This is a genomic window from Sphingomonas paucimobilis NBRC 13935 (assembly GCF_000739895.2).
Classification (GTDB): Bacteria; Pseudomonadota; Alphaproteobacteria; order Sphingomonadales; family Sphingomonadaceae; genus Sphingomonas; species Sphingomonas paucimobilis.
In genome coordinates this window covers 57,672-115,342 of record NZ_BBJS01000023.1, presented here as the reverse complement: position 1 = coordinate 115,342, position 57,671 = coordinate 57,672, and the positions used below count along the sequence as shown (strand labels likewise).

General features: G+C 63.4%; 44 protein-coding genes, 1 tRNA gene, 5 pseudogenes and 1 riboswitch (2 of these 51 cut by a window edge). Of the genes and pseudogenes, 25 read left to right on the top strand and 25 right to left on the bottom strand.

Going from position 1 to position 57,671, the window contains the following annotated elements; translation table 11 throughout:
• From SP6_RS08890 to SP6_RS08865, 6 genes are all read left to right on the top strand, one after another.
• A protein-coding gene (locus tag SP6_RS08890) for a glycoside hydrolase family 2 protein (RefSeq protein ID WP_227876559.1) crosses the window boundary here: on the top strand, positions 1-1,671 show its 3' portion. 279 nt of this gene lie to the left of the window's left edge; the window shows 1,671 of its 1,950 coding nt (coding positions 280-1,950); the start codon falls outside the window, past its left edge; its stop codon occupies positions 1,669-1,671.
• A gap of 269 nt (positions 1,672-1,940) precedes the next feature.
• Positions 1,941-4,892: a TonB-dependent receptor gene (locus SP6_RS08885; RefSeq protein WP_227876558.1), complete on the top strand. Its 2,952-nt coding sequence runs from the start codon at positions 1,941-1,943 to the stop codon at positions 4,890-4,892.
• Positions 4,893-5,017: 125 nt separating this feature from the next.
• Positions 5,018-6,016 (top strand): glycoside hydrolase family 43 protein, encoded by a 999-nt coding sequence (locus tag SP6_RS08880; RefSeq protein ID WP_042468867.1) that lies wholly within the window; start codon positions 5,018-5,020, stop codon positions 6,014-6,016.
• 104 nt (positions 6,017-6,120) lie between these two features.
• Positions 6,121-8,415, top strand: coding sequence for a GH92 family glycosyl hydrolase (locus SP6_RS08875; RefSeq protein ID WP_007406470.1), 2,295 nt, complete (start codon positions 6,121-6,123; stop codon positions 8,413-8,415).
• Complete coding sequence (locus tag SP6_RS08870; RefSeq protein ID WP_007406437.1) at positions 8,412-9,863, top strand: glycoside hydrolase family 125 protein; 1,452 nt, start codon at positions 8,412-8,414, stop codon at positions 9,861-9,863. The genes SP6_RS08875 and SP6_RS08870 overlap by 4 nt, the downstream gene beginning before the upstream one ends.
• 11 nt (positions 9,864-9,874) lie before the next feature.
• Positions 9,875-12,199: a GH92 family glycosyl hydrolase gene (locus SP6_RS08865; RefSeq protein ID WP_007406432.1), complete on the top strand. Its 2,325-nt coding sequence runs from the start codon at positions 9,875-9,877 to the stop codon at positions 12,197-12,199.
• A 64-nt stretch (positions 12,200-12,263) separates the two neighbouring features.
• Here the strand turns inward: SP6_RS08865 and SP6_RS08860 are convergent, their stop codons facing one another.
• On the bottom strand, positions 12,264-13,454 hold the full coding sequence (locus SP6_RS08860; RefSeq protein ID WP_037569632.1) for an ROK family transcriptional regulator: 1,191 nt from the start codon (positions 13,452-13,454) through the stop codon (positions 12,264-12,266).
• A gap of 418 nt (positions 13,455-13,872) precedes the next feature.
• Entirely contained in the window at positions 13,873-14,136 is a 264-nt protein-coding gene (locus SP6_RS20910) for a transposase (protein WP_045078182.1), read from the bottom strand.
• 64 nt (positions 14,137-14,200) lie between these two features.
• On the opposite strand from SP6_RS20910, the pseudogene SP6_RS08850 reads away from it, so the two are divergent.
• Positions 14,201-15,174 (top strand): annotated as a pseudogene (locus tag SP6_RS08850) (IS110 family RNA-guided transposase).
• Positions 15,175-15,432: 258 nt separating this feature from the next.
• On the opposite strand, the pseudogene SP6_RS08845 reads toward SP6_RS08850, so the two are convergent.
• A pseudogene (locus SP6_RS08845) lies at positions 15,433-15,928 on the bottom strand (helix-turn-helix domain-containing protein); the annotation flags it as partial.
• A gap of 2 nt (positions 15,929-15,930) precedes the next feature.
• Between SP6_RS08845 and SP6_RS08840 the strand changes: the two are divergent.
• Entirely contained in the window at positions 15,931-16,470 is a 540-nt protein-coding gene (locus tag SP6_RS08840) for a class I SAM-dependent methyltransferase (RefSeq protein WP_007406538.1), read from the top strand.
• A 7-nt stretch (positions 16,471-16,477) separates the two neighbouring features.
• On the opposite strand, the pseudogene SP6_RS08835 reads toward SP6_RS08840, so the two are convergent.
• Positions 16,478-17,178, bottom strand: a pseudogene (locus SP6_RS08835) (sulfite exporter TauE/SafE family protein).
• Positions 17,179-17,581: 403 nt separating this feature from the next.
• Between SP6_RS08835 and SP6_RS08830 the strand changes: the two are divergent.
• Positions 17,582-17,815, top strand: a pseudogene (locus SP6_RS08830) (hypothetical protein); the annotation flags it as partial.
• Between the two features lie 36 nt (positions 17,816-17,851).
• Here SP6_RS08830 and SP6_RS08825 read toward each other — a convergent pair.
• The 9 genes from SP6_RS08825 to SP6_RS20905 all read right to left on the bottom strand — a co-directional run bounded on the left by SP6_RS08825 (position 17,852) and on the right by SP6_RS20905 (position 29,961).
• Complete coding sequence (locus SP6_RS08825; RefSeq protein WP_007406548.1) at positions 17,852-19,351, bottom strand: nucleotidyl transferase AbiEii/AbiGii toxin family protein; 1,500 nt, start codon at positions 19,349-19,351, stop codon at positions 17,852-17,854.
• Positions 19,352-19,915: 564 nt separating this feature from the next.
• Entirely contained in the window at positions 19,916-20,110 is a 195-nt protein-coding gene (locus tag SP6_RS08820; protein ID WP_007406569.1) for a hypothetical protein, read from the bottom strand.
• Between the two features lie 516 nt (positions 20,111-20,626).
• Positions 20,627-21,847 (bottom strand): type II restriction endonuclease, encoded by a 1,221-nt coding sequence (locus tag SP6_RS08810; protein WP_007406564.1) that lies wholly within the window; start codon positions 21,845-21,847, stop codon positions 20,627-20,629.
• Positions 21,844-22,293: a very short patch repair endonuclease gene (locus SP6_RS08805; protein WP_007406557.1), complete on the bottom strand. Its 450-nt coding sequence runs from the start codon at positions 22,291-22,293 to the stop codon at positions 21,844-21,846. The genes SP6_RS08810 and SP6_RS08805 overlap by 4 nt, the downstream gene beginning before the upstream one ends.
• 6 nt (positions 22,294-22,299) lie before the next feature.
• A complete protein-coding gene (gene dcm / locus SP6_RS08800; RefSeq protein WP_007406561.1) occupies positions 22,300-23,571 on the bottom strand; it encodes a DNA (cytosine-5-)-methyltransferase in 1,272 nt (423 codons plus the stop codon).
• Between the two features lie 328 nt (positions 23,572-23,899).
• Positions 23,900-25,090 carry a response regulator gene (locus SP6_RS08795; protein ID WP_037569765.1) on the bottom strand — a complete coding sequence of 397 codons (1,191 nt, stop codon included), beginning with the start codon at positions 25,088-25,090 and terminating at the stop codon, positions 23,900-23,902.
• Positions 25,087-27,177, bottom strand: coding sequence for a sensor histidine kinase (locus tag SP6_RS08790; RefSeq protein ID WP_007406555.1), 2,091 nt, complete (start codon positions 27,175-27,177; stop codon positions 25,087-25,089). The genes SP6_RS08795 and SP6_RS08790 overlap by 4 nt, the downstream gene beginning before the upstream one ends.
• Before the next feature lie 213 nt (positions 27,178-27,390).
• Positions 27,391-28,488, bottom strand: a complete 1,098-nt coding sequence (locus SP6_RS20055) for a hypothetical protein (RefSeq protein WP_128130678.1) — start codon at positions 28,486-28,488, stop codon at positions 27,391-27,393.
• 915 nt (positions 28,489-29,403) lie between these two features.
• A complete protein-coding gene (locus tag SP6_RS20905) occupies positions 29,404-29,961 on the bottom strand; it encodes a hypothetical protein (RefSeq protein WP_128130677.1) in 558 nt (185 codons plus the stop codon).
• A gap of 110 nt (positions 29,962-30,071) precedes the next feature.
• Between SP6_RS20905 and SP6_RS20370 the strand changes: the two genes are divergently transcribed.
• A complete protein-coding gene (locus SP6_RS20370) occupies positions 30,072-30,320 on the top strand; it encodes a helix-turn-helix domain-containing protein (RefSeq protein WP_037569760.1) in 249 nt (82 codons plus the stop codon).
• A gap of 73 nt (positions 30,321-30,393) precedes the next feature.
• Here SP6_RS20370 and SP6_RS20900 read toward each other — a convergent pair whose 3' ends face one another.
• On the bottom strand, positions 30,394-30,906 hold the full coding sequence (locus SP6_RS20900; protein WP_128130676.1) for a hypothetical protein: 513 nt from the start codon (positions 30,904-30,906) through the stop codon (positions 30,394-30,396).
• Positions 30,907-31,178: 272 nt separating this feature from the next.
• Here SP6_RS20900 and SP6_RS20365 point away from each other — a divergent pair, with 272 nt between their 5' ends.
• Entirely contained in the window at positions 31,179-31,361 is a 183-nt protein-coding gene (locus SP6_RS20365) for a helix-turn-helix domain-containing protein (protein WP_037569757.1), read from the top strand.
• 251 nt (positions 31,362-31,612) lie between these two features.
• Here SP6_RS20365 and SP6_RS08765 read toward each other — a convergent pair whose 3' ends face one another.
• The 6 genes from SP6_RS08765 to SP6_RS08740 form a co-directional block, all read right to left on the bottom strand.
• Positions 31,613-31,963, bottom strand: a complete 351-nt coding sequence (locus SP6_RS08765; RefSeq protein WP_037569754.1) for a hypothetical protein — start codon at positions 31,961-31,963, stop codon at positions 31,613-31,615.
• 404 nt (positions 31,964-32,367) lie between these two features.
• Complete coding sequence (locus SP6_RS08760) at positions 32,368-32,958, bottom strand: hypothetical protein (protein ID WP_037569752.1); 591 nt, start codon at positions 32,956-32,958, stop codon at positions 32,368-32,370.
• Positions 32,958-33,323, bottom strand: a complete 366-nt coding sequence (locus tag SP6_RS08755) for a DUF3768 domain-containing protein (protein ID WP_007406540.1) — start codon at positions 33,321-33,323, stop codon at positions 32,958-32,960. The genes SP6_RS08760 and SP6_RS08755 overlap by 1 nt, the downstream gene beginning before the upstream one ends.
• 42 nt (positions 33,324-33,365) lie before the next feature.
• Positions 33,366-33,947, bottom strand: a complete 582-nt coding sequence (locus tag SP6_RS20360) for a tyrosine-type recombinase/integrase (RefSeq protein ID WP_037569750.1) — start codon at positions 33,945-33,947, stop codon at positions 33,366-33,368.
• 108 nt (positions 33,948-34,055) lie between these two features.
• The gene (locus SP6_RS08745; RefSeq protein WP_037569746.1) at positions 34,056-35,276 is read right to left on the bottom strand and encodes a tyrosine-type recombinase/integrase; all 1,221 of its coding nucleotides are present in this window, start codon (positions 35,274-35,276) and stop codon (positions 34,056-34,058) included.
• A 163-nt stretch (positions 35,277-35,439) separates the two neighbouring features.
• Positions 35,440-35,526 (bottom strand) — tRNA-Leu (locus SP6_RS08740).
• Between the two features lie 103 nt (positions 35,527-35,629).
• Between SP6_RS08740 and SP6_RS08735 the strand changes: the two genes are divergently transcribed.
• The 7 genes from SP6_RS08735 (at position 35,630) to SP6_RS08705 (ending at position 46,196) form a co-directional block, all read left to right on the top strand.
• Positions 35,630-36,562: a complex I NDUFA9 subunit family protein gene (locus SP6_RS08735; RefSeq protein ID WP_007406544.1), complete on the top strand. Its 933-nt coding sequence runs from the start codon at positions 35,630-35,632 to the stop codon at positions 36,560-36,562.
• Between the two features lie 82 nt (positions 36,563-36,644).
• A complete protein-coding gene (locus SP6_RS08730) occupies positions 36,645-37,454 on the top strand; it encodes an undecaprenyl-diphosphate phosphatase (RefSeq protein ID WP_007406550.1) in 810 nt (269 codons plus the stop codon).
• 153 nt (positions 37,455-37,607) lie between these two features.
• Complete coding sequence (locus SP6_RS08725; protein WP_037569744.1) at positions 37,608-39,059, top strand: NAD(P)-dependent oxidoreductase; 1,452 nt, start codon at positions 37,608-37,610, stop codon at positions 39,057-39,059.
• Positions 39,059-39,613 (top strand): DUF2059 domain-containing protein, encoded by a 555-nt coding sequence (locus SP6_RS08720; protein ID WP_007406556.1) that lies wholly within the window; start codon positions 39,059-39,061, stop codon positions 39,611-39,613. Before SP6_RS08725 ends, SP6_RS08720 begins: the two co-directional genes overlap by 1 nt.
• A gap of 13 nt (positions 39,614-39,626) precedes the next feature.
• Positions 39,627-44,147 carry a glutamate synthase large subunit gene (gene gltB, locus SP6_RS08715; RefSeq protein WP_007406558.1) on the top strand — a complete coding sequence of 1,507 codons (4,521 nt, stop codon included), beginning with the start codon at positions 39,627-39,629 and terminating at the stop codon, positions 44,145-44,147.
• Between the two features lie 302 nt (positions 44,148-44,449).
• Positions 44,450-45,529, top strand: coding sequence for an AI-2E family transporter (locus tag SP6_RS08710; protein ID WP_007406552.1), 1,080 nt, complete (start codon positions 44,450-44,452; stop codon positions 45,527-45,529).
• 127 nt (positions 45,530-45,656) lie between these two features.
• Positions 45,657-46,196 (top strand): OmpA family protein, encoded by a 540-nt coding sequence (locus SP6_RS08705; RefSeq protein ID WP_082052462.1) that lies wholly within the window; start codon positions 45,657-45,659, stop codon positions 46,194-46,196.
• Between the two features lie 148 nt (positions 46,197-46,344).
• Here SP6_RS08705 and SP6_RS08700 read toward each other — a convergent pair whose 3' ends face one another.
• Complete coding sequence (locus tag SP6_RS08700) at positions 46,345-47,769, bottom strand: sugar porter family MFS transporter (RefSeq protein WP_007406568.1); 1,425 nt, start codon at positions 47,767-47,769, stop codon at positions 46,345-46,347.
• Between the two features lie 158 nt (positions 47,770-47,927).
• The gene (locus SP6_RS08695; RefSeq protein ID WP_007406539.1) at positions 47,928-48,995 is read right to left on the bottom strand and encodes a LacI family DNA-binding transcriptional regulator; all 1,068 of its coding nucleotides are present in this window, start codon (positions 48,993-48,995) and stop codon (positions 47,928-47,930) included.
• A 112-nt stretch (positions 48,996-49,107) separates the two neighbouring features.
• A riboswitch (SAM-I-IV-variant riboswitch) is annotated at positions 49,108-49,219 on the top strand.
• A 46-nt stretch (positions 49,220-49,265) separates the two neighbouring features.
• On the opposite strand from SP6_RS08695, the gene SP6_RS08690 reads away from it, so the two are divergent.
• A complete protein-coding gene (locus tag SP6_RS08690; RefSeq protein WP_227876556.1) occupies positions 49,266-50,336 on the top strand; it encodes a threonine aldolase family protein in 1,071 nt (356 codons plus the stop codon).
• 34 nt (positions 50,337-50,370) lie between these two features.
• Here SP6_RS08690 and SP6_RS08685 read toward each other — a convergent pair whose 3' ends face one another.
• The 3 genes from SP6_RS08685 to SP6_RS08675 form a co-directional block, all read right to left on the bottom strand.
• The gene (locus SP6_RS08685; protein WP_007406571.1) at positions 50,371-50,730 is read right to left on the bottom strand and encodes a hypothetical protein; all 360 of its coding nucleotides are present in this window, start codon (positions 50,728-50,730) and stop codon (positions 50,371-50,373) included.
• A gap of 215 nt (positions 50,731-50,945) precedes the next feature.
• Positions 50,946-52,187: an ROK family protein gene (locus tag SP6_RS08680; protein WP_007406570.1), complete on the bottom strand. Its 1,242-nt coding sequence runs from the start codon at positions 52,185-52,187 to the stop codon at positions 50,946-50,948.
• Between the two features lie 104 nt (positions 52,188-52,291).
• A complete protein-coding gene (locus tag SP6_RS08675; RefSeq protein WP_007406574.1) occupies positions 52,292-53,491 on the bottom strand; it encodes a PQQ-dependent sugar dehydrogenase in 1,200 nt (399 codons plus the stop codon).
• Between the two features lie 173 nt (positions 53,492-53,664).
• Here SP6_RS08675 and rimP point away from each other — a divergent pair, with 173 nt between their 5' ends.
• From rimP to infB, 6 genes and pseudogenes are all read left to right on the top strand, one after another.
• Complete coding sequence (gene rimP / locus SP6_RS08670; protein ID WP_007406543.1) at positions 53,665-54,243, top strand: ribosome maturation protein RimP; 579 nt, start codon at positions 53,665-53,667, stop codon at positions 54,241-54,243.
• Positions 54,243-55,859 carry a transcription termination factor NusA gene (nusA, locus tag SP6_RS08665; RefSeq protein WP_007406537.1) on the top strand — a complete coding sequence of 539 codons (1,617 nt, stop codon included), beginning with the start codon at positions 54,243-54,245 and terminating at the stop codon, positions 55,857-55,859. Before rimP ends, nusA begins: the two co-directional genes overlap by 1 nt.
• Positions 55,859-56,089 (top strand): tautomerase family protein, encoded by a 231-nt coding sequence (locus SP6_RS08660; protein ID WP_007406545.1) that lies wholly within the window; start codon positions 55,859-55,861, stop codon positions 56,087-56,089. Before nusA ends, SP6_RS08660 begins: the two co-directional genes overlap by 1 nt.
• Complete coding sequence (locus SP6_RS08655; RefSeq protein WP_007406536.1) at positions 56,070-56,873, top strand: DUF448 domain-containing protein; 804 nt, start codon at positions 56,070-56,072, stop codon at positions 56,871-56,873. The genes SP6_RS08660 and SP6_RS08655 overlap by 20 nt, the downstream gene beginning before the upstream one ends.
• A 32-nt stretch (positions 56,874-56,905) precedes the next feature.
• Positions 56,906-56,971: pseudogene (locus tag SP6_RS21485) on the top strand (translation initiation factor IF-2 associated domain-containing protein); the annotation flags it as partial.
• A gap of 221 nt (positions 56,972-57,192) precedes the next feature.
• Positions 57,193-57,671: the start of a translation initiation factor IF-2 gene (gene infB, locus SP6_RS08650; protein ID WP_233419820.1), read on the top strand. It continues 2,068 nt past the right edge of the window; 479 of the gene's 2,547 nt are visible here — the first part of the coding sequence; its start codon is at positions 57,193-57,195; its stop codon lies beyond the right edge, outside the window.

The window sequence follows — 57,671 nt, the reverse complement described above, 5'->3', positions numbered from 1 at the left end:
CCGGTGGAGTCGCGCCTGTCGGGTGTGGCGCGTCGCGTCCTGCCCGAAGACCGCATTTGGTACCGGCGGCGCTTTACCGTACCAGCGGACTGGGCGGGGCAGCGGGTGATGCTCAACTTCGGCGGCGTCGACCACAGTACGGTCGTCTGGGTCAACGGCGCGGTCGCCGGATCGCATAAGGGCGGCTTCGATGCCTTCGGCTTCGACATCACGAACCAGTTGAAGCCCGGCGAGAACGAGTTGCTGGTTCAGGTGGCCGACCCGACGTCCTCGGGAAGCCAACCACGCGGCAAGCAGAGCCTCGATCCCTCGGGCATCTGGTATACAGCGGTCAGCGGGATCTGGCAGACGGTGTGGCTGGAGCCGGTGCCCAAATTGCATATCGCGGATGTCCGCGCGACCCCCGACATCGACCGCGGCGTCATCGATGTCGAAGTGGCGCTCAACGCCTGGGCTTCCGATACCGACGCCGTGCGGATCACCGCGCATAGCGGCGGCAAGGCCATCGCGTCGACCGTCATCCGTGCCAATCGTCGCGCCACGCTGGCGATCCCGAATGCCCGGCTTTGGTCGCCGGAACAGCCTTTCCTCTATGATCTGACCACGGAATTGGTGACGGTCCGTGATCCCTATGCGGGCAAGTCGGAACGCGATCGCGTTGCATATGATGCGCGCTTCACGCCCTCAGAGGATCAGAACTATGCCCGGGCCGTGGTGACGGGCGCGCCACGCGACATGGTCGAAGGCTATTTCGCGATGCGCAAGATCTCGGTTGGGCCAGGCCAGGTAGCAGGCCAGCCCGCCTTGTTGCTGAACAACAAACCCTATTTTCAGAACGGTACGCTGGATCAGGGCTGGTGGCCCGACGGCCTGTGGACCCCGCCGTCCGAAGAGGCGATGCGGTATGACCTGGAATGGTTGAAGAAAGCGGGCTTCAACATGGTCCGCAAGCACATCAAGGTCGAGCCCGCACAATATTATCACGATGCGGACCGGCTCGGCATGCTGATCTGGCAGGACATGCCTTCGGGCGGTGGCGAGGACCAGTTCGTCACGGGCGCGAGCAAGGCGCAGGCCGTGATGTCGTCCGATATGATGGCGGAGAACCAGAACGAACTGACGCGCATGATCGGCGGGCTTCGCGCCTTTCCGTCGATCGTGTTGTGGGTCGTCAACAACGAGGGATGGGGGCAGTACGACTCCGCGACCTTAGCGCGCTACGTCAAGGGCATGGATCCCAGCCGCCTGGTCAACGCCGACAGCGGATGGCTGGACGTCGCACCCGATGTCTCCGACGTGTTCGATATCCATACCTATGAGGATGTTCCCAACACCCCGACGCGACAGAGCCGTCGCGCGCTGGTCCTTGGAGAATATGGCGGGATAGGCCTGCCGGTTGCCGCTCACCTCTGGCGGCCGGGCAAGACCAATTGGGGGTATCAGGCGGCCAAAGACGGCGCGGACTACCTCGCCCGGTATCGTCTCAAGATGGAGAGGGTGATCCGCCAGGCGCGCGATCACGGGCTGAGTGCCGCCGTCTACACCCAAACCACCGACGTCGAAGACGAGATCAACGGCCTGCTGACCTTCGACCGCGCGGTAGAAAAGGCATCGCCCGAGGCATTCGCGGCGATCGCCGCACCGCTCTGGCGGCAGGAGGAGGGGCGCTGACGCAGCCATCCGGTCGTCCTGGGCGCATGCGCGATGCCTGCGGAGTTTCACATAGCAGAACTGGTCAACCAGTCCGACGAAATTGACGACATGCTTCACTTGTCAGGGTGAGATGAACGCCACGGGCTAGAAGCAACGAGCCGGCCGAAAAGCCGCCATCGGTGCCGTGGCATAGAGGGAGGAAACAGGAAATGAGCTTCGTGCATAGAGTGGGATCGGCAGCCCTGCGCCGCAGGATGGCAATCGGTCTCTTATCGTCGGTCAGCGTCATGGCGGCCATGACCCCGGCGGCGCATGCCCAGCAGGCCCCGGTGGCGGGCCAAGTCCAGGACCCGCTGAGCAACCAGGCCGATTCCGGCGTGACCGGCGACTCCTCCGCGGCCGGCAATGCCCAGGCGACGAGCGACGCGGGGGATATCGTCGTCACCGGCTATCGCCGGTCGATCGAGGAAAGCCTGTCGCAGAAGCGCGAGGCCAACGCCTTTGTCGATGTCATCACGGCCGAAGATGTTGGCAAGTTTCCCGACAAGAACGTCGCGGACTCGCTGCAGCGCGTGCCTGGCGTCATCATCGATCGCGATGGTGGCGAAGGTAGCCGGGTCAGCATTCGCGGCCTCAGCTCCGACCTGACGCTGACCGAACTCAACGGCAATTTCATCGCCTCGGCCGACAGCGGTGACCCGTCGCGCTCGTTCAACTATCTGTTGCTGCCCTCGACGCTGATCGGCAGCGTCGAGGTCTACAAATCCTCCGAGGCGCGGCTCGACGAAGGCGGGGTGGGCGGCGTCATCATCAACCGGACCCGTCGACCTTTCGATCTCAAGCCATGGTCGGGCAACATCTCGGTCGAGGGCACCTATGCCGATGTCACGCGTAAGGTCGAACCCAACGTCTCGGGCCTCGTCTCCTGGCATAATGAAGAGAAGACCTTCGGCCTGCTGCTCGGCGCGACCTATCAGGAACGTACAAACCGCTCGCTGAGCGCATCGGGTGATTCCTGGCACTGGTGGACGGACGACAGGACGACACAGCCCGCGACGGATGTGAACGGCAAGGCCTATGCCAATGACGATGCCATAAACTATTGGAATGACGGCCAGAATGGCGGTGTTAGCACGCGCGATAGTAAGCGCTATAGCGGCTATTGGGCGCCGCAATCGGTCAGCGAGACGATCCTCGATCAGAAGCGCAAGCGGCTGGGCATCCAGGCGACGGCCCAGATGAAGCCGTTCGACAACATGACGATCACGGCCAATTACTTCCGGTTCCAGCTCAACGGCGACTATACCAGCAGCACGATCAAGATCCCCGAATGGGGCTATGGCAATTTCTTCACCGGGGGCACGCTGGACAGGAGCGGAACGGTGTTGACCGGCGCCAACTTCCAGGTTCCCCCTGAGGGCACCGGGTGTCGCGTGGCTGGCAATCTGTGCACGATGGAAACGCCCGCGCCGCAGGACACATACACACGCGAAAAAACCGTCTCCAACACATATGACGTACGCGGCGATTGGTCGCACGACCGGCTGGAGGCCAGCTTTATCCTCGGCAAGACGAAGGCGAAAGGCGGACCGTCCTTCCAGTTCTATGCGCAGGCCAAACCTCGCAACGGCACTGTCAACGGCAACTCGCTCAGTGCGTGGAACTTCACCGACCAGTCGATCGCGATGCAGTTCTCACCCGACATCATCCAGAACATGCTGAACGGCGTGGCGCAGATCGACCTGGGGTCGACGGGGTCGGGCTTCACCAACAGCTCGATCTCGCAGCGTTACGCCCAGGTCGACGTCACGCGCCATTTCGAGACGTTCATCGACTCGCTGCAACTGGGTGTGAAGTGGCGCGACGGGAAGATCCACCGCGAGACGGGGCGTTTCGAATGGTATTCCGACGCGGGGAATACACTGAGGTTTCAGGATACACCGGGCGGTGCGCTGGCGCTGCCGGAAATCTTTTTCCCCAATTCGCTGGGCAATATCGCAGGCGGGTTCGAGACGACCGCTTTCCCGGCAATCAATATCTCGAAATATATCGATTATTTGAACCAAACCTATAATGGCCCGGTGCGCGTCGCCGAACCGCAGAACGTCTATGACATCGGCGAACGGATCTGGGCGGGCTACGCTCAGCTGAACTTCAAGTCCGACCGGGTGCGGGGCAATCTTGGCGTGCGCCTGGTCAATACGCGTCAGAGCGGACTTTCGACCGACGTTCTTTATTACGAAAACGACTATTGCCAGAACGGCCCTGGCGGACCGTTCGACCCCAATCGCCCCCTGGGCGAGGACGGCAATTGCCTGGTCATCCCGCAAAGCCAGCGCGAACTCAGGGTGTTCAGCCAGAATAGCGAGCGCAAGAGCTACACGGACATACTTCCCAGCTTCAACATTTCTTGGGACGCGACGTCCGATCTGCTTCTGCGCGGCGCGGTGTCGAAGGTCATCTCACGACCGAATTTCGGCGACCTGGCCGGGGCGCGGGGGCTGACGTTCAATGCCGATCCGTTCGTCTTCGATCGCAAGGAGTTCGGCGCGCTGCCGGGCTGGTTCGGCAATGGCGGTAATTTCGACCTGAAGCCCTTCAGCGCCTGGCAATATGATGTGGGCGTCGAATGGTATTTCCATCGCGGCTCGGTCATCGGCGCGACGTTGTTCCGCAAGGATGTGTCGAACTTCATCGTTCCGGTAGTGATCGACCTTCAGCAGGAGGTCGCGGGCGAGACGGTCACGGTGCAGCAATATGCCACCCAGGCCAACGGATCGAAGGCGGTGTCGCAGGGTGTCGAGGTTTATGCACAGCATACGCTGCCCTTCGGCCTCGGGGCGCAGGTGAACTTCACCTTCAACGACACGTCCACGGCCGACGTGTCGCTCAACGGTTCTTCGGTCGGCAGTTCGCCTCTCGTCGGCAGCGCCAGGACGCAGGTCAACGCCTCGGTGTTCTACGAGCATGGGCCGGTGCTGCTCCGCGCCTCCTACAACCGGCGCGGCGAGGTCGTGCGCGGCCTGTCCTCCGGCCTGAACGTCTATTCTGACCCGTATCAGCAGGTCGATCTGAACGCCGCCTTCAACCTGATCGACAATCTCCAGTTAACCGCCTCGGTCATCAACCTGACCAAGTCGGAGGAACGGGCACATTTGGGCAACGACACGAAGGACCGTTTCATCTCGAACGTCTATTCGGGTCGGCGCGCCTATGTCGGAGTGTCCTACAAGTTTTAAGGCCCCCCTGGGGTGGCTTCTCATGAAGCCACCCTCTTTTCTTTCTCGATGGATGAGGATCGCGCGTCATTCGACATCTCGCTCCCAAATGGATCGCCACGCTGGCCTCGATCGGCTTGGCCGCTATGGCGTCGGCATCGAATCCGATCGTGCGTGGCTGGTATGCCGACCCCGAGATCCGCGCGTTCGGCGACCGGTACTGGATCTACCCGACCTATTCCGACGATGACGGCGTACCGGACCGAACCTCCCGGTTCTCCGCGGCGCAACAGGAGGCGCGCAAACGCCATACCGTGCGCCCGTCCTATGCCTATCAGACGTTTTTCAACGCCTTTTCGTCGCCCGATCTCGTCCACTGGACCAAGCACCCCCATGTCTTCGATGTGACGCGCGCCGCATGGGCGGCCTATGCGATCTGGGCGCCCTCGGTCATCGCCGCCAATGGCCGCTATTACATGTTCTTCAGTGCCAACGACATTCAGAGCGATCGCGAGCTTGGCGGTATCGGACTGGCGGTCAGCGACACGCCGGGCGGCCCGTTCAAGGATGCGTTGGGCAAACCGTTGATCGACGCCTTTCACAACGGCGCGCAACCGATCGATCCCTTCGCCTTCCGCGATCATGACGGGCAGGTCTATCTGTTCTATGGCGGGTGGGGGCACTGCAACGTCGTCCGCCTGAGCCGCGATCTGAAGTCGGTTCTGCCCTTCGCGGACGGGACGACGTACAAGGAGATCACGCCCCCCGGCTATGTCGAGGGCTCCTTCCTCGTCGAGCGCAAGGGGGTCTATTATCTCATGTGGTCGGAGGGCGGGTGGACCGGTCCCGACTATAGCGTCGCCTATGCCATGGGGACGAGCGCGGTCGGGCCGTTCAAGCCGATGGGCAAGATCCTGACCCAGGATTTCCGCATCGCCCGCGGGGCGGGGCATCATTCCGTCGTGAACGTACCGGGCACGGACGACTGGTTTATCGCCTATCATCGGCGTCCGTTGGCGACCGACCGGGGCGAGCATCGGCAGATCGCGATCGACCGGATGTATTTCAACGCTGACGGCACGATCCGTCCGGTCGTGATGACCAACGACGGCGTGAAGCCGCGACCGATCCGCCGCGCAAAATGACACGCAGGCAAGAGAATATGGGGAGATTGATGGTGAGCAAGGCTTTTGGAGCGACTGTACGCAACTCCCTGGCGACACTGTCGGCGATTGGCTTGATCCTGCCGATGCCGTCCATCGCGATCGCACAGGCGCGCGGGGCGACGCAGACGGAGTCGCTGGCCGATCTGGTCAATCCGCTGATGGGCACCGACTCCGACTATACTTTGTCCTATGGCAACACCTATCCGGCGGTCGCGGTGCCATGGGGCATGAACTTCTGGTCACCGGTCACGGGGAAGATGGGTTCGGGCTGGGGCTATACCTATCACGACAAGAAAATCAGCGGCATTAAGCAGACGCACCAGCCCAGCCCCTGGATGAACGATTACGCCGCGTTCGAGATCATGGCGGAAACCGGCCCGGTGCGCATCAAGCAGGATGAGCGGGCGTCGTGGTTCAGCCATAAGGCGGAGGAAAGCCATCCCTATAAATACAAGGTGTATCTGGCCGATCATGACGTGACCGCCGAGGTGGTGCCGACCTCTCGCGCGGCGCAGTTCCGGTTCACCTTTCCCCAGAGTGATGACGCACACATCGTACTCGACGCCTATAACAAGGGGTCGATGGTAACCGTCGATCCGCAGCGACGGCGCATCACCGGCTATGTCCGCAACAATAGCGGAGGGGTGCCGGACAATTTCCACAATTACTTCGTGCTTGAATTCGACCACGACTTCGTCGTCTCGCGCACATGGGACGAAAACTGGCAGCTTCACGATGCCTTGAAGAGCGAAGGCGGGCATGTCGGCGCCGTCGTCAGCTTCAAGACAAGGAAGGGCGAGCAGATCGGCGTAAAGGTCGCGTCGTCGTTCATCAGCGCCGAGCAGGCCGAGCGAAACCTGACGAAGGAAATTGGTACCGACGGTTTCGCGCAGACCGAGGCCAAGGCCAAGGCGGTCTGGGACAAGGAATTGGGCCGCGTCCGCGTCATCGATCCCAGCATCGACAATCGTCGCACCTTCTATTCGGCACTTTACCGGATGCTGCAATTTCCGCGTCGCTTCTACGAATATGACGCGCGGGGGCGGAAGGTCCACTACAGCCCCTATGACGGCAAGGTCCATGACGGGCCGCTCTACACCGACAACGGCTTCTGGGACACGTGGCGCGCCGTCTTCCCCTATTTCGCGCTGATGTACCCGGACGTGGACGGTGAGATCATGCAGGGGCTGGTCAACACCTACAAGGAGTCCGGCTGGCTCCCCGAATGGGCGAGCCCGGGCCACCGCAGCGTGATGATCGGGTCGAATTCGGCCAATATCATCGCCGACGCCTATCTTAACGGCGTGCGCGGCTTCGACGTCAACACGCTCTACGAGGCCATGGTCAAGAACGCGACCACTTCCGAGGGGCGGCCGCGCGACAAGAAGGGGAACGTCCTCGACGCGGTCGGGAGAGAGGGCGTCGAATATTACAACAGGCTCGGTTATGTCCCGTACGATGTCGGGATCAACGAGAATGCCGCACGCACGCTCGAATATGCGACCGCGGACTTTTCGCTGTCGCGGCTGGCGGCGGCACTCGGCAAGACCGACGATGCACGCAAATATGCGGCTCAGGCGCAGAACTACCGCAAGCTTTACGATCCCCAGACGGGCTGGATGCGCGGCCGCAATCAGGACGGGAGTTGGGAAACGCCGTTCAACCCGCTGAAATGGGGCGATGCCTTCACGGAGGGCAACGCGCTCCACTATAGCTGGTCGGTGATGCAGGACGTTCGCGGTCTGGCCGAGCTGATGGGCGGCAACAAGGCGTTCGAGGCGCGGCTGGATTCGATCTTCACCACGCCGCCTTTGTTCGACGACAGCTATTACGGCCAGACCATCCACGAGATCCGCGAGATGCAGATCGTCGACATGGGCCAATATGCGCATGGCAACCAGCCGATCCAGCACATGATCTACCTTTACGACTGGGTCGGCGCGCCATGGAAGACGCAATATCATGTGCGTGACGTGATGCGGAAACTCTACGCCGCCACGCCCGACGGCTATCCGGGTGACGAGGATAACGGCCAGACATCGGCCTGGTACGTCTTCTCGGCGCTCGGTTTTTACCCCGTGACGCCGACGGTCGGCCAATATGCGATCGGCAGTCCGCTGTTTCGCCAGGTCGAATTGACCATGCCGGGCGGCAAGCGCCTGACCATCGAGGCGCAAAACAACGGGCCGGACAATGTCTATATCCAGTCGGCCACGCTCAACGGGCGACGCTACGACAAGGCTTGGTTGTCGAGGCAAGACTTGCAGGGCGGCGGCAAGCTGACCTTCGTCATGGGGCCCAAGCCCAACACCGCCTGGGCCAGCAGCGCGGCCGCCGTACCATTCTCGATGAGCCAGCCGGGAGCCGTACGTCCATGACTCCCATCGCGATGAACCGTCGTAATCTGGTATTGGGCGGAGTAGCGTTGTCGGCGTCGCTGCCGTTCGGCGCGGCCAGCGCAGCGCCGGGCGCCGTGCTGCCCAGCAAGCGCCCGCCGCACGGCGAACGCGCCTTCACCAGCCCGGCGGTCGAGGATGAGATCAAGCGGGTGAAGGCGAAGATCGCCGACCCGCAACTCGCCTGGCTGTTCGAGAATTGCTACCCCAACACGCTGGATACCACGGTCCAGCCGGGCACCGTGGACGGCAAGCCCGACACCTTCGTCATCACCGGCGACATCGACGCGATGTGGCTGCGCGACAGTTCGGCCCAGTTGCAGACCTATGTACACCTGACACCGCGGGACCCGGCCTTGCGGACACTGTTCCATGGCGCCATGCAGCGGCAAGCCCGGTGCATCCTGCTGGACCCCTATGCCAACGCCTTCATGAAAGATCCGACGGCGCGCACCACCCTGTCGGCGGCGGGGGACGTCACCGAGATGAAGCCAGGCGTGGCGGAGCGGAAATGGGAGATCGATTCGCTCTGCTATCCGATGCGGCTGGCCCATGCCTATTGGACGGCGACCCGCGATCGGGCCCCGTTCGACGCGTTGTGGCGGCAGGGCATGGCGCGGGCGGTAGCGACCCTTCGCGAGCAGCAGCGGCTGAATGGGCCCGGACCCTATCATTTCCAGCGCCGCGACGTTTCGCCGACCGAGACGCTGATGTTCGGCGGATACGGCGCGCCCACCCGGAAGGTCGGGTTGATCCATTCGGGATTTCGGCCGTCCGACGATGCCTGTGTCTATCCATTCCTGATCCCGTCCAACCTGTTCGCCGTCGCCGCGCTTCGTGGTTTGGCGGTGGTGCTGAACGAGGCATGCGGCGACACGGCGGGTGCGACCGACGCCCGCGCGCTCGCCGACACCGTCGCTAAGGCGCTCGATGCGCATGGCAAGATGGCCGATGGCCAGGGACATGAGGTCTGGGCCTTCGAGGTCGATGGCTATGGCAACGCGATCTTCATGGACGATGCGAATGTGCCCAGCCTGTCCGCCTTGCCGCTCCTGGGCGCGGCGGAGCGCAACGATCCGCTCTATCGGCGCACCGCCGCCTTGGCCTGGAGCCCGCGCAACCCCTATTTCTTTGCCGGGCGGGCAGCGGATGGTATCGGCGGGCCGCATGTCGGCATGGACATGATCTGGCCGATGTCGATCATCACCCGGGGGCTGCTCAGCGACGACGATGCCCTCATCCGTCAGTGCTTGGCGTGGCTGCGCACGACCCATGGCGGCACCGGCTTCATGCACGAGAGCTTTCACAAGGACGATCCGACAAAGTTCACGCGAAGCTGGTTCGCATGGGCCAACGGGCTGTTCGGAGACTTCATATTGGACGTGGCGCGGCGCAGGCCCGCGCTGCTTGCCGCACCCTATACGGCATAAGGGGAAAGACGATGACCACGGCAAACCGGCGGCAGCTTATGTCGGGCACGGGACTTACCCTCGTTGCGGGCATGGTGCCGACCCGCGTCTTCGCGGCGGCTCCGGCCGCCGGCAAGCCCGATGTCTTCATCGGCACCGGCGGGCACGGGCACACCTTTCCCGGCGCCTCGCTGCCCTTCGGCATGGCGCAGCTCAGCCCGGACACGGACAATGCCCGCTGGGATGCCTGTTCGGGCTATCACCGCGACGACGCGTCGATCATGGGGTTCAGCCACACGCATCTGTCCGGCACCGGGATCGGCGACATGCTGGACGTGCTGGTCGTGCCGAGCCGCGGCCCACTCAAATTGACGCCAGGCAAGCTCGGCGACCCCGATCTCGGCTATCGACAGCGCTTCTCGGAGGAATTTGCCGAGCCTGGTTATTACCGCGCGCGACTGGAAAGCGGGGTGCAGGCCGAATTGACCGTTACCGAGCGCGTCGGCCTCCATCGCTATCGCTTCCCGCAGGGCGCGGGGCACATCCTAATCGACTTCGCGCATGTCATCGTCGATAGCTGGGACAAGGGCGAGGTGATCGAGCGGGCTTCGCTGGCATTGGACGCCGATGGCGTGCTGACCGGAAGCCGGACGGTCAATCGCTGGGCCAGAGGGCGCGATATCCATTTCGCGATGCGGTTGTCGCGCAAGCCTGACCGCATGCAGTTCTTCGGCGATGGCGACACACCGGTCGCCGGTAACGCCCGTGACGTCAGCGGTCGCAAATTGAAGCTCGCTTTATTCTTCGATCAGGCCGGTGGGGAGCCGATCCTGATCAAGACAGGCCTCTCCGCCGTGTCCGTCGCAGGCGCGCGAAAGGCGCTGGCCGAGGAAGCACCCGGCTGGGACTTCGACGCACAATGTCGTGCGGCGCGATCGCTTTGGGCGAAGGAACTCGACTGTATCCGCGTGTCCGGCGGCACCGAGGCGCAGCGCACGATCATGGCCAGCGCACTCTATCATGCGCTGCTGGCGCCGACGCTGTTCTCGGACCGTGACGGCCGCTATGTGGGCATGGACAGGCAGGTGCATCAGGCTCCGGTCGACCAACCCGCGTTCAGCACCTATTCGACGTGGGACACCTATCGCGCACTCCATCCATTGCTGACCCTCATCAAGCCTCGCCAGGCCGCCCTCTTCACCCACGACCTCGTCCGCCAGACACAGCAGAGCCCCTATGGTCCGCCAGTCTGGCAGCTTCAGGGCGTGGAAACCGGAACGATGATCGGCTGGCATTCCGTGTCGATCATGGCGGAGGCGAAAGCCAAGGGGATCGAGGCGGATTACGCCGCCGCTTGGCCCAATATCCGCCGACGCGCCTTCGATCGGGCATTCAAGGATTCCGACGGTTCGCTCGGCCGCGGGGATTATTACGACCGCGGCTATATTCCAGCGGATCTGGTCTGGGAATCGGTCAGCCGTACGCAGGAATATGCCTATGACGACTGGGCAATGGCGGTACTGGCCGAGGCGGCGGGTGAGCCAGGCGATGCCGAGGCATTGCGGCGGCGCAGTCGCAATTACCGGAACGTGATAGATGCCAAGATCGGCTTCGCCCGGCCTAAATTCGCCAATGGCCAATGGTGGGCGCCCTATGACCCGATCCAGCTAGGCCATATGCCCAAGCCCGGATGGCGCGATTATACCGAGGCTAATGGCTGGCAGGCGACCTTCCTCAACCAGCATGACGTGCACGGGCTGATCGCCCATATGGGCGGCGACAAGGCATTCGAGGCGCGTCTGGACGCATTGTTCTCAGCGCCCTCGACCCTGCCCGACAATGCGCCGCCGGACATCTCCGGTCTGGTTGGCCAATATGCGCACGGCAACGAACCCAACCAGCACGTCGCCTATCTCTATGCCTATGCGGGCATGCCCTGGAAGACGCAGGCGATGGTCCGGCGTCTGCTGAACGAGATGTACAGGGCCGAGCCCGACGGCGTGATCGGCAATGACGATTGCGGGCAGACAAGCGCGTGGTTCATCCTGAGCGCACTGGGCTTCTATCCGGTGGATCCGGTCAGCGCCGTCTATGTCTTCGGATCGCCGCTCTTCGACGATGTGGAGGTGGATCTACAGAACGGACGTACACTGCGCATTCGGGCGCAGGGCAACGCACCCGACAGACCCTATGTCCAGTCGGTCTGGTGGAACGACAAAGCCTGGACTCGAAACTGGATTTCGCACGCTGATCTCATCCAGGGCGGTGAGCTCGTATTCAAGATGGGCGGAAAGCCATCACGCTTCGGCACCGCCCCGGCGGATCGGCCACCCTCGCTGTCCTCGCCACGAACGTGATGTCCCTGGCGTCGGACCCGGTCATGACGCTGCGAAAACGGCGAGCGCTTCGCCAGAATGTGTCCTACTGATCATGGCCAGGTGTCTTCCAAAGCGCGCCCGGCTTGGGAAGCAGAAAATGGCTGAAGGGAAGGATCGCGGCGCCGACGGCCGGAGCGTCGGCGGATAGTGCGGCACGCGCGACCGGTGCGAGGGCCGGGATGCCGTCACACGCTTCGGCCAGCCGGGTATTGAGACGGTTCGTCAGCCCATCCAGCACGGCGGCGGGCAGCCGGCCGCCGACGAGGACGATCGCCGGATTCAACAGACAGTTGACCGCCGTCAGAGGTTCTACAAGTTGCGTTGCGGCGGCTTCGATCCACGCCTCGACGCTGTCCTGAACCGCATGGCCGCCGGTGTCGTTGTCGCATGGGATGTCGGCGAGCGCGAAGCCATCCCTGTTTAAGTGCATGGCCAGACCGGAACGGGATACCAGCGTTTGCACCTGCGCGCCTGTAGCGGTTCGGAGGAAACCCAGCTCCCCGCTGCGCCCGTCTGCCCCGCGAATATAGGCATTATCAACGACCACGCCCCCGCCAAGTCCCGAGGATATCAGGATGTAGAAGAAGCTGGCATGACGCTGTCCTAGGCCGAATTGCATTTCGCCCATCGCGGCGGCAGCGGCGTCGTTCTCGGTGAACACCGGAAGCGCGAAGGGGCGGGCAAAGAGCTTTGCCATGTCGACCTCATCCCAATCAGCATAGGCAGCCGGTCGGCCGGGGAGATCGATACTCCCGAGCTGATCGGGGCTGGCGACGCCGAGTCCGACCAGTTGATCGACGGTGATACGCGCAGCCTGCAGCATCTTACGAATCGACGTGCGGTACAGCGTCGCGACCTGCCCGGGGAGCGCGAACGCGATATCCTCAGAGATTCGGGCGACCGTCTCCCCGGCAAAATCCACAAGTACGATCGTGACATGATCGCGATCGATATTGATCCCCAACGCGAAGCAGGCCTTGTGACGGATCACAAGCCTCGTCGGAGGCTGGCCGCGACCGCCACGTTGTTGGCCCGCCTCTTCGATCAACCCATCGTTGAGGAGGCGGCGGGTAATGTTGGCGATGGCAGCCGTCGTCAAGCCGGTGATCGAGGCCAATTCCACTCTGGTCAGCGCGCCGCATACCCGAATTGCATGAAGTGTGATCCGTTGGTTATGGTCGGCTGCACGCTCGAGGTTCGTGCCGAATAGACGCGGGCGATGGGCAGCGCTCATTACGCTGAACCGAAGCCGGCCATCAGGTTGATAGTGACAGAGGGGCGCAATTCGCTTTCGGTATGCATAGGTCCTAGCGGTGCCTGTCGGATGAGTCCGACCCTGCATAGCCTTTCAGTAATCAACCTGCCTGTCCATCACTGGCGAACAAAAAGGGGAATCCTACTGTTGTCAGGCAGCGCCGCCGGGAAGGAGCATGCTTAGTTCGCCCTAGGCTAATTTCGGCTGGCCTTGGTAAGGCGCTCAGACAGAAAGGCGCGCTCTTGGGGGCTAAGCGGGCATCAAACGCTTCGGATCGTTTTTAAATAGGAGGCGGGCACCTTGCTGCTTATGGCGGGACCATCCCCTCCCGTACGGCAGGACGAAGCGACGCCCGCCGCTTTAGAGCGGATTCTGATCAGTTTGGGTCATAGCCGCATTAGTTGAAGTAGTTGGCGCATTCCTGTGGTTGGAACAGGTCGACCAGCCTGCCGATGAGGGACCACAAGCTGGACACGGTGCGCTCTCCAGCCTTTCGGAGCATGGCCTTGAGGCGGGCGAAGGCCTTCTCGATCGGGTTGAAATCGGGGCTGTAGGGCGGAAGAAAGAGCAGCTTGCGGCGGGTGCCTTGTGGCTGGACGGGTTGATGGGGTGGACGCCCCCAGCGGCATCTATGTGGCAGAGTGGTGGTGCTGCAGACCACCAAGGAGGCGTCCGTGAAACAAATTATCACAGTCGGGCTAGATTTGGCGAAGCACGTTTTTTAGGTGCATGGCGCGGATCGCGACGGCGCAGTCGTTGTGCGCAAGAAGCTTCGGCGTGAGCAGCTTCTACCCTTTTTCGCGGAATTGCCACGCTGCACGGTGGCGATGGAGGCGTGCGGCGGTGCGCATCACTGGGCGCGGGAGATCGGACGGCTTGGTCACGACGTGAAGCTGATTGCGCCAGCCTATGTGAAGCCCTTCGTGAAGCGAGAAAAGAACGACATGGCCGATGCCGAGGCGATCTGCGAGGCCGCGCAGCGCCCTACCATGCGATTCGTGTCGGTGAAGAGCGAAGCGGCACAGGCTTCTCCTCTGGCGTTCCGCACCCGCGACCTGTTGGTCCGGCAGCGAACGCAGCCCATCAACGCGCTTCGTGGTCACATGACCGAGTTCGGTATGGTCGTCGCGCAAGGGCCCATGCACGTCGCTAGGCTGATTGCCATTGTCGGAGATCCGGACTCTGATCTCCCCGAGTCAGCACGCGTCGTGCTGGAGGTGCTCATCGTCGAACTGCGTGCGCTTGACGAGCGGGTTCTCAAGCTTGATGCCGAGATCGTGCACCGCGCGAAAAATGATCCAGTTGCAAGGCGGCTGATGACCATTCCCGGTATTGGAGCGATCACGGCGACGGCTCTGGTGGCATTGGCGCCATCGGCTGCAACGTTCCGGCGGGGGCGTGATTTCGCCGCCTGGCTGGGGCTCACGCCAGTGCAGCGATCAAGCGGCGGCAAAGAACGGCTAGGTCGCATCTCCAAGATGGGCGAACGCACATTGCGACGCCTGCTCATCGTAGGGGCGAGCGCCGTCGCCGGCTGGGCGTCTCGCAAGGGCGCAAAGCCGGGATCGTGGTTGGCCAGCATGATGACGCGCAAGCCGCCAATGCTGGTGCGGGTCGCACTCGCCAACAAAATTACCCGAATAGTCTGGGCGCTGCTCGCCATGGCGGGGTCTACCGAGCTCCGGCCATGGTAGCGTAAGCCGTCAGGGTCGTGGGTGCCGTGAAGCAGGCTGAGGGCGAAGGAGAGTATGGCGCAACGGTCGTGAGACGGGGTCGGTGAGCCAGTTCATGGACAAGCGCTATCCAAGCGCCAGGTTGTTTTGGAGCCGATCCTCGAACTCCCATACGGGCCCGCGGCATGTCATGGCCGCATGAAGGCCGGACACATGTCAGCACCCGATCCGCGCGCCGTTCGCTTCTTCAGATTCAGCTTGCTTCAACGGGGGCGTCCACACATGTCCATGATGACCACGTCGCCGCGTCCGAGGTCGGGCACGAGAACCTGCCGGACATAGGCGACGAAAGCATCGCGGTTGATCGGACCGTCGAGCACCATCGGCGCGCACTCAGGACGTCGGCGCGATCCCGCTCGATCGCATGCCCGGTCTTTTTTTGCGCGTGATGCCGTGTCGGGCGAAGAAGCGGTGCAGCGTCGAGATCGCCACCGTCACGCCGGCCTGGCTCAGCTCACGACGCAGTTCGTCCAGCGTGATGTCGCGCCGCGCTTCGTGCAGCGCCAGCACCGTCTCCCGATGCGCCTCGATCCGCCGCGACCGCGTGTCCCCGCGCTGCGGTTTAGCGGCACAGCTACCGGTGCTGCGGCGCTGATCGTGCCAGCGGATCACCGTCGCGGCCGCCACACCAAATCGCGTCGCCGCAGCCCGGCAACTCATCCCCTCGTCAACCGCGGCCAGCGCTCGCGACCGCAGATCCATCGACAACGGCTTGCCCATTCATGCCGGCCTCTGTAGAAGCGTCACGGCGAAGTCTATCGAACGTTTCGGTCAAGCAGGCTGCTGCAGAGCAGCTGCCGTTCGCCGACGGCGAGTTCGACATGCTGATCTGCCGCCTCAGTGCCCATCACTGGAGCGATCTTGGCGCAGGGTTGCGGGAAGCGCGGCGCATCCTGCGACCCGGCGGGCTAGCCGTCATGGTCGATGTGGTGGCACCCGGCGATCCTGCTTCGGACACCCATCTGCAGGCGATCGAGCTTCTTCGGGATCCCAGCCATGTGCGTGACTACCGCGTCGATGAATGGTCCGATGCCCTGCAGAAGGCGGGGTTCCAGATCCGAGGCCTGGCAATACACGATCTTCCGAGGGAGTTTTGTTCCTGGGTTGAAAGGATGCGGACGCCCAAATCCCATGTCGACGCGATCCTATCTCTTCAGGACATGGCGTCCGTGAGTGTCCGTAGTGCCCTGAGCATCGCGAAAGATGGAAGCTTTACGATCCGCGTTGCCATGTTCGAACTTGAGGTCCCGCCCGTGCCGTGACGCACTGTCAGGCATAAGCCCTGGCGAAGAAGGCAAGCGTGATCCCCGAGGCGAGGATCAGGGTGGCAAACCTTACCTGCTGGGCGGGCAATCGTCGGCCGAGTTGCGCGCCGAGATACCCGCCGACGATTGCAGAGGGGGCAAGCAGCAGGATCGCGTCCCATCTCACTGCGCCCATGAGCGCGAAGATCACGATGGCCGCAGTGTTGGCTGCCGTGACGAGCAACGTGCGGGGGGCCTGCAGGTCCTTCAGGTCCGCTTTCGTGACCACGCTCCAGAAGGCCATCATCATGATGCCGACGGCACCGCCGAAATAGCCTCCATAGATCCCCAGCAATACCTGCCCGGCGAGGATCGCGGGGGCCCCCGCCTCGGCCTCGCCATGGAAGCGCGTCGATAGCGCTTTGCCGAAGCAAAGCGCGAGTGTCGCGGCAAGCAGCAGCCAGGAAGGACGAGATCGAACAGTTCAGATGGCGTGGCCAGCAGAATCACGCTTCCGGCAAGCCCGCCCATAAGGGACGTAACCGCCATCATCGTGGGCGATGCTCCGGCAACTCGCCTCAGATCCTTGCGATATACCCAGGCGCTTGCCGCACCCCCCGGGTAGAGCGCGACACTGCTCGATGCGTTGGCCACGACTGACGGAACACCAGTGGCTAGTAGGGCCGGCAGCGTCACGAACGAGCCGCCGCCGGCCAGCGCGTTCATCGCGCCTGCCAACAGCCCAGCTCCGGCCAGGAGCATGAAGTCATCCATGCCCAGCTTGTCGCCGGCGGATGGGCAGCCACACAATCTGGAACTTGCGAAGCCGAGCCTTCGGGACTGGCTAAGGCAGGGATGCTTCGAGGGCTCGGGGTCGCAAGCCGCCGGTCGGGCGCCTAGCGTTGGAAGGGCCCTGATGCGTCAGCTGCACCAGGAACGTAGCTGAGGACACCGGCGGGTGCCTGATGCCTGCTCGCCGATTCTTGGATGCTTGGGTCAGCCCGCGAGCGAATGAGTCGCCTGCTGGCGGAGGCTCGCATGACCCCGACGAAGCTGCTGATCGGACAGATCCTCGTCGTGCTCGCGATCATACTCGCGGGCATCTGGGCGGCGACGCAATGGGCAGCAGCAAGCCTGGCGTAAGCGCCACTATTACCTGCAGTCCGCACGCGGCAACCGGTTGTTCGAGCTCGGGCTCGGCCCTGCCGCGCTGGCGCTGTGCGGCGCATCCGATCCAGCCGCACAGGCGCGGATCGACGCTATCGTTGCCGAGCATGGCTGCGACCGTCTCGCCGAGGCCTTCCTGCGCGACGCCGGGCTCGACTGGGCGGCGGAGCTGATGGCAGCGCCCCCGCCCGGCTGACATCCGCCCTAGCGATGCCGAGCCGGCTTGGGCATCCTACTGCTCGCCCTCTGGACCGACGAGCACCTCATCGAGCCTGGCAAGCTGGTCCTCGAACTTCTCCCCCTGCTCCGCCCGGAGGCGTCCAAGGTTCTGCAGCTTCCACTGCACCGCTGGAAGCCGGGACGGGTCGATCGGCAAGCCAAGCTGCGACCAGTCGGGCTCGCCCGCGAAGAAGGATCGCAGGAAGGCAGCAGGGGCACCTTCGCGGGCGCGCTCTTGGATGTCGGCGACCAGTCTCTTTCGCACGTCGAGCAGCGCTGCGAGCGGCACCGGTTCCACGGTCATGCCGCTGAACTCGCCGAAATAGATGCTTTCGAGGTCGAGCAGGTGGGGGTCGAGCAGTTCGTGCGCCGGGCGGTTGTGGCTGACGAGATAGACGAGGAACGCCTTGAAGAGATCGTCGGTGATGCCCTCGTTCTCGTAGAGGTAGAGGATGTCGAAAAGGTCGCGCGGGTGCTGGCGGTCGAGCGCGGCGGCGATCTTTCCCGCGTAGAGATCGGGGAGTGCTACGACCTGCATCTCCGCATAGCCGAGCCGACGCAATCCCTGGTTCACGACGTTCTCCGACATCATGTTGCGCGGTCGGATACTGCACGTAAACATGTGCGGCCAGTGCCCCGTAAGCGCATGCAACTCCTCGAGCATGCTGATCACCTGGCGGGATAGCGGCACACGGTGCGGCCGACGCATCTTCATCCGTTCCGCCGGGATCGACCAGACCCTGTCGTCCAGATCGATATCGCACCACAGGGCTTGCCTGAGTTCGCCCGGGCGCAGGAGCACATGCGGCGAGAGACGCATCGCCATGCGCCTGACCGGCAAGCGGTCAGGACCGTCTATGGCGCGCAGCAGAGCACCGACTTCGGAAGGCTTTGTTATTGCGGCGAAGTGCCTGGGCTTCGGCGTCGCGATCGCGCCTCGCAGATCGGCTGCGACGTCCTTTTCGCATCGCACGGTCGCGACGCCATAGCGGAATACCCTGCTGAGCACGCTGCGCATGCGCCGGGCGCTCTCATACGCACCCGTCGCCTCGATCTTGCGCAGGACGGTCAGCGCCTCGTGTGGCGTGATCTGGGCGATCGGGAGGTCGCCGATCACCGGATAGGCCTTGTCGAGCAGCCACCGGATCTTGTCGATGGTAACCGGCGCCAATCCATCGCGCTCGCACTTCACCAGCCATTCCTTCGCAACCAACTCGAACGTGGTGGCCGCGGCATGCCTGGCGGCGATCCGTGCCCGCTTCTTCTCGATGGCAGGGTCCATTCCGGCGGCAATCTGCTCGCGCGCCTCGTCCCGCTTCGCCCGGGCGGCGGCGAGGCCGACGGCAGGCCATTTCCCCAGGTGAAGCGTCTTCTGCTTGCCCAAGAAACGGTAGTTCATGCGCCACAATTTGGAGCCGTTGGGCTTGACCGCGAGATACAGGCCGAGGGTATCGTGAAGCTTGTAGAGCTTTTCTGAGGGCTTCGCGGACGTGATCTTGATGTGAGTCAGCATTGGAATCATCCCAGCAAGCCGGGTCGATCCGAGGCCATCAAAGGCACCCCAATCGCGGGGGGGCTGTTGGTGGTCCTAGCCGGACGTCACCGGAAAATTAGCCGGCGATCATCCGTCGATTTATGCTGTCAAACCAGACGCTTGCTGGACGTTGCTGGACGCACTTAGCGCCAGAAAGTGGTGCCAGAAGAGGACTCGCGATCTTGTTATAAAGTTTTAAGAATTAAGGATAATTAGGTCTGCGTACCGACAAAGGCCCCCAAAAAGGCCCCCGGCTGTCTCCTTTGACGCATAAAGTCCGTGGTTGCTGATAAAAATCAAGGTAGCGTTGGCAAAGCGGGACTTTCGACGCTGTGAGCCCGCAAAATTCGCTACGCCGTTTAGCCGGTCCCACCGCAGGTGTGACACAATCCGTACAGACACCTATCCGGAGGGGTATGCAGCTGCGCATGCGTTTGCACATGATGCGGCACGATGCGGCACGATGCGGCACGATGCGGCAGGTTGCTGACTGCACCCCATGAACGGCTCCACTCCGTTGTAAAAGCGGAGCCGCTAACCTCGTTACCCCTCCATTTGGGGGACAACGTTCCAGTCGGTCTCACCGCCCTTCCGCTCCCACAGCTCGTCGCCGTCATTGACGAAATCGCTGTTATCGGGGTCCATGTGCGTGTGCTCGATGACGGTGTGGCCGGTGTCGAGCGGCAGGCCCGCCTTGTGCTGATCCCAGATCTGCTGGGGCGTCTTCTTCGTGGTCATTTTTTTTCCTCCTTGCCGGCGTGGATCGCCGTGGAGGCAATCACATATCAGCATGGATCGTCGGGAAGGTATATTCTTCTTCGACATTCAGGCCGCGTCCAGCAAGAATACTAGTTCGGCCGCACAGTAGTCGACACGCGGCAACACCTCCAAGCCGGTCGCATCGCTGGCGGCGCGGAGGTCGGTTTCGCGCTCGACGCAGTGGCGGAGGGAGTCGTCCCCTTTTGCTAGATCAACATCAAAGCCAAGCCGTACAGCACCCAGCCGGGATAGCCGCCACGTCAATCATGCCAGCGCGAGCACGTTGGTTGCGATGTCGAACCATGTGGGCCAGCCGCCAGCGGTCACCGGTCGGTAATCCGTCGAGCTGACGTGTATGGCCGGCATCTCGTCAGGCAACGGCTTCCCAAGCTATGTCACCGATCGGCTTCAGCCTCGCCATGAACGGCACGATGTCGTGTGAAGTGCGCACGGCGGCCAGGACGCTGGCGAGCTCCACCTTGACCGCATTTTCCGTCACAGTCCGGCGTCCCTCTGCCGCTTGCGCAGCAATTCAATGAGATTTCCGACGCTCATAAGCCACCTCTGCTGCGCGGCCGTGTAAGTGTGGTGCAGGCCGCTCGGCACAATAAGCTGTAGCCGGCGCTGCTGCATCTCGTCTGTCTGGTTCGCGCTGATGGAGGGCTCGAGCGTCAGCAGGTGTTTGTCCGGGATCTTGTCAGCTTCGGCGAGAACCTGCCGCCACCGGTCCTTGCACGTCGACTTCACGCCCAGCATCGTCAGCAGCTCGGGTGGGAAGTTTTCGTCTTGATATGCCTTGGTGCCCGGGAAGAGGAAGTCCGGCTTCGCCTTGCCCTCCGTCACCGGCGTCCGATCTCCGACGATGCCTAGGGTGGCGAACATGTGCTCGAGGTGGTTCTCCAGCGCGCTACCGGCGCGCGACTTGCGGCGGTTCTGGACCGACAGGCTGAACTGGAGGAAGTCGTCGATTTCGCCGAACCCGGCTTGCAGGCGGTCGCCGATAAGATGCCGCTCTAGCGTCCTGAACAGGATCTCCTCCCGCTCCATCATGGCCATGATCGCGGCGTCGGGACCGGCGACCAGATCGCAGTGATCAACCGTGTCGCGTGCGTAGGCCGAGAAGATGCGCGTCGGCGGGAATTTGCCGCCAAACCGTGCCAGCATGTCGTCCAAGTAGTTCGGCGCCTCCTCCTCGATAACCACGCCGAGCTGCTCGAGGATGTAGCGCGATGCGAACTCAAGTTGCGTCTGGTCGGCCTCAATCTCACCCTGCACCGAATATCCGGGATGCGTCAGGTCGCCGCCGCCGAATAGCCAGATGAGCTGCCGTTCAATCGTCGACCCCCCTTCGGCGATGATCGCCATCAGCGTCTCGTCGGGACGCACGCCGATGATCAGCAGGTCGCCCTCGGCCGCGTTGTCGGTGACGATGTTGTCGGGAAAGTATAGGCGGTATTCAGCGCTGCGATGCGGCTGGTTGCGCCGAGTGTCATACCAGCTCAGCCAGCGGTGCTCCTGCATCGGCTCGGGATCGTCATCGTTGAGGTAGATGAAGGTCGTCGGGATCTCGAGCCGGTCATCGTCGCCGAGGATTGCCCGGAGCTTGCCGACGCCGCCAAACTCGTGTTGATTTGATCGATGCGCTTCGGCGTCGACCGCCGACAGCGGCTTCCATGCGACCTGCTTAAAGTATTCCGAAAGGTGCCCGCTCTTCATCCGCGCAACTCGATCATTGCTTCGTCTCCCCGGACCCACTCGGTGAGTCGGTCAGCGACGTCGATAAGAGCGCGCTCACCCTTGCCGCGCAAGGCACATTCCCAGACGATCGCGACTCGCCAACCGGCGGCGCACAGTGCCCCCTCGTTCCTGCGATCGCGAGCCGCGTTGCCCTCTAGCTTCTCGCGCCAGAAATCTGGTCGCGTGGCGGGTATCCGGCACAAGCCGCAATCGTGCGCGTGCCAGAAGCAGCCGTGCACAAGGATTGCCGCCTTCCAGCGCGGCAGGACGATGTCCGGCCGCCCGGGCAGGCCGCGCACATCGGTGCGGTAGCGCAGCCCGCGGGCGTGCAGCGCCTTTCGTACCGCGATCTCGATCTTCGTGTCTCGCCCGCGAATGCCGGCCATCATGCGGCTGCGCGTCGCCGCGTCGACAACGTCAGCCACTGCCGGTCAGTCCTGTGGAAGCTCGAGCTGTAGCGGCTCGCCCTTCACCAGATGCATGATGCCTGGCTTCATCGCCTTCGCAACTTCGCTGATGAGCGGCACAACTACCGAGTTGCCGAACTGCTTGTAAGCCCGAGTGTCCGATACGGGGATGCGGAACGTGTCCGGGTAGCCCATCAGTCTAGCGCACTCGCGTGGTGTCAGACGTCGCGGGTTCCTCATGCCGCCGCGCGAGATCAGGATCTCCGACCCGTCCTTATAGTACCGGGCGGACAGCGTCCGGCTAGTGTCCTTCGGGCCGACGACGCTGCAGCCGAAACCGTTGCCCGCCTGCCGGTGCTTCTCTGCATAGCCTTGCAGATACTGCCACAGGCGATCTGTCAGCACGTACTTCTTCTGCACCTTGCCGTCGGCGAGGATGAACCGGCGGTCGTCGTCTTCACCCTCCTCCTCGGTCCCGTCCTCGCGATGAAGGATCGAGGCGAGCTTAGGGCCGTCCGCCACGGCCGGCATCTTCGCCAGCACCTTCTCCCAGTCGAAGCCCACGTCCTTCTGGAAGCCGACCAGCAGGATGCGCTGCCGGTGCTGCGGAACGAAGCGGCGGCCGTCCACCACCATCGGCCGGACCACATAGCCGAGCTGCCGCTCCAGCACATCCATGATTACCTTGAAGGTGTTGCCTCTGTCATGGCTGACGAGGTTCTTCACATTCTCGAGCAGGAAGGCCTTAGGCATACGCGTCGCGATGATGCGCTGGACGTCGAAGAACAGCGTGCCTTGGGTAGTGCATTCGAAGCCGTGCGGCCGACCGAGTGCGTTCTTCTTCGAGACACCGGCCAAGCTGAAGGGCTGACACGGAAAGCCGGCAAGCAAGACATCGTGGTCGGGGATGTCGTCGGCGTCAACCTTCGTGATGTCTCCGGCGATCTCGTGCTCCTCGCCGAAGTTTTCGATGTAGGTCTTCTGCGCGTATTTGTCCCACTCGCTTGTAAAGACGCAACGGCCGCCCGCCGCCTCGAAGCCGAGCCGGATCCCGCCGATACCCGCGAACAGGTCGATGAACGTGAAGTCCGCATCCTGATCGTCGCGGACAACCGCGCGGTTGGCGATCGCGCGTTCCAGAGCCGGAACAAGCTCCGGCGGCACGGCCTGCGATTTCTCCCAACGGCTGATCTGCTTGCTGGACCTGCGAATCAGATCGCCGAGCTCTTTCTGGGTATAGAGCTCACGCGCTTTCGCCAAAACCTCAAAGCCCGTCTTGGAGAGATGTTCGGTCATGCAGGCTTCGCTTTCGGATGGGGAATCTAGTCGGACTTAGTGTCCGCTCAACGTCCCAGCGTCAAGCTATTTGCGACGAGATTGCTGCGTTTTGTTCTATCTCCGTTCTGCTTCTGATCAAAGCGCCCCGCAGCAAATCAGAAGGTGTACAACATGCCATTGAACTGTGGCGCGCCATCTACGACACTCGCTCACCAAGGCACGAGTGGACCCTGCCCCCTTTGATCGGGCCGAGCGTTTCGGTCCAGTGCACTACCGCCAAGTGGTCGACGCCGCGCATCACGCGCGCGTAACGCTGGTCCAGTCCGGGGCATATGACCGGATCATATCATGCGCCGTTAGACGCGCCCGCCGGTGCCGGACCAGCCCCGGCGCTCCTGCCCTCAATAGCAGCCGCGCCAGGCAAGAGGTGCATGATCCGGTCTGTGTTCAGCAGGGGCAGTCCGACAGAGCCGAAGAGCTTGGCGAACGATGACTGCAGTGCTTCAGCAAACGGGGTGTCGAGCGCGGCGACGCGGGTCCATCTGTTGCCGATATCGTCATAGGCGATCGCCTCCGTCTGCATTAGATCGCAGTATAGATCCGGCACGTCTAGAAAACCGGGGAGGAAGCAGTACCGCTCTTCGGGAAGGCCGACATCGCGCGCCGGGATCGCACTGCGCGACCGCAATTTGGAGCCGGGATTTCCACCCCATTGCTTGTCCGCGAGCAGTGTCGTGGCCTTCACCGTTTTCAGCGTAAGCAGGAAGTCTGCTTTGGGCCTGTCCTTGTTTGGCTGCACTACAAGATGGCAATGCGGTGTGAGGACTACGCAGAACGCGTCGGTCTCGTTATTGCGCAAAATCTCGCCCAGCCGCATGTGCGAACCGATCGGCGGCATAATGTAATAGTCGCAGGGGTCGGCATTTTGCCTTTCCTGCAACTCTCCGTCTTGGTCGGTCAGTCGCGCAAGCTGGAACGCCGCGCGACGGCGTACCACCCGCTCCAGCGCGGCCTCATCGAACCCGTTCGGATCGGCCCGCAGCTGCGCCCAGTTCTTCTCAAGGAAACCCCACAGATAGGATCCGGCGTACCGATCCAGTTCCTCGTGCAATCTGCGGCTGATTCCCGGGATGCCGGTCGCGATCAGGGCGACCAGCGTTTCCTCGAGCGCGTCGGTGAAACGCGCTGAACCCTTGTCCAGCGTCGCTACGAAGGGATGGCCGCCAAATTCCTCGGGAAGCTGACCATCCGTGAACAGGATGACCGGACATGCGCGCAGTCCCCTGATCTGCGCCAGCAACGCGCGGGCCTTGACGTCAGCATCTCCGGGTTTCTTGTGCTTCGTTTCCCGGGCAACATAGATATCGGAAATTAAGATATCGTACCGATACCTCGCCAGCAGAGTGACCGCATGGTCGAAATCTGTCTCGTACTGGTAGGACAGCGGAATGTCGCCGGCAGTCTCCGGCAGAAGGGCCTTCAGCTGGCGCATTACCTCCGGATCATCGTCAACGACGAGAATATCAAGACCGCTCAACGTCCCACCCCTTTTTCGAACCGAGCCTCGAAACATGCCCCCGGCAACGGCCCGTCGTCGCGATAGATGATACGACCATAAGGCTCCGTGACAAGCCGCGCGATGTACAAACCAAGCCCGATCCCGTTGGTTTTCTGCGAGAAGTACGGCTCGAAAATCAGTTCGCGGTCGGCTTCCGATACCCCCTTCCCGTTGTCGGAAACACGGACCACAAACCCGTCCGGGATCGGCTCGACGTGGACGATGATCCTTCCGGCATCCTTGCCATCGCCGCCGTTTGCCGCCGTCCAGTAGGTGGCGTTGTCGACGAGATTGGCCACGACCTGCGACAGCACGGCTTGCGGCATCCGTACCTGCAACGGTTCATCAGGGAGCTGGAACTCGACCGAGATGCCGTGCTTTGCGAGGATTGCGTCATGGAGACCGACGGTCGAGCGGACCTCGGCAACCACATTGAACTTCGTCGCGCGTTGCCTGCGTGAGCCGGACTGGGGATCGAGCCGCTGACGCAAGGCTTGGATCTGGTCGAGCCATGTCCGCATCGCATCGAAATTCTCGCCCACCCAATCACGAAAGAAGGTCCCGTTCTTCTTCTCGAGGATCTTTTCCGTGATGGTGAGTTCGCGGGAAATCTTGCCGACGGGGGCACCAATCTCATGGATGACGATGTCTATCATGTGTCCCAGGCCGGCCGACATCAGCAGGCGTGACAGCACATCCTGCACCCGCTCGACACCCTCGTCGACCTTGCGTGCGGCGTCTTGGACTATTCGCGTGACCGGGTGATTTGCACCCAGCTGCTTGACGACCTCGGCAACCGACGACTGTAGATCGAACGTCTCGAACAGCTGGTCCTGTGATTTTGGCTCGTCGCGGCGCGGCCGGGCACGGTAGCGCTGCTCCTCGAGGAGTACCAGCACGCGTTTGAACCATTCCTCCAGTTCCGCGTGCGCGGGGTTGCGAATCATTCCCTCGCGCGTACTTCGGTCTTGAAGCTCCGGATTGAGGTCCCGCGAGATGCGGATCGCGGCGATCAGCTGGTTGTTGGCAAGATTGCGCACAGGATTCTGCCGGCTGCGCAGATCAAGGTTCAGCCAGTCGTTACCGCTCTCGCCGTAGGGGTGGACGCGGAATCCGTCACGGTAGATGCTGACGCCGCTGTAGAGGTTCAGCGTCTGGCGGATCTGCGCGACCGTCATGTTCTCGCGGACCGCGATCGGATCGAGGCCTTCGCGGTCGCGGTCCCATGCCCGCACCTCGACCTCGAATGGGCCGCAGCCGGGCCGGTCTCCCCTCGCCAAATCGCGCGTGACCGGCGTCTCGGCACCGTCAATGACGATCGTTCCCGCAAAGGTACCGTTGCTGTCAAGCGCGCCGCGCAGGAGATAGCGCGGCTTGAGTACAACCTGAGGCGGCTGAACGCGGCCCGACAATTCCGGCGCAGCAGGAATTTCCAGCAGGATATCGAAATCATCGACATCGTCAAAGGGTGAGATCAGTCGGCTCAGCCGGGCATGAAGACGCTGGTATCCGTTGCTGTCCCATGCTCCGGGCTTGAGACCCTCGATTTGCAGAGACGTCCCCTGCGAGCTATCAGGCTTCGCGACGACCTCATATTCGACCTTAATGTCCTCAAGATAGCTATCATCGTCAAAGCGACCCCACTCGAGCAGCACGCTCACCTGCCGGTCCTGATCGACGGCCTTCGTCTCCATCAGCAGTGTGCTGCCGAGACGAGCGGATGCAAACCTGCCAATGCCCTTCGCACCTTGGTACGGGCGCCCGCCCGGCGAACGATCCATGCGCTTCTTGAGGACCGTACCGGGTTCCAGCCAAGCGTTAAGAACGGTGCCCAGCGTCATGCCAATGCCGTCATCCTCGATCAAAATCGAGGTCGGGGCCGCTACATCGGCTCCGCTGAAGCGGACCTCGACGCGGGACGCATCGGCATCGAAAGCATTCTTCACTAGCTCCACCAGCGCTACAGGCTCATCGCTGATCAGCTCCTCACCGATCAGAGAGATGAGGCGTGCGCGAGGCCGGATGCTGGCAACGCCCGAATCAGCAATTGGCAGGTTCTCAGTCATTACCCCTCCACCGCCGATCTTGGCATCTGCAGTCGCGCTTTCCAAGCAGATCGGCGTCCCAAATATTCCGTCTCACAAGAGGTTGGCAGACCCTTCGAGGTCAAAATAGCTGGCCATGTCTTGGATGCGTCAAGTAGACCTTCTTGCCGAAAAGGCGTCAGCCGCCGTCTGGGGGCGCAGGCCTTACACGGCGAGGCGGCGCGATGACTCGGTTCAGGCCGAGGCCGGTCCAGGTTCGCGAAACAGCGTGACGAGCGTCCGGATGTCGTCGATATACTGATGAACGGACCGGACGAGAAATTCTGGAAACCGTTCGCCCTCAAGCCGCTGACTGAGCGGTACCGGGCGCACGAACAGCCAGTTCTCGGCTACGCCGAACCAGTTTGAGGGAACCCGGTCGAGCGATGCGGTAATGGCCCGCGCGTCAGAGCCAACCGCGATGAACGCCTGCTCATGAGGTCCAACTTTTCCGTCCAATTCCCTGAAATGATCGAACAGCGGCGGGAAATACAGCCCGTATCCGAGATAGACCTCCGTCGTGCCTTGGAAGAACGTCCAGCCCCATACACGGCTCGATACGGCATCGTTGTCACTGCCTTTACGGCGGCCGTTCAGCTCGGTCGGGAGGCGATGCACAAGCTCCGACGACACTTCTGCGAACATCGAAGCTGTATCGCGCAATCGCTCCATAGAGAGGTTCAGTGCCGAAATGTCGGTCGAACTCAGATCGGTGGCTGCCATGTTTTTATCCTCAAGAAATTTGCAGAGTTCGATCGCAACAAAACGCCATCCGGCGTCACTTTCATCATATCGGCGAATGAGCGAGCCAATCCGTCCGGCAAGCGAGCGCCAGCTGCTCTGGTGCGGCACGGAGCCAAATGTAGGTTCACCTCCGGGAGCAAAGTTTGGCGGAGCGAGGGAGCGATGTGTCAGCAACGTGATTACGCCGGGCCAGCTGTCCGGCTTGGTCGCACTTCCTGCAAGCCACTGACCGTAGGTCGCGAGCTGGTGATCATATTGCGCGTCGGTCTCGTTGAGTTCGGTCGACGGGACGAGCCTGCGCCGATGATACTGGAAGGCCGCGCCGACCTTGCTTTCCACCGCGATTACCGGCTTGCCGCCTGAAAAGATAACAAGGTCGATGGAGCGACCTTGTTCAATCGACATTTGTGAGCGCGCGTTGATAGTTTGACCCCGCGTGATCTCGCGAAAATTAGAACGAAGGAATTGCGGCAGGAACGCTTCGCAGATGAGTTCGGTCTGGATCGAATGTGGTGCGCGGGAAATCAGCTCGGAGAGAACTTCAGTCAAGAAATCCTCAGTCGGAGTCTTTGCGGCAGAAGTCCTGTATCTGAACAGCCGTGTAAAGAATGGCGTTGAGATCATTATTCAACATCCGGCTGTACGTGCCCCGTAGACCAAGGCCAACGATCACGATAATCTGAATATCTCGTCTCGCTACGAAATCGGAAGTCGCAGCGTTGTAATTGAGGTGCAGAGCATTAAAAAAATAGTCGCTGCCATGAAGTTTCGCCCTCGCCATATGGTTGGCGAATGCATTCTTTGGAGTTTGAATGATCGTTGGGGGGGCTAATTGCCTAAGCAACTCTAGGTCATCGCCATCTAAAAGATTTTTATCGAATCATCACCCATCGGGGTCATTTTTGGTAAATGTCCTATGAAACCCGACAATGGTGCCTCGATCGATGCGAAGGCGGTCTATTGGCGTGATCATGCCGAAACGGTCGACCCGAATTCGGGTTGGTCGCCGAAGATCGTAGGGCGCACCCATAAACTCGTCGTGGATTTCGAGCGAATACGGTGGAGACGAACATTCAATTCCCCGGCTGGGTGTTTCAGCTCTCTAGCGACGTGCTATCCAATCTTCCTTGTCTCGCGGGCTAGACCGGCGCATGATCCACGGCAAGCAAAGACCGTTTGAAGACCGCAGGTTGGGGAGCAAGGTCCCCGCGTGAATCGGCGGTAGCTCACGGGTGCGGCGCTGCTCGCTTCAAGCGAGCGAAGCTGGGGCACATAGTAGCCAACCGGCGGCTGTGAACGAACTACCGCTAATCCCAACGGCGCGCTCAATAGCGGGCAGGCCGATGCCCATCACTTTAGGCTGCGGCTGGTGCGGCCGGCGCTGAGTACGCAACAGTAGGCTATCATGACAGCATACGGGGTTCGTGCATGATTGTGGCGGGGACGTCGTTGCCTGAAGCTGCGCTACTGCCTGTTTGCCAAACGATCGAGTTCCGCAGCATCTAGGTCGGCCTGAGTGGGCCGATGGTTCGATGGCTCGACGGTGCGAGCCGTAGCATCTGGGGACGTCTCGGCCTGCTGCGGCGCCGATTCTAAGCCCTCTTGATCAGTTTTGCTTTCGTCGGGGACGTTCGTGGATGTGCCATTTTCCTCCCAATCGGGTTTAGGATCGCCCTGCGACGGGTCTGAAGAAATGGGATCATTCCATCTCCCTTCGCATACACCCCATGCTAAATTGAGCAGCAAGCTCTGGGTTCCGCCCCGTTCGAAGAACGTGGGCATGGCTGGTGGGAGATGTCCAATGAATCGCACGTAATCTTTGTCTTCTCTATCCTTGACTTTCCCACATATAACCACATCTTTGGGATTTTGGGGATTCGTAGATTTAGTAAGATCGCGAAATTTAGCGTTGTTTGAGACTAGGTTTTGCAAAGACCGACGCGCATCCGGTTCAAGGGGGTCGGGGGAGCATGCAGAGAGGAGCGCCAGCGAGCATGCCAGGCATCCGTAATCGATCTTCATAAAGTTAAGTCCCTGCTAAAATTGCTTGGGTGCTGCCGGGCCCCCTAGCAGGCAATATAATGGGTCGTAAATGCCGTGGCCAGTCCAGCCTATGGACGCTTTTTTAAGGTGTGCGGCAGCGAGTTTCAGGAACATCCTCTGAGCAGGGCATCTTGGTCGGCTTGGGCTGCGCCATTCGCGTCCGGCGTCGAGAACTCGGCCTCTCGCAAGAGGGGTTGGCCCATGCCTGCGGTATCGATCGCTCGCATATGGGCAAGATTGAGCGGGGCGAGCGCAATGTCACCCTGCTCAATATTGAGCGTGTGGCTGTCGTACTGCAGATTTCGCCTTCTAAGCTGCTAGCCGCAGCTGGGTACTGATAGTATGCGCGTCTAACTCAGTACATTATACCAGTTTTGCCACAAGTTGGACAAAGATAATGTCGGGATCTGACTAGCGAAAGGCGGGCTCAATGTAGCCGGATTTAATCTTGGCTGGTATGTCGGTACGGAGACCGCTTTGTAGAAGGAAGCCCGCCAATAAAGCTGACGGTACATTGTGTCGATGGGCATATTCGAGCTCTCGTGCCATTAGCCAACGCTCTTGACGCGAAATCTGCGAGTCGTCTTCATAGACTGACATTAATAATGCGTGAAACACATGGGCAAGTGGTTCGTCTCGGCCAAGAGGCACTGGGCGGATGCTTCTTGCAAGATCTGCTACAGTCCAGCGTTGAGGCGGTACCCGTATCAATTCTCGTCCAAGAATATAAATTTCTCTTCGTAAGAAATTCTTCGCGTTCTCATTTTTTGTGGGCGCAAAACCTTCGTTAACGCCATCGAACTTAAGGCGGCGGTTGTGCTCGTCCCAAATGGCGAGTGTTGCCGCTGCTGCGGTAGCTTTTTTCATCGGCGTCACCGTCCCTACCACATACATTCGCCGATACCCCGCAGAAGTCTTGCCCATCGCTTAGCCATCCTCGCATGCGTTTCAGCCTACGTCATGCTGCGAGCACGACATCTCTGTCCACCAGATTCTAGAATGGCAGCTGCGAACAGCGAAAGGCAATGAAGAGCTGTGGCGCACAGATCGCCCGACCTTGAAGCTCACGCGGCAAGGCCGGTCGTTCATTTAACGGTGTCCCACTTACCGGGCGTCAGCCCCTTTCGACGGCATGTAATGATCCGGAAGCTTCCGCTTCCTGAACTGAGTGGTCGTGTCAAAATGAGGAAGTAAAAATGAAGCAGTTGTTGGCTACTATTCCTGAAGTTTGCAGCATTTTGTCTGTGCAACGTTCCACTATCTACAAACACATTAATTTGGGTCATCTGCGGGTTGCGAAGATTGGTCGTCGTACTCTCATCACTCTCGAGAGCGTTCAGGCTCTAGTGGATGAGGCCACGGCGCCGGAGAAGCGGTGATGGGCAGGCGTAACGTCGGACAGCTGCCCAAACCTCCTCGGCGTTTTCGTCCCAACCTCAAGGTGGGGGCGGGGTTCGAGACGAAAGCGGCGGCAAGGGCGGAAGATAACCAGCGGATTCGGAAGCTAAAAAGCTACTGTGCGAGTCTAGTTGAGAAGGGCAAGCGCGATGAGGTGGACAAGGCCATTACTGGCATCAAGTCGGCTTCCTGCTGTGCCTCAAGCTGCTATATGCGTAAACGCCGTATCCGTTTAGGCGGGCATGTTTGGCTTCAGCATGACCTGGACGGTAGGACCGGAGCAACATTCACGCTTATTCCGAAATGGGGAAAGGTAGATTGCGATAGCTTGGCCTTGGTCGATCCGGTCAAGATGCTCGAGCGGCTCAGGGCTGCTTTTAATAGAGCAGGGGCGGGTCAGGTTGGCGGTTGGTTGATCGTCGGCATCCATGGCGAGCACGATCCGACCAAAGGTGTCTACGTCATCCACTTTCATGGCTACTGTACAGGTGGGATGATTGGAGTCATTGACCGCCTGAGGGGCCAGCCTAGCTTTAAGTCGAAACATCAGAGGAAAGACGGCTCGGACGTCCAGCGAGTCCATCGCAGCAGGGCTCCACTCGACAATCTTCCGCGTCCGTTGACGTACCCATTCCAAGGGTTCTGGCCCGCTAAGGCCTCCTTCGTCGCCCAGAATGAACGATCAAAACGGCAACGCAGGAAACACAGAATTAAGGAGCCAATGCATTCCGAGGTGCTGCTGTGGTTAGCCCGGTGGCGAATCCAAGACTTGGTGCTGCTGCTCGGAATCAGGGTAACGAAGTCGGGTATGGAGCCTTGTGCAAAACGTACAGCTATTTGCGGATAGTGCCCATCGATCACGTGGAGTTACGTGAGCGTGCATGTCTCCATACGTTCGCTGCCGGACTTATACACCCCTGAGACAAGTGTAATGGTCGACAACACTGCGTGCGCATTCCGCCTGCGTAGAAGCGTGGCCTGACGCTCCTACCGTGAATGGATGATGCCATCTGCGCAAGCTCGCCACAGAATCAGGTCTATCGTCGCGGCACGGTATCCTGTTTCTGAGGCGAGCCTTTCGCACAATTCCTGCGCAGTGACGCCTTCCAGCTTGGCTAACCGGTTTAGGTGAACATCCGGCTTGGCTACGTCAACGCCGAGGTTCTTAGCCAAATGAAACTTCGTGATTGGCCCTAGCCAAGGTAGGCGGGCGCAGAATGCGATGACATCGTCTGTCGCCCGGAACTCGCGGATAAGGGATCGCCGCTTCCGCCAGATCTCATCGATGGCAGCCGATTTGCCGGGATGTCCATAAACCGTTTTTGCGGAGCGGCCGGCTCGGAGGGCCGCCATACACCGCTCGAAAATTCCCACGGCGGTACGGTTGCTCATGCCGGAGTTGCATATGACGTAGATTGCTTCGGCCGCCAGCTGTTTGCCGGTGGTAGGGGGCTCGATGTTTTCAGAGACATCGATAGCAGGGGAGTGGCCGGCCTCACGCACTGCTTGTTCGATCCTCTCAAACAGCTCCTTGGAAATTGGGTGCGTCAGCGTGATAGTGGGCGGCTTGCGCGGCATCAGTATTCGGATGCCAGCATGATCGTGAGGACCCTGATCGTGACGCTTTCATCCGCAGGGTCGGGAGAGGCCGCCGTCAAGCTGTGGTCATAATAGTCTATCTTCCACAGCACTCGATGCCCCAGCACCGTAAGTGCGCCGAAATCGTGCTCGCCGTAAGGATCATTCCCGGCCGTAAACTCGTCAAAGGACGCCACTGCGGCGACGATCAACGGTGCCATGCCGTGCAGGCCGCAAATGCCTTCGGTGATGAACAACTCCCCACCTCGCCGCTCGGTTCGCAGCCGATCGTTCAGCGCGCGGATTCTGGATGCACGCTGCGATCGTGTGTCGCAGGCAAAGCTCTCCTGTTCATGGAAATCCATGTTGAAGGTCCTCTCTGATGATGTGGAGGTTAGGTTGGCCGCCTAGATCAGGCGGATCAGCTTCCGTTGAGCGTCACGGTCGCCTTGGATGTACCGTTCGGTGGTGCTGAGTGCCCGATGCCCAGCGAGTTCCTGTACGTCGCGCAGCGATCCTCCGGTCTTGGTGATCGCGCGCGCTGACCGTGTGATGAATGTCCGGCGTCCGGAATGGGAGGAGCAGCCGATAAGGCCAAGTTCGGTGTAGGTTGCCCGGAACCAATTGACCACGCTACGGGCGGTCATATGCCCACCGCGTTCGGACCGGATAACCGGCCCTTCGTTTGGGCGCTTCTGCGAGTTATATAGAGAAGTCAGCGCCGAGCGAAGTTCGGGATGCAGAGGTATGCGCCTTCCGCTTCCGTATTTTGCAATGCCATTGCTGACATCGGCATGCATCGCGATCCGGCCGTTTGTGTTCAACACCATTGTCCAGCTCAGACCGGCGATCTCACAGGCCCTTAGCCCAGCTTTGAAGCTGAGCAGGACCATGGCTATGTTACGCTCCGGATTTCGGTATTGTGAGGCTCGATCCAGCACGCGACGCACGTCGCTTTCCCGGACGACCTTTGCAGCTTGTCGCGCCACATTTGCCCTCCCTTCTGCTCGATCGGTCTAGTCCGACCAAGCAATGCAAAGGTAGCAAAATGGCGGCAGTACGTCCAATTAGGCTGTAAAATCCGCAGTTTAGGATGCTTATGTGGTTTGCTGATTAACTGCAATCTGCCCCTGCGTGGCGCATGCCCGGTCGAGTTCGTCACTCCACCACTGTGCCATCTTCACGCGCTCATCCCAGTGTTCGCCTCTGTGGTAGGCGGCCCTGACCATACTAGAGTCTTGATGAGCTAGCGCGCGTTCGATCGCATCTGCGCTCCATTGGCCGGATTCGTTCAGCAGCGTGCTTGCCATTGAGCGGAACCCATGGGCGGTCATCTCATCGCTCGAGTAGCCAAGCCGTCGCAGCGCTGCGTTGATCGTGTTTTCCGACATAGGCCGAGTGCCGGGATATAACGAGGAGAAGACGTAAGTTTGTCGGCCGCTGAGAGCGCGGCAAGCGATTAAGATCGAACGAGCCTGCCGAGATAGCGGCACACGATGTGGGCGGCCCATCTTCATCTTTTCAGCTGGAATCGTCCAAACTGATTGTTCCAGGTCAAATTCATGCCACTCGGCCCTCCGCAACTCACCAGGCCGGACAAAAACATGCGGCGTCAACTGGAGGGCCAGCTTCGTCAGCGGCTGCCCGTCGTAATTGTTGATGGCACGCATTAACGCGCCGGCGCGAGGCCAGTCAGTAATTGCGCTGTGATGCCTTACCTTGGGCGCAACCAGCGCGCCCCGGAGCAGGGCGGTGGGATCGGACTCCGCCCTCGAGCTCGCAACAGCAAAGCGGAATATTCGACTTGCAAGTGAGCGCATGCGCCGGGCCGTTTCGTAATGCCCGGCGGCTTCCACCTTGCGCAGGGTTTTTAGAAGCTCTGCTGGCTTTATGTCGGCCACTGGTCGGCTGGCGAGGTCGCCTTCCAAGAGGCTGAACAGCCACCGAGCCTTTCCAATGGTCACAGCTGCCCGCCCGTCTCGGCTCATGTGGTCAAGATATTCCCCTGCGATAACGCCGAACGTGTTTCTTGAGCTTTCCTCTTGGGCCTCGACCTTGGCGCGCTTTGCTTCACCAGGATCAATGCCGGTCGCAAGCAGGGATCGAGCGTCATCCCGACGCTGACGCGCTTCTTTCAGCGATACCTCAGGGTAGGAGCCGAAGGAGAGCTTCTTCTCCTTACCGGCAAAACGGTATTTCAGTTTCCACAGTTTGCCCCCCGTGGGGGTCAGGAGCAGGTAAAGCCCCTTCTCGTCAGTCAGCTTCTTTGCCGCAGCACTAGGCTTTGCTGATCGTATCGCCGTGTCCGACAGGGGCATTGGGGGCCTCGCTCGACGTTTAAACCGGCAGGCCCCCAAAGGGGCCCCCGAGAGCCCCCGAATTTGGACGAACGATAGCGAACGCCCCCGGTCGGCTCGAGGCCGTTTTTCGCATTTTTCCGGGGTTTTGTCGACCGTGAACGCACTATGGCGAACAGGGGAATGGTGCCCAGAAGAGGACTCGAACCTCCACGACCTTGCGATCGCCAGCACCTGAAGCTGGTGCGTCTACCAATTCCGCCATCTGGGCACGGGGTAGGCCCGCGCCTTTAGGGGAGGGTTCGAATCCTTGTCAACGGCTTTTTTGCGGGGCAAAGGGGCGCGGCACGATTTTTCGGAAAATAGGGACGGTCATGACGAACAAGCTGGTGACGCTGATCGGCGGCGGGGGTTTTCTGGGCCGCTATGTCGCACGCGAGTTGATGCGCGACGGAACGCGGGTGCGGGTGGCGCAGCGCGATCCGCGCCAGGCCTATTTCCTGCGCACGCAAGGCGGGCTGGGCCAGACTCAGTTCGTCGCGGCCGATATCGCGCGGCCCGACACGGTCGCGCGTGCGGTCGAGGGGGCGGATGCGGTCGTCAATCTGGTCGGTGTGATGGGCGGCAATATGCAGCGCATCCATGTCGATGGCGCACGCGCCGTGGCAGAGGCCGCCCGGGCCGCCGGCGTGACAGCGCTCGCCCATGTCTCGGCGATCGGCGCCGATGCCAACGGCCAGGCCGCCTATGCGCGTTCCAAGGGCGAGGGTGAGACGGCGGTGCGCCAGGCCTTCCCGAACGCCACCATCCTGCGCCCCTCGATCGTCTTCGGGCGCGAGGACCAGTTCGTGAACCGCTTTGCCGGCATGGTGTCGGCGCCGGTCGTGCCGATCCTGCGCGCGGGCGTGAAGTTCCAGCCGGTCTTTGCCGGCGATGTCGGCGAAGCGATCGCCGCCGCGCTGCGCCATCCCGAGGCGCATGGCGGCCGCACCTATGAGCTGGGCGGCCCCGATGTGATCTCGATGGGCGAGCTGGTCCGCTGGATCGCGCAGACCCTGGGTCGCAAGCCGAATTTCATCGAGCTGCCCGACTTTGCCGGTGCGCTGCTCGCGCGGCTGCCGGGCTCGCCGATCAGCTGGGATCAGTGGCTGATGCTGCAGCAGGACAATGTCGCCGCCGCTGGCACGCCGGGCCTGGCCGAACTGGGCGTCACGCCCGAGCCGCTAGCCGCCGTTGCGCCGGAGTATCTGGTCCGTTTCCGCAAGGCGGGCCGCTTCGGACGGCGGACCGAGACGCTGGCGGCCTGAACCGTCCCGCGACAAACGTCTTTGTCGTTTCGCTGAACGCCCCGTCGCCTTATGGCGGCGGGGCTTTTTCTTGGGGACGCATGTGAACGATCTGCTGGCCGCCATCATCCTGGGCATCGTCGAGGGTGTCACCGAATTCCTGCCCGTATCCTCCACTGGGCACCTGATCCTGGCGGGCGCGCTGCTCGGCTATGACGATGCGCGCTGGCAGATGTTCAACATCGTCATCCAGCTCGGCGCGATCCTGGCGGTGGTCGTCCTGTATTGGCGGACCTTCTGGACCGTCATGGTCGGCCTCGCCAAGCGCGATCCGGGTTCGATTCGCTTCGTGCGCAACCTATTGATCGCCTTCATTCCCGCCGCCGTCATCGGCGTCCTGGCCAAGAAGCATATCGAGGCGCTGCTGCTCCAGCCCAAGGTGGTCGCCATCGCGCTGATCGTCGGCGGTATTGCGATCCTGGTCATCGAGCGGCTGGTGAAGCCCGGCACGACGCGCGGCATCGCGGCCGTTCCGGCCAAGACCGCATTGGGGGTCGGTTTCCTTCAGTGTCTGGCGATGATCCCGGGCGTCAGCCGCTCGGGCGCGACGATCCTGGGCGCGCTGACCCTGGGCGTTGAGCGGCGCACGGCGGCGGAGTTTAGCTTCTTCCTGGCGATCCCGACCATGCTGGGCGCGAGCGTGGTCGAGACGGCGGGGCATCTGGACGCAATGCGCGCCGGCAGCAGCATCGGCCCCCTGGAGATCGGGGTCGGCTTCGTCGTGTCCTTCATCGTCGCACTGCTGGTGGTGCGTTGGTTCGTCGGCATCGTCGGCAAACATGGATTTGGGCCATTCGCCTGGTATCGAATCGTCGCCGGAAGCATCGCACTGGCGCTGCTGACGCTGCATTGATGCCAAAGCGGACCTATTTACTTGCGGGTGGGTCGCAATAAGACGGTCCGTCTGCCAGAATTGACATTAAATAGGGAGTGAATGCTGTCGTATATGTCGATTCTCCCGTGACAGCGGGGCGTTCGCGCAATATCCGGCTCTTCGGAGGCGCATATGGCGAACGATTCTATGCTGAAATTCGTGACTCGCGAGCAGGCCTATCCTGCCAAGCGATCTGCATCGGACCGTACGGAGGATTTCCGCGAAATCGCCGAACGCTATGCGCCGCCGGCGGCGGAGGATCAGGCGGGGCGCTGCTCGCAATGCGGCGTGCCCTATTGCTCGGTCCATTGCCCGCTGCACAACCATATCCCCGACTGGCTGCGCCTGACCGCCGAGGGGCGTCTGCGCGAAGCCTATGAGCTGTCCAACGCCACCTCGACCATGCCCGAGATTTGCGGTCGCATCTGTCCGCAGGACCGGCTGTGCGAAGGCAATTGCGTCATCGAGTTTTCCGGCCATGGCGCGGTCACGATCGGCTCGGTCGAGAAGTTCATCACCGACACCGCCTGGGAAGAGGGCTGGGTCGAGCCGCTGGTCCCCGGACCGGAGCGCGGCCAATCGATCGCTGTGATCGGCGCGGGGCCTGCCGGCCTGACCGCCGCAGAATATCTGCGCGTGTCGGGGTATGAGGTCCATGTCTATGACCGGCATGACCGCGCGGGCGGGCTGCTGACTTATGGCATCCCCGGCTTCAAGCTGGAGAAGCCCGTCGTCATGCGCCGAGTCGAGCGACTGAAGGCGGGCGGTATCGTCTTCCACGAAGGGTTCGCGGTCGGCGAGGATGCGACGCTGGAGGAACTGCGCCGTCGTCATGACGCGGTGCTGATCGCGACCGGCGTGTACAAGGCGCGCAATGTCGATGTGGATGGCGCGGCCGCGAACGGCGTGATCGCCGCGCTCGACTATCTGACCGCGTCCAACCGCAAGAGCTTCGGCGACACGGTCGAGGCGTTCGAGAATGGCTCGCTGAACGCCGAGGGCAAGAATGTCGTCGTGATCGGCGGCGGCGACACCGCGATGGATTGTGTCCGCACCGCGATCCGCCAGGGCGCCAAGTCGGTGAAGTGCCTCTATCGCCGCGACCGCGCCAACATGCCGGGCTCGCAGCGCGAAGTCGCCAATGCCGAGGAGGAAGGCGCCGAGTTCGTCTGGCTGTCCGCGCCGCTCGGCTTCGAAGGTGGTGAGACCGTGACGGGCGTCCGCGCCGCCAAGATGCGGCTGGGTGCGCCGGACGCCAGCGGCCGCCGCGCGCCGGAGGCCGAGCCGGGTGCCGACCATCTGCTCGAAGCGGACATGGTCATCAAGGCGCTGGGCTTCGATGCCGAGGATCTGCCGAGCCTGTTCGGCACCGCCGAGCTGGGCGTCAGCCGCTGGGGCACGGTGCTGGTCGATGGCCGCACGCTGATGACCAGCCTGGACGGCGTGTTCGCCGCCGGCGACATCGTGCGCGGGGCGAGCCTTGTGGTGTGGGCGATCCGCGACGGCCGCGACGTGGCCAAGGCGATGCACCAGTGGCTGAAGACGCGGGCGAAGACGGGTGCGCGCGAGAAGGTGGCGGCGTGATGCATGTGCTTGCTTTCGCGGCGTTGCTGTTGGCAGCGCCGGTATCAGGGCAGACTGGTCCGGCTCCGGCGGCGCAGGACGATCCCGATCGGATCGCGGCGGCCGATGCGCTGATGACCAAGATGGGGCTTGAGCGGCAATATGACGCGATCATGGCCCAGATGATCCCATTGGCGACCAGCCAGCTATTCGACGGGCTGGAGCATAACAATCAGGTTCCCACCAAACTGCGTGAAGCCTTGTCCGATCCGACCCGGATGGCGGCGTTCAAGCGTGATTTCGCCGAGCGTTTTGGCAAGGCGTTTCGGGCCCGCTACCCGGAAATGCGCGCCATGACCGATCAGGAATATGCGCGCGCCTTCACCACGGCCGAACTGCGCGATCTCGCCGCCTTTTACGGTACGCCACTGGGTCAGAAGACCCTGTCGGTAATGCCGGAATTGCAACGGCGCCTGTTTCCGATGGGCGTGAAGGTCGGTCGCGAAACCGGCGAAGCGGCCATGAAGGCGACGATCGAACATCTTATCCCCGCCGACCAGCGGCCGGCAGCCTGAAGGGGTGACATCCATGACTTTTGAAACCGAAAAGCAGCGCCTCGCCGAACACGGCATGTACCGCCCCGAGTTCGAGGGCGATGCGTGCGGCGTCGGTATGGTCGCGGCCACCGATGGCCAGCCCTCGCGTCGGGTCGTCCAGTCGGCGATCGACGCGCTGAAGGCCGTGTGGCACCGCGGCGCGGTCGATGCGGACGGCAAGACCGGCGACGGTGCAGGCCTGCATGTCGATCTGCCGCACCGTTTCTTCGACGATGCGATCGCCGCGTCGGGGCACAAGGTCCTGCCCAACCGGCTGGCGGTCGGCATGATCTTCATGCCGCGCACCGATCTGGGCGCGCAGGAAACCTGCCGCACCATCGTCGAGAGCGTCATCATCGAGGCGGGCTACACCATCTATGGCTGGCGCCAGGTGCCGGTCGACGTCTCGGTCATCGGCATGAAGGCGCAGGCGACGCGCCCCGAGATCGAGCAGATCATGATCGCCGGGCCGATGCCCGACGAGGTCGATGCCGCCGAGTTCGAGAAGAACCTGTATCTGATCCGCCGTCGCATCGAAAAGCGCGTGATCGCGGCGCAGATCAGCGGTTTCTACATCTGTTCGCTGTCCTGCCGCTCGATCATCTACAAGGGGCTGTTCCTCGCCGAGAGCCTGTCGGTCTTCTATCCCGACCTGCAGGACCATCGGTTCGAGAGCCGCGTGGCGATCTTCCACCAGCGTTATTCGACCAACACCTTCCCGCAATGGTGGCTGGCGCAGCCCTTCCGCTGCCTGGCGCATAACGGTGAGATCAACACGATCCGCGGCAACAAGAACTGGATGCTCAGCCACGAGATCCGGATGGCCTCGATCGCGTTCGGCGACAATTCGGAGGATATCAAGCCGGTGATCCCGGCGGGCGCGTCCGACACCGCTGCCCTCGACGCGGTGTTCGAGGCGATCTGCCGTTCGGGCCGCGACGCGCCGACCGCCAAGCTGATGCTGGTGCCCGAGGCGTGGCAGAAGGACCTCGACACGCCCAAGGCGCATGCCGAGATGTACCAGTATCTCGCCTCCGTCATGGAGCCGTGGGACGGCCCCGCCGCGCTGGCGATGACCGATGGCCGCTGGGCGGTGGCGGGCATGGACCGCAACGCGCTGCGCCCGCTGCGCTACACGCTGACCGCCGACGGCCTGCTGATCGTGGGTTCGGAAAGCGGCATGGTCGTGGTGCCGGAAGCCACCATCACCGCCAAGGGGCGTCTGGGGCCGGGGCAGATGATCGCCGTCGATCTGGCCGAGGGCAAGCTGTACGACGACCGCGCAATCAAGGACCAGATCGCGGGCGAACAGGACTATGCCGCGATGATCGGCGAGTTCCTGACCATGGACCAGCTGCCCCAGCCGTCCGAGGGCGAAGCGCTGGTGCGGATGCCGCGGGCTGAGATGCTGCGCCGTCAGGTCGCGGCGGGCCAGACCATGGAAGATATGGAGCTGATCCTGTCGCCCATGGCCGAGGGCGGCAAGGAAGCCATCGGCTCGATGGGCGATGACACGCCGCTGGCGGTCATCTCCGACAAGCCGCGTCTCATCAGCCAGTTCTTCCGCCAAAATTTCTCGCAGGTGACGAACCCGCCGATCGACTCGCTTCGCGAACGCTATGTGATGTCGCTCAAGACCCGGTTCGGCAATCTCGCCAACATCCTCGACACCGAGGATCGGCGCGAGCGGGTGCTGGTCCTGCCGTCTCCGGTCCTGACCGGCGCCGACTGGCACCGACTGAAGGCGCATTTCGGCCGTTCGGCGGCGGAGATCGACTGCACCTTCGAGGCCGATGGCGGCCCCGACCGCCTGCGCGCCGCGATCCAGCGCATCCGCAACCAGGCCGAACAGGCGGTGCGCGAAGGGCGCTCCGAGCTGTTCCTGACCGACGAGCATGTCGGCGAGGACCGGGTCGCGATCGCGGGCGTGCTGGCGGCGGCGGCGGTGCACACGCACCTCGTCCGCCGGGGCCTGCGCTCTTACGCGTCGATCAACGTGCGGTCGGCCGAATGCCTCGACACCCATTATTACGCGGTGCTGATCGGCGTCGGCGCGACGACGGTGAACGCCTATCTCGCCGAGGCCGCGATTGTCGACCGTCACCAGCGCGGGCTGTTCGGCGACCTGTCGATCGACCAGTGCCTGGCCAACCATCGCACCGCGATCGAGGATGGCCTGCTCAAGATCATGGCGAAGATGGGGATCGCAGTGATCTCCAGCTATCGTGGCGGCTATAATTTCGAAGCGGTGGGTCTCAGCCGCGCGCTGGTCAACGACCTGTTCCCGGGCATGCCCGCCAAAATCTCGGGCGAGGGGTATAACTCGCTCCATTACTCGGCGATGGTCCGCCACGAAGCGGCCTGGGACCAGCATGTCGCGACGCTGCCGATCGGCGGCTTCTATCGCCAGCGCGACGGCGGTGAGACCCATGCCTATTCGGCGCAGCTGATGCACCTGTTGCAGACGGCGGTCGCGACCGACAGCTATTCGACGTACCTGCAATTCGCGCGCGGCGTCGGCGACCTGCCGCCGGTTTACTTGCGCGACCTGCTCCAGTTCAACTTCCCGAACGAGGGCGTGCCGGTCGATCAGGTCGAGGCGATCACCGAAATCCGCAAGCGTTTCGTGACGCCGGGCATGTCGCTGGGCGCGCTGTCGCCCGAAGCGCATGAGACGCTGGCGATCGCGATGAACCGGATCGGCGCGAAGGCCGTGTCGGGCGAGGGCGGCGAGGACAAGTTGCGCTATCAGCCCTATGACAATGGCGACAACGCCAACTCGACGATCAAGCAGATCGCGTCCGGTCGCTTCGGCGTCACGGCGGAATATCTGAACGCCTGCGACGAGATCGAGATCAAGGTCGCGCAGGGTGCCAAGCCCGGCGAGGGCGGGCAGTTGCCCGGCTTCAAGGTGACCGAGTTCATCGCCAAGCTGCGCCATGCGACGCCGGGTGTGACCCTCATCTCGCCGCCGCCGCACCACGACATCTACTCGATCGAGGATCTCGCGCAGCTCATCTATGACTGCAAGCAGATCAACCCGCGTGCGCGGGTCTGCGTGAAGCTGGTGTCGTCCGCGGGCATCGGCACGGTCGCGGCGGGCGTGGCCAAGGCACATGCCGACGTCATCCTGGTGTCGGGCCATGTCGGCGGCACGGGCGCGTCGCCCCAGACCTCGATCAAATACGCCGGCACGCCCTGGGAAATGGGTCTTTCGGAGGTCAACCAGACGCTGACCCTCAACGGTCTGCGCGGGCGCATCCGCCTGCGTGCCGATGGTGGCCTGAAGACCGGGCGCGACATCGTGATCGCGGCGATCCTGGGTGCGGAGGAGTTCGGCATCGGCACGCTCAGCCTCGTGGCGATGGGCTGCATCATGGTGCGCCAGTGCCATAGCAACACCTGCCCCGTGGGCGTCTGCGTGCAGGACGAGCGGCTTCGCGCCAAGTTCACCGGCACGCCGGAAAAGGTCATCAACCTGATGACCTTCATCGCCGAGGAAGTCCGCGACATTCTGGCGCGCCTGGGCGTGCGCTCGCTGGACGAGGTGATCGGGCGCACCGAGCTGCTGCGCCAGGTCAGCCGTGGAGCCGAGCATCTCGATGATCTCGACCTCAACCCGGTGCTGGCCAAGGTCGATGCGACCGATGCCGAGCGGCGGTTCAGCCTGTCGACCTTCCGCAACGAGGTGCCCGACAGCCTGGACGCGCAGATCATCAAGGATGCGAGTGCCGTCTTCTCGCGCGGCGAGAAGATGCAGCTGACCTATTCGGTGCGCAACACGCACCGCGCGGTCGGCACCCGGCTGTCGTCGGAGATCACGCGCAAGTTCGGCATGAGCAAGCTGGCCGACGGGCATGTCACCGTGCGGCTGCGTGGGAGCGCGGGCCAGTCGCTGGGCGCCTTCCTGTGCAAGGGCGTGACGCTGGAAGTGTTCGGCGACGCCAACGACTATGTCGGCAAGGGCCTGTCGGGCGGCACCATCATCGTGCGCCCGGCGGTCAGCTCGCCGCTGGCCAGCCAGAAGAACACGATCATCGGCAACACCGTCCTTTACGGCGCGACCTCGGGCAAGCTGTTCGCGGCGGGCCAGGCGGGCGAGCGTTTCGCGGTGCGCAACTCGGGCGCGACCGTGGTGGTCGAGGGCTGCGGCGCGAACGGGTGCGAATATATGACCGGCGGCACCGCCGTGGTGCTGGGTGAGGTCGGCGCCAATTTCGGCGCGGGCATGACCGGCGGCATGGCCTTCATCTACGACCCCGAAGAGCGTTTCGCGCGCCGTGCCAACCCCGAGAATATCGTGTGGCAGCGCCTCGCCTCTGCACATTGGGAAGGCGTGCTGCGCGGCCTGATCGAGGAACATGCCGCACGCACCGACAGCAAGTGGTCGAAGGGCCTGCTGGAGGATTGGGACCGGGTGGCCGGGCATTTCTGGCAGGTCTGCCCGAAGGAAATGCTGACCCGCCTGGCGCATCCGCTGGACGACTCTGTCGCGGCGGTGGCGGCGGAGTAAGATTTGACGGAGGGGTGTTCCGGCTGACGGCGACACCCCTTCGTCAACCCTTCGGGCTGCCACCTCCCCTTGTAGGGGGAGGAATAGCCAAAACCTCCGTTGAGCCTGAGCGAAGTCGAAGGCCAAGGGAATCCGGTCGCCTCACGCTTGCGGAGAGCGCCCCGCATGACCTTCGACTTCGCTTAGGCTGAACGGGGCGGGGGATTTTTATTCCTGCAGTCGCCATCATCCTCCTAATCCAAATCACGGAACCGTTGCGGCGACGTGACGGTTGGGGCGCGATGCGAAAAGGGGACGGCAGCATGACCATCGACCGCCAACGGATCGAGCGAGGGGGATTCATCCTTTTCCTCGCGCTTATCACCATCGCGCTGACGGCGGTGATTTCCAGCTTCCTGATCGCGCTGCTCTGGGCGGCGTTGGCGGCGATCCTGTTCCGCTCGCTGTTCCAATGGTTGCTGGCGCAGACCGGCGGCCGGCGCAATCTGGCGGCCGGGCTGACCATGCTGATCATCACCTTCGCCGTGGTGGTGCCGACCCTGCTCATCGGCAGCATGGTCGTCGATCAGGCATCGGGCGTCTATCTGAAGATGCGCAGCGGCCAGATCGATTTCGCCCAATATTTCCAGCAGATTCGCGATGCCCTCCCCACCCGTCTGCGCCAGGCGATGGACAATTCGGGCGTCGGTAGCCTGGAGGGGCTGCAATCGCGCATCTCGCGCACCTTGAGCAGCAGCGTCAGCCAGATCGCCACCCAGGCGCTGTCGATCGGGCGCAATGCCTTTGCCTTCGCGCTGACATTCGGCGTGGGGCTCTATATCGCCTTCTTCCTGATCCGCGATGGCGAGCGTCTCGGTCCCGCCTTCGTCCGCGCGCTGCCGCTGGAGCAGGGCGTCGCCGCACGGCTGGTCGAGACGTTCGTGGCGGTGGTGCGCGCGACGATCAAGGGATCGGTCATCGTCGGGCTGGTGCAGGGCGCACTGGGGGCGATCACCTTCTGGATCGTCGGGTTGCCGGCGGCGCTGCTCTGGGGGGTGCTGATGGCGATCGCGGCGCTGCTGCCCGCGATCGGGCCGGCCATCATCTGGGGGCCGGTTGCCGTCTATCTGCTCGCCACGGGTGCAATCTGGCAGGGGGCGGTGGTCATTGTCTCGGGCGTGCTGGTCATCGGGCTGGCCGACAATATCCTGCGGCCCATCCTGGTCGGTCGCGACACGGGCCTGCCCGACTGGATCGTGCTGCTGACCACGCTGGGCGGCATCGAGGTGCTGGGGCTGAGCGGTATCGTCGTCGGCCCGGTCGTCGCGGCCCTGTTCCTGGCGGGCTGGCGCATCCTGAGCGAGGAGCGCGGCGTCGCGCTTCCCGAGGCGGAGACCGAATAGCGATATCTGGCCCGTTTCAGACCGGGGGCGCACGCAAAGTCGGTTTGCGTGGTTCCAATGCCTTACCTATGGTCCGCGCCCGGGCGGACCGGCCAGGGGGGATCGGGCCGGATGACGGGGTAGGGACATGCGATTGCGATTGGGGGCCTGGGGGATGATGGCCGGGCTTGCCACTATGTTGAGCGGCTGCGGCGAGGGCGGCGAGGTGGCGCGTCAGGCCGGCTCCAACGGGACTTCGATCGAACTGCCCATCCCTGAACCTTCGCCCGGCGCGACGGCACGCAGCGCAGCGAAGCCGCCGGCCCAGCCCGACGCGAGTGCGACGACGATCGGCTTTCCCGAGGGCGGTGCCGAACTCGACCGCGAGGCCAAGGCTGCGCTCGACCGGTTGGCGGCCGATCCGGCGGTACGGCAGGGGCACCTGATCCTGCGCGGCCATTCGGACAGCGACGGCGATGACGCGGGCAATCGGCGCATGTCGCGCCAGCGCGCCGAAGCGGCGCGCGACTATCTGGCGGGCAAGGGGATCGCGTCCGCCAGGATGAAGGTGATCGCCCTTGGCGAGACGCGCCCCATCGCCCCCAATGCCAAGCCCGACGGCACCGACGACAGCGCCGGCCGCGCGCGCAATCGCCGGGTGGAGATAGAACTCGACCGCGCCAACTGATCGCCTTGCGTCGCGGTCCTGCCGATGGAACCGCGTCATTGTTGAACCGCTGGACGGTCAGGCTGAATGGAGAGCGAGGTATCCAGGCAAAAAAAGACCCGCCTCCTTGGGGAGGCGGGCCGTCAGGCGTCTCACATCGGTATGGCGTTTATCCCGCCATGTCTTCCAGCTCGCGACCCCGGGTTTCGTTCACCATCGCGCGGACGAAGAAGAACGACACCGCCGCGAAGAACGCATAGCCGAAATAGGTGATGCTCAGACCCGGCGATACCGCCAGCGTCGGGAAGCTGACCGAGATGGCGGCATTGGCGATCCACTGGGCAAAGCCCGAGACCGCCAGGCCCGATCCGCGAATCTGGTTCGGGAACATCTCGCCCAGCATGACCCACATGACCGGGCCCCAGCTGGCGTTGAAGAAGATGACATAGAGGTTGGCGGCGACCAGCGCGATCACGCCGTTGTTGCCGGGCAGGCTCACCGCGCCGTTCGCGCCGGTGACGGCGGTCGAGAAGGCATAGGCGACGATCGCCAGCGTCACCGCCATGCCCGCCGAGCCGATCAGCAGCAGCGGCTTGCGGCCGATCTTGTCGACGGTCGCGATGGTGAACAGGCAGGCCGCGATCGACAGCACGCCCGACAGGATGTTGGTCTGGAGCGCGTAATCTTCCGAGAAGCCGACCGCTTCCCACAGGGTCGCCCCGTAATAGAAGACGACGTTGATGCCGACGAGCTGCTGGAACACCGCCAGGCCGATACCCGCCCACAGGATGGGGCGGATCTTGCCGGTCGTCTTGTCGATCAGGTCGGACAGCTTGGGCTTGTGGTGATCGGCGGCCAGGCTGGCGCGGATCTCGGCCACCTTCCGGGTCGCCTCGGCCTCGCCGAACAGCTTGGTCAGGACGGTATGCGCGTCGGCATCGCGGCTCTTGGCGACCAGGAAGCGCGGGCTTTCGGGGATGATCGACAGCGCCGCGAAATAGATGGCGGCCGGAATCGCCTGCAGCCAGAACATCCAGCGCCAGGCGGGGAAGCCCAGCCAGAATTCGGCGGTCGAGCCCCCGGCATAGCGGGCGAGCGCGAAGTTAGCGACAAAGGCGCCAGTCAGACCGGTGATGATCATCACCTGCTGCACGCTCGACAGCCGGCCGCGAATCGAGGCGGGGGTCACTTCGGAGATATAGACGGGCGAGATGACGCTGGCCGCGCCGACGCCCAAGCCGCCGATGATGCGAGCCAGGATGAAGATGGCCGAGCTGTTCGCCGCGCCCGCCAGAATGGCGCTGACCAGGAACAGTCCGGCGGCGAGCATCATCACGTTGCGGCGGCCGATCGCATCGGCCAACCGGCCGGCGCCGAACGCACCGATCGCCGAGCCGACCAGGATCGCGCCGACATTGACGCCCACGCCCAGCCGGCCGAGGTCGAAGGCGGCCTCCAGCCCCTTCTGGGTGCCGTTGATGACGCCTGAGTCATAGCCGAACATGAAGCCGCCGATGGTCGCGACGACCACGATCGCGGCGATGAAACCATGATTGACGCGTGCGGCGTCCAATCCTCTCACATTATCGGTCACTCGGGCCCTCTCCTCGTCCGCGCGTGGCGTCTTCGCCTATCCGCACGAGCTCGTCCTGTCACCAGCGCAACATGCGACCGGCGTTCGATGGTAACGCTATCTTAAAACATCGCCGCGTCAAGCGGCTGCGCGGATGCGCCCCTATCATATCCCGCCCGTCATATCTCACGGGGGCGCCGGCGCGGCGCGGCATCCGACTGGCGCCGGATCAGGCTAAAGTCGAGCAGGCGATGCGGCGCGGCCTCGGCATTTTTCTGGCGGATGACGGTTGCCATCATCTCCACCGCCGCACGCGCCATGTCGGCGATCGGCTGGTGGATCGTGGTCAGCTCGGGCCAGATCGTCGTCGACAGCGTGGTGTCGTCGAAACCGCAAACGGTCAGGTCGCTAGGCACGTCGAGCCCGCGGCGATGCGCCACCGCCACCGTCGCCGCCGCCATATCGTCGTTGGAGGCGATGATCGCGGTCGGCGGTTCGGACAGGTCGAGCAGCCGCTCCGCCGCGTCCAGCCCCGAGCGATAGGTATAGAGGCCGGGCGCCACCAGATCCTCGTCGAACGGCACGCTCGCGGCGTCCAGTGCGGCGCGGAACCCCTCATACCGCCGCGCACTGGCAGTCAGATTGGGGTTGCCGCAGATGAAACCGATGCGGCGATGGCCCAAAGTCATGACGTGGCGGGTCATCGCCTCGGCCGCCGCACGGTCGTCGATCCGCACGGCCATGGTCGCCTCGGGCATCTCCTCCGGGGGACGACCGGTCGCGACCACCACCGCAGGCACCCCGGCTTCGCGCAGCAGCGACAGCACCGCCTCCGCCTCGCACAGGGGCGGTGGCAGGATCACCCCGTCGATCCCGCCGGCGATCAGATGGCGCGCCACCTCCACCTCATGGTCGCCGATCTCGCATTTCTCGACCACCATCTGCACGTCCAGCCGTGACGCCTGATCGAGCGTGCCGAGCAGGAACTCGCTGAGGAAGCCTTGGCTGGGATTGCTGTAGAGCATGCCGATGCGGATTTGCGCAGCGCCTGCCAGGCTGCGCGCCGCCGGGTTGGGCGCGTAATTGAGCTGCGCGATCGCCGCTTCCACCTTTTCGCGGGTGACGGGGCGAACATTGGCCTCGTTGTTGATGACGCGCGAGACGGTCATCAACGACACGCCGGCGGCGCGCGCGACATCGCTGATCGTGGGAGCGCTGCTGCCGCGCCGCGTAGTCTTGATGCTCATAACGTTTACGCTTCCACTTTTCGGACCGGATACGCAATGCTCCGCGTCCCTTTTGTGGAGGTGAGCGCACGTCCCCCTGCTTGATTCCGCCATCCCATGCGGTTAAGCGCCGCGCCAGCATCAAGAGTCGGGCCGTCGCCCGGCACCAACCTGCCCCCCGGCAAGGTGGTGCCTCTCCAGACACGGGGAGGGATGTGGCCGAACCGGCAACAACGGGACGAACCGCCACTTTCCTTCATCCGACTCGCGACACGGACAGAAGGATTTGTGATGAACGCGGTCATGCCCCAGCCATTCGGCCCCCAGCAATTCGCCAGCGACAACTATGCCGGAATCTGCCCCGAGGCCTGGGCAGCGATGGCCGAGGCGAATCAGGGCTATGTCCCCGCTTATGGCGAAGACCCCTTCACCGACCGCGCGGCGGACGCGTTCCGCACGCTGTTCCAGACCAAGTGCGAGGTGTTCTTCGCGTTCAACGGCACGGCGGCCAATTCGCTGGCGCTCGCCGCCCTGTGCCAGAGCTATCATAGCGTGATCTGCTCGGCCTCGGCGCATGTCGAGACCGACGAGTGCGGCGCGCCCGAATTCTTCTCCAACGGGTCGAAGCTGCTCGTCGCACAGACCGAGGACGGCAAGCTGACCCCCGACGCGGTCCGCGCCCTCGCCACCGGCCGCTCGGATATCCATTTCCCCAAACCCCGCGCTGTGACGATCACCCAGCCGACCGAAACGGGACAGGTCTATACGCTCGCCGAGATTCAGGCGCTGTCAGCGACATGCCGGGATCTGGGCCTGCGGCTGCACATGGACGGGGCGCGCTTCGCCAATGCCTGTGCGGCGCTCGGCTGCTCGCCCGCCGACATGACATGGCGGGCAGGCGTCGACGTGCTGTGCTTCGGCGGGACCAAGAACGGCATGGCGGTCGGCGAGGCGATCCTGTTCTTCGACCCCGTGCTGGCGGAGGATTTCGACTATCGCTGCAAACAGGCGGGGCAGCTCGCGTCCAAGATGCGCTATCTGGCCGCGCCCTGGATCGGGATGCTCGACAGCGGTGCCTGGCTGCGCAACGCCGCCCATGCCAATGCCTGTGCGCAGCGACTGGCGGCCCGGGTCGCGGGGCTGCCCGGCATCGCGCCCATGTTCGCGGTCGAGGCGAATGCGGTGTTCCTCAGTGCGCCGCCGGCGGTGCTCGATGGGCTGCGGGCGCGGGGCTGGCGATTCTACACCTTCATCGGCGGCGGCGCGCGGTTCATGTTCGCCTGGGACGCCGATCCGGCGCGGGTGGACCAGTTGGGCAATGACATCGCGGCGGTGGCGATGGAGGCGTTGCAGGCGGCGTGAAATCGGATCGCCCATGGACCGGTAGGACAGGCGCCTACCGGTCCTTCTTACCCTTTGGGTTTCGATTGACGCCGTTCGATCCGGCCCGCCGCGCCGCCAACGCGGCCTTAAGCTCTGCCGCCTTGCGCTCCTGATAATCCGACCGGCCGTAACCCATGGCCCAGCGATAGAGCGAGACGGCCGTGACCACCAACGAGGTGACGACCCCAAAGGCGAATATGGTAAGCCCGACCGCGCCATTGCTCGGCAGACCGAAGACCTCCAGCATGTCGGCAAGAATCAAGCTGACCAATACGGGCAGAACCCACAGGACACGCTGCCACGACCGGAATGTCACATTGTAATCCTGCCTGGCCCAGTCACGATCCATCCAGGCGATCAACCCGCGAAACATGAGCCGCCGCTTTCTCCACTGCGTGCGGCTATTTACCGACGGATGGCGACAGCATGCAAATGCGGTCACCCCATCCGCGTCGCTGCCTTTGCGCCACCCGCCCCGCTCAGTCCGAAGACCAGATGATTGAGCGTATGCATGGGTTGATGTCACCGCGTGGCCTTCGACTGCGCTCAGGCTGAACGGAGTGGGGGGAATGGGGGAGTGGGGCGTCCCTATCCCCGCCCCGCCTGGATCAGGATCGAGTCGGAGGGCAGCAACCGGTCCATGAAGGGCAGCATCGCCGCCCCGATCGCGGGGGCATCCTGCGCCATATGCGCAGGGCGGATGTCGGGCCGGGTGGGCAGATCGATCGCCGCCAGCGCCTCCCCGATCGCCGCTGCCAGCCGGGTGTTGAGATCGGCCGGCAAACGTCCGCCGATCAAGATCGCGTCGGGATCGAACAAAGTGGTGACCGCCACCAAGGGCTGGACCAGCGCCGCGACCGAGTCGGCGATCCACTGGTCGATCACGGCCAACGCCTGCGGATCGTCCTGCGTCGCCAGCATCTCGGGCGAGGTCAGGCTCTGCCCCACCGCCGCCAGTCGGGTGCGCAGCGCGGCGAGCGAGACGCAGTCCTGCACCACCGCCCCCGGCCGCCCGGCGGTGGGATCGGGCATCAGGCCGATCTCCCCCGACCGGCCATGCGCGCCGCGATGATAGCTGCGATCGATCACCAGCCCGCCGCCAAGCCCGGCGGTGATCAGTAGATAGAAGAAGCTGGGGCAGCCGAACGCCTCGTCATATTGCGTCTCGCCCAGCGCGGCGGCGGCGGCGTCATTGTCGCGGTAGATCGGCCAGGGGAGGACGGGGCCGAGCAGCGCGTCGAGGTCGATCGCATCCCACTGGTCGTAACCCTGGGGCTGGTCGGGCAGCGAGCGGCCGACATCGTCGGGCATGGCAACGCCGACCCCCAGCACCCGTTCGCGCGTCACATCCCCCTCGGCTAGAGCGGGGGGCAGCGCGCCCTGGACAAAGGCCAGGACCTGATCGGGGCCGGCAAAGGCGATCTCCTGCGTCGTCCGGGCGCGCACCCGGCCGGCCAGGTCAAGAATGGCGAGCGACAGATGGTCGCGATCGATGGTCAGCCCGATGCCGAACGCGCCGTCGGGGCACAGTTCGATCTTGAGCGCCGGCTGGCCGCGCCCGCCGTGGAGGCGCCCGGCATTGCGGACCAGTCCCATCTCCATCAAGCGGCCGGTGATGTTGGCGATGGTCGGCGCGGTCAGCCCGGTCTGCTGGGCGATCGCGACGCGGGTCGACTCGCGGTGGACGCGGATGACCTGCAGCACGGTACGCAAATTATAATCGCCCGCACGCTCCAAATTGGTGCCCGACAGCCCGCGCGACAGCCGGGCGTCGCGCGAATGTCCCTCGGCGCGGCGGCGGCCCGGTGGAATCGGGTGCGGCGATGTCATTTATATCTCTCCCCACCGCTTCTTCGACACGATGGGGGTGTCAGGTCAAGCCGTGCCGTCACCTTCGCGCAAACGATAACGGCACGGATCGGGGGAGCGGGCGATCAGGCTGGTGTCAGCTTGATCAGGCGCCCTTGCGAATCGCCGCCATCCTCCAGCACGTAAATGGCACCGTCGGGACCCTGCTCGACTTCGCGGATGCGCGCGCCCATATCCCATTGGTCGCCCTTGGCGGCATCGGTGCCGTTCAGGTCGACACGGACCAGCGCCTTGCTCGACAGGCCGCCGATAAAGGCGTCGCCGCGCCATTGCGGGAAAAGCGAGCCCGAATAGATCATCAACCCGCCCGGCGAGATGACCGGGTTCCACCAGACCTTGGGCGCTTCATAGCCGTCGCCGGCACGGTGGTCGGGAATGTCGCGGCCGTCATAATGCGATCCGTTGGAGGCATTGGGCCAGCCATAATTGCGGCCCGGCAGGATCAGATTGACCTCGTCCCCGCCCTTCGGCCCCATTTCCTGTTCCCACAAATTGCCCGCGCCGTCGAAGGCGATGCCGAGCAGATTGCGATGGCCATAGGACCAGACGGCCGGATCGAACCCTTGCGCGGCCAGCGGGTTGCCCGGCGCCGGCTGGCCGTCCGGGGTCAGGCGCAGCACCTTGCCGAGCGTAGCCTTGGGATCCTGTGCGGGCGTGAACTTCTGCCGGTCGCCCGCCGTGAAGAACAGATACTGGCCATCGGGCGAGAAGGCGATGCGACCCGAATAATGGCCATCGCCAGTCACGGCGGGTGTGGCGTTCCACAGCGTCTCGATGCCGGTCAGCTGGGCGGTGCCGTTCGCCTCTTGCAAGCGGCCGCGCGCCAGCACGACGCGCTTGCCGCCATCGGCGGCGGCCGAATAGCTGAAATAGACGCGCCCGCTCTGCGCGAAGTCGGGGGCGAGGACCACGTCCATCAGCCCGCCTTGCCCCGCCGAATCGACGCCGATCTGCGCCACCGTCTGCCGCTGCTGACCATCGGCGGAGACGAGCAGCATCCGGCCGTCCTTCTCGGTCACCAGCATCCGCCGGTCGGGCAGGAAGGTCATCGCCCAGGGTGCGTCGAAATCGGCGATCACGGTGCGGCCAAAGGGCTGGCCGTTCACGACCGTCGCGGGCGGGGTGGCCGAGGCGGAGGGCGAGGGGCTGGGCGTGCCGGGGGACACCGTCACCGGGGGCGTTCCCCCCGTCTCATCGGGACCGGGCCCGTTACCCGAGCAGGCGATAAGCGCCACCGGCAGGGCGGCAAGCAACGGCATCTTCATGAGCGACTCTCCCGAATGGGCCGTTTCGGCCCGACGGGCCGCTAACGCTTCGATATGGAAGCTTGTTTCGTAACCGCGTTCCAGCTATATACTGCGGCATTCTCTTACATCGTCGGGTGAAAGAGGCTGCGGGACGGGTTCCGCGGCACCGATCCGGCACATCTGGAGCTTTCATGGCGGACATCGCCCTTCTGACGCAACTCATCGAACCCGAGGCCAAGGCACTCGGCTTCGAACTCGTGCGCGTGAAGATGTATGGCGGCACGTCGGACCCCACGCTGCAGGTGATGGCCGAGCGCCCCGACACGCGCCAGCTCAACATCGACGACTGCGCCGACCTGTCGCGCCGCATCTCCGACGTGATGGACGCGCTGGAGGAGCAGGGCCGCGACCCGATCGACCATGCGTACCGGCTGGAGGTGTCCTCGCCCGGTATCGACCGCCCGCTGACCCGGCTGAAGGACTTCGCCGACTGGGCGGGGCATGAGGCACGGATCACGCTCGCCGAGAAGCTGAACGGTCGCAAGCAGTTCAAGGGCGATCTGGCTGGCATCGAGGGCGACAACGTCATCATCGTCGATGGGGAAGAGGTTCGCCACAAACTGCCCTTCGCCGCGATCGAGGATGCCAAGCTCGTCATGACCGACCGGCTGATCGCCGCGACGGTGCCGCTGTCTCCCGAAGGCGCGGAAGAGGTTTATTATCAGGACGCGCCCGAACAGGACGGCGCCACCACGGAAGGACGGCACTGATGGCTACCGCCATTTCCGCCAACAAGGCGGAACTGATCGCGATCGCGAATGCGGTCGCCTCGGAAAAGATGATCGACAAGGGCATCGTCATCGAGGCGATGGAGGACGCGATCCAGCGCGCCGCCCGGGCCCGCTACGGTGCCGAGAACGACATCCGCGCTAAGCTCGACCCGAACTCGGGTGACCTGCGTCTGTGGCGCGTCGTCGAGGTGGTCGAGCAGGTCGATGATTATTACAAGCAGATCGACCTGAAGGGCGCCGAGAAGCTGCAAAAGGGTGCCGCGATCGGTGACTTCATCGTCGACCCGCTGCCCCCGATCGAATTCGGCCGCATCGCCGCGCAGGCGGCCAAGCAGGTCATCTTCCAGAAGGTCCGCGATGCCGAGCGCGACCGTCAATATGACGAGTTCAAGGACCGTCAGGGCGAGATCATCACCGGCGTCGTCAAGCGCGTCGAGTTCGGCCACATCGTCGTCGATCTCGGCCGCGCCGAGGGCGTGATCCGTCGCGACCAGCAGATCCCGCGCGAAGTCGTCCGTGTGAACGACCGCATCCGCTCGCTGATCCTGAACGTCCGCCGCGAGAATCGCGGGCCGCAGATCTTCCTGTCCCGCGCGCATCCCGACTTCATGAAGAAGCTGTTCGCGCAGGAAGTGCCCGAAATCTATGACGGCATCATCGAGATCAAGGCCGCAGCCCGCGATCCGGGCAGCCGCGCCAAGATCGGCGTGATTTCGCACGACTCGAGCATCGACCCGGTCGGCGCCTGCGTCGGCATGAAGGGCAGCCGCGTCCAGGCCGTCGTGCAGGAAATGCAGGGCGAGAAGATCGACATCATCCCCTGGTCGCCCGACACCGCGACCTTCGTGGTCAACGCGCTCCAGCCCGCCAATGTCAGCCGCGTCGTGATCGACGAGGAAGAGGACCGTATCGAGGTCGTCGTTCCCGACGATCAGCTCAGCCTCGCCATCGGCCGTCGCGGTCAGAATGTCCGCCTCGCCAGCCAGCTGACCGCCAAGGCGATCGACATCCTGACTGAGGCCGACGCGTCCGAGAAGCGCCAGAAGGAATTCGTCGCGAACTCCGAGATGTTCCAGAACGAGCTGGACGTGGACGAGACGCTGGCGCAGCTGCTGGTCGCCGAGGGCTTCGGCGCGCTGGAAGAGGTCGCCTATGTCGAGCTCGACGAGCTGGCCGCGATCGAGGGCTTCGACGAGGACCTGGCGCAAGAGCTGCAGAGCCGGGCGCAGGAAGCGCTGGACCGCCGCGAACAGGCTGCCCGCGACGAGCGTCGTGCGCTGGGCGTCGAGGACGCGCTGGCCGAGATGCCGTACCTGACCGAGGCGATGCTGGTCACGCTGGGCAAGGCAGGGATCAAGACGCTCGACGATCTCGCCGACCTCGCGACCGACGAACTGGTCGAGAAGAAGCGTTCGGAGCCGCGTCGTCGTGGCGACGATGCCCCGCGCGCGGCCCCCAAGGGCGGCATCCTGGCCGAATATGGCCTGAGCGACGAGCAGGGTAACGAGATCATCATGGCCGCCCGCGCGCACTGGTTTACCGATGAGGACGAACCCGTCGCCGAGGCTGGTGAAGCGGAGGGCGAGGACGCCTGATGCCGTTCGTCTCGATCCGTCTGGCGGGCACCGCCTCCAAGCAGCAAAAGGCCGAGATCGTCGCCGACGTGACTCGTTCGCTGGTGGAGCGGCTGGGCAAGAACCCGGCCGCCGTCCAGATCGTGATCGAGGAGGTCTCGACCGAAAATTACGGCGCGGGCGGTCAGCTGATCGCCGACCGTGACGCTCCTAGCACCCGGGGAGACGCGCATGCGGAACCGGGACAATGAGCGCGGTGGCGTAGACACCGCTCCGGCCGGAAAGGGCCGGAGCCCCAGAGCATCCGCCAAGGCCGCCCGCGACTCGATCGACGGGCCGGTCCGCCGCTGCATCCTGTCGGGCGAGCATGACGCGCGTCCGCATCTGATCCGACTCGCGCTTGCGCCGGATGGTCGGGTGCTGCCCGATGTCCGCGCCAAGGCGCCGGGCCGGGGCGGCTGGATCGGCGTGACTCGTGGCGAGCTGGAAACCGCGATTCAAAAGGGACGATTGAAGGGGGCCTTGGCGCGCGCGTTCAAGACGGGCGAGTTCACCATCCCCGACGACCTGCCCGATCTGATCGCCTCCGCTTTGGAGCGGAATGCGCTCGATAGGCTCGGCCTCGAGTCGCGGTCCGGCATGCTGCTGACCGGATCGGACAAGATCGCGACGGCGGCACGCTCGGGGCAGTTGCATGCGCTCTATCACGCGTCCGATGCGGGCGAGGATGGATGCCGCAAGCTGGCGCAGGCGTGGCGCGTGGGAACGGACCGTGAAGGTTCCGATCTCAAGGGGTTGGCGTTGCCCGCCACACGCCCCATATTGTCAATGGCGTTGGGCCGCGAAAATGTGGTACACATCGGCCTGACAGATCGTAACGCGGCAAAGCGGGTGAGCGAAGCGCTCGACCGCTGGCTGCATTTTATCGGACCCGACCCTGTGGCAACGCCTTGCGAAACGGCCTCGCAAGGCGCATCGGCGTCCGACCTTACTGGTGACCGACCGGCCGTGACCGTACACGAGGATTTTGAGTGAGCGAGACCGACAACGACAAGCCGAAACTCGGGATGCGCCAGCCTTTGGGGCTGAAGCGCACGGTCGAGACCGGCAAGGTGAAGCAGAGCTTCAGCCACGGCCGCTCGAACACCGTGATCGTCGAGACGAAGCGCCGTCGCGTCCTGGGCCCGCAGGGTGGAGCGCCCGAGGCGGCCGCGCCTGCGCCTGCGCCGACCCCTGCGCCTGCGGCCCCGCCGCAGCGGCGCCGGTCGCGCCGCCGCGCCCGGTTCCGTCGAATGAGACCCCGCAGGAGCGGCAGGCCCGCCTGCTGCGTGAGGCCGAGGAACAGCGCCTCGCCATGCAGGAAGAGATCCGCCGTCGCGAGGACGCCGAGCGTCAGCAGCGCGTCGAGGACGAGCGTGCGCGGGCCGAAGAGCGTGCGCGTGCCGCCGCCGAGGCTGCCGCCGCCCCGCCGCCTGCGCCGGAACCGGCTCCCGAGCCCGCGCCGGCCCCCGAGCCGACTTCGGCTCCTGCGCCCGTCGCCGAGGCGGAGCCCGCTCCGGCCGCGCCGACCATTTCGGTTCAGGCACGCCCTTTCCGCCCGGTCGAGCGCCCGGTGATCCCAGCGCCGCAGCCCAAGGCGGAAGAGCCCAAGGTCGAGGCGGCCGCTCCGGCGCCGACTCCGGCCCCTGCGCCGACGCCCGCACCGGCTCCGGTCGCGGCCAAGCCTGTGTCTGCGCCCGCTCCGGCGGTGCCGACTCCGCCCGTGCTGGGTCGCGATCCGTCGATGCCAGCGCCGCGCCGCTTCTCGCCGGTGCAGCGTCCCGAAATCCCGAA

Excerpts from the sequence above, each read along its gene's own strand:
- SP6_RS08885 (WP_227876558.1), top strand. The coding sequence starts at position 1,941 with ATGGCGGCCATGACCCCGGCGGCGCATGCCCAGCAGGCCCCGGTGGCG.
- SP6_RS08880 (WP_042468867.1), top strand. The coding sequence starts at position 5,018 with ATGGCGTCGGCATCGAATCCGATCGTGCGTGGCTGGTATGCCGACCCC.
- SP6_RS08875 (WP_007406470.1), top strand. The coding sequence starts at position 6,121 with ATGCCGTCCATCGCGATCGCACAGGCGCGCGGGGCGACGCAGACGGAG.
- SP6_RS08870 (WP_007406437.1), top strand. The coding sequence starts at position 8,412 with ATGACTCCCATCGCGATGAACCGTCGTAATCTGGTATTGGGCGGAGTA.
- SP6_RS08865 (WP_007406432.1), top strand. The coding sequence starts at position 9,875 with ATGACCACGGCAAACCGGCGGCAGCTTATGTCGGGCACGGGACTTACC.
- SP6_RS08860 (WP_037569632.1), bottom strand. The coding sequence starts at position 13,454 with ATGAGCGCTGCCCATCGCCCGCGTCTATTCGGCACGAACCTCGAGCGT.
- SP6_RS08840 (WP_007406538.1), top strand. The coding sequence starts at position 15,931 with ATGCCGGCCTCTGTAGAAGCGTCACGGCGAAGTCTATCGAACGTTTCG.
- SP6_RS08825 (WP_007406548.1), bottom strand. The coding sequence starts at position 19,351 with ATGCTGACTCACATCAAGATCACGTCCGCGAAGCCCTCAGAAAAGCTC.
- SP6_RS08820 (WP_007406569.1), bottom strand. The coding sequence starts at position 20,110 with ATGACCACGAAGAAGACGCCCCAGCAGATCTGGGATCAGCACAAGGCG.
- SP6_RS08810 (WP_007406564.1), bottom strand. The coding sequence starts at position 21,847 with ATGAAGAGCGGGCACCTTTCGGAATACTTTAAGCAGGTCGCATGGAAG.
- dcm (WP_007406561.1), bottom strand. The coding sequence starts at position 23,571 with ATGACCGAACATCTCTCCAAGACGGGCTTTGAGGTTTTGGCGAAAGCG.
- SP6_RS08790 (WP_007406555.1), bottom strand. The coding sequence starts at position 27,177 with ATGACTGAGAACCTGCCAATTGCTGATTCGGGCGTTGCCAGCATCCGG.
- SP6_RS20905 (WP_128130677.1), bottom strand. The coding sequence starts at position 29,961 with ATGAAGATCGATTACGGATGCCTGGCATGCTCGCTGGCGCTCCTCTCT.
- SP6_RS20900 (WP_128130676.1), bottom strand. The coding sequence starts at position 30,906 with ATGGGCAAGACTTCTGCGGGGTATCGGCGAATGTATGTGGTAGGGACG.
- SP6_RS20365 (WP_037569757.1), top strand. The coding sequence starts at position 31,179 with ATGAAGCAGTTGTTGGCTACTATTCCTGAAGTTTGCAGCATTTTGTCT.
- SP6_RS08765 (WP_037569754.1), bottom strand. The coding sequence starts at position 31,963 with ATGGACTCGCTGGACGTCCGAGCCGTCTTTCCTCTGATGTTTCGACTT.
- SP6_RS08760 (WP_037569752.1), bottom strand. The coding sequence starts at position 32,958 with ATGCCGCGCAAGCCGCCCACTATCACGCTGACGCACCCAATTTCCAAG.
- SP6_RS08755 (WP_007406540.1), bottom strand. The coding sequence starts at position 33,323 with ATGGATTTCCATGAACAGGAGAGCTTTGCCTGCGACACACGATCGCAG.
- SP6_RS08745 (WP_037569746.1), bottom strand. The coding sequence starts at position 35,276 with ATGCCCCTGTCGGACACGGCGATACGATCAGCAAAGCCTAGTGCTGCG.
- SP6_RS08735 (WP_007406544.1), top strand. The coding sequence starts at position 35,630 with ATGACGAACAAGCTGGTGACGCTGATCGGCGGCGGGGGTTTTCTGGGC.
- SP6_RS08725 (WP_037569744.1), top strand. The coding sequence starts at position 37,608 with ATGGCGAACGATTCTATGCTGAAATTCGTGACTCGCGAGCAGGCCTAT.
- SP6_RS08720 (WP_007406556.1), top strand. The coding sequence starts at position 39,059 with ATGCATGTGCTTGCTTTCGCGGCGTTGCTGTTGGCAGCGCCGGTATCA.
- gltB (WP_007406558.1), top strand. The coding sequence starts at position 39,627 with ATGACTTTTGAAACCGAAAAGCAGCGCCTCGCCGAACACGGCATGTAC.
- SP6_RS08710 (WP_007406552.1), top strand. The coding sequence starts at position 44,450 with ATGACCATCGACCGCCAACGGATCGAGCGAGGGGGATTCATCCTTTTC.
- SP6_RS08705 (WP_082052462.1), top strand. The coding sequence starts at position 45,657 with ATGCGATTGCGATTGGGGGCCTGGGGGATGATGGCCGGGCTTGCCACT.
- SP6_RS08695 (WP_007406539.1), bottom strand. The coding sequence starts at position 48,995 with ATGAGCATCAAGACTACGCGGCGCGGCAGCAGCGCTCCCACGATCAGC.
- SP6_RS08690 (WP_227876556.1), top strand. The coding sequence starts at position 49,266 with ATGAACGCGGTCATGCCCCAGCCATTCGGCCCCCAGCAATTCGCCAGC.
- SP6_RS08685 (WP_007406571.1), bottom strand. The coding sequence starts at position 50,730 with ATGTTTCGCGGGTTGATCGCCTGGATGGATCGTGACTGGGCCAGGCAG.
- SP6_RS08680 (WP_007406570.1), bottom strand. The coding sequence starts at position 52,187 with ATGACATCGCCGCACCCGATTCCACCGGGCCGCCGCCGCGCCGAGGGA.
- SP6_RS08675 (WP_007406574.1), bottom strand. The coding sequence starts at position 53,491 with ATGAAGATGCCGTTGCTTGCCGCCCTGCCGGTGGCGCTTATCGCCTGC.
- rimP (WP_007406543.1), top strand. The coding sequence starts at position 53,665 with ATGGCGGACATCGCCCTTCTGACGCAACTCATCGAACCCGAGGCCAAG.
- nusA (WP_007406537.1), top strand. The coding sequence starts at position 54,243 with ATGGCTACCGCCATTTCCGCCAACAAGGCGGAACTGATCGCGATCGCG.
- SP6_RS08660 (WP_007406545.1), top strand. The coding sequence starts at position 55,859 with ATGCCGTTCGTCTCGATCCGTCTGGCGGGCACCGCCTCCAAGCAGCAA.
- SP6_RS08655 (WP_007406536.1), top strand. The coding sequence starts at position 56,070 with ATGCGGAACCGGGACAATGAGCGCGGTGGCGTAGACACCGCTCCGGCC.